27 protein-coding genes are annotated in these 40,949 nt (G+C 58.5%); 18 read left to right on the top strand and 9 right to left on the bottom strand.

The annotated features are described in order from the left end of the window. Positions 1–214: hypothetical protein (locus HHI26_RS25390; protein ID WP_205945748.1), on the top strand; the 214-nt coding region annotated here is incomplete at its 5' end. Positions 215–375: 161 nt separating this feature from the next. Here the strand turns inward: HHI26_RS25390 and HHI26_RS24330 are convergent. After that, a complete protein-coding gene (locus tag HHI26_RS24330) occupies positions 376–1,503 on the bottom strand; it encodes an ABC transporter ATP-binding protein (RefSeq protein WP_133843051.1) in 1,128 nt (375 codons plus the stop codon). 326 nt (positions 1,504–1,829) lie between these two features. Here HHI26_RS24330 and HHI26_RS24325 point away from each other — a divergent pair, with 326 nt between their 5' ends. Genes HHI26_RS24325 through HHI26_RS24300 form a run of 6 tightly spaced genes read left to right on the top strand, consistent with a single transcriptional unit; the run spans position 1,830 to position 8,934 of the window. Next, complete coding sequence (locus HHI26_RS24325; protein ID WP_133843053.1) at positions 1,830–3,050, top strand: extracellular solute-binding protein; 1,221 nt, start codon at positions 1,830–1,832, stop codon at positions 3,048–3,050. A 43-nt stretch (positions 3,051–3,093) separates the two neighbouring features. Further along, positions 3,094–4,398, top strand: coding sequence for a sugar ABC transporter permease (locus HHI26_RS24320; RefSeq protein WP_167864749.1), 1,305 nt, complete (start codon positions 3,094–3,096; stop codon positions 4,396–4,398). Positions 4,399–4,408: 10 nt separating this feature from the next. Then, positions 4,409–5,260 carry a sugar ABC transporter permease gene (locus HHI26_RS24315; protein ID WP_133843057.1) on the top strand — a complete coding sequence of 284 codons (852 nt, stop codon included), beginning with the start codon at positions 4,409–4,411 and terminating at the stop codon, positions 5,258–5,260. A 3-nt stretch (positions 5,261–5,263) separates the two neighbouring features. Beyond that, positions 5,264–6,457, top strand: a complete 1,194-nt coding sequence (locus HHI26_RS24310) for an arabinogalactan endo-beta-1,4-galactanase (RefSeq protein ID WP_171149899.1) — start codon at positions 5,264–5,266, stop codon at positions 6,455–6,457. Positions 6,458–6,504: 47 nt separating this feature from the next. Continuing rightward, the gene (locus HHI26_RS24305; protein ID WP_171149898.1) at positions 6,505–8,562 is read left to right on the top strand and encodes a beta-galactosidase; all 2,058 of its coding nucleotides are present in this window, start codon (positions 6,505–6,507) and stop codon (positions 8,560–8,562) included. Positions 8,563–8,619: 57 nt separating this feature from the next. Beyond that, positions 8,620–8,934, top strand: coding sequence for a glucose PTS transporter subunit EIIB (locus tag HHI26_RS24300; protein ID WP_133843063.1), 315 nt, complete (start codon positions 8,620–8,622; stop codon positions 8,932–8,934). 81 nt (positions 8,935–9,015) lie between these two features. Here the strand turns inward: HHI26_RS24300 and HHI26_RS24295 are convergent, their stop codons facing one another. Then, positions 9,016–10,275, bottom strand: a complete 1,260-nt coding sequence (locus HHI26_RS24295; RefSeq protein ID WP_133843065.1) for a maltoporin — start codon at positions 10,273–10,275, stop codon at positions 9,016–9,018. A gap of 265 nt (positions 10,276–10,540) precedes the next feature. Between HHI26_RS24295 and HHI26_RS24290 the strand changes: the two genes are divergently transcribed. Further along, the gene (locus HHI26_RS24290) at positions 10,541–11,611 is read left to right on the top strand and encodes a LacI family DNA-binding transcriptional regulator (protein ID WP_133843067.1); all 1,071 of its coding nucleotides are present in this window, start codon (positions 10,541–10,543) and stop codon (positions 11,609–11,611) included. 53 nt (positions 11,612–11,664) lie between these two features. On the opposite strand, the gene HHI26_RS24285 is transcribed toward HHI26_RS24290, so the two are convergent. Together HHI26_RS24285 and HHI26_RS24280 are read right to left on the bottom strand one after the other, a co-directional pair. Then, the gene (locus HHI26_RS24285; RefSeq protein WP_171149897.1) at positions 11,665–12,666 is read right to left on the bottom strand and encodes a substrate-binding domain-containing protein; all 1,002 of its coding nucleotides are present in this window, start codon (positions 12,664–12,666) and stop codon (positions 11,665–11,667) included. 9 nt (positions 12,667–12,675) lie between these two features. Then, positions 12,676–14,283, bottom strand: a complete 1,608-nt coding sequence (locus HHI26_RS24280; protein WP_167864443.1) for a methyl-accepting chemotaxis protein — start codon at positions 14,281–14,283, stop codon at positions 12,676–12,678. 383 nt (positions 14,284–14,666) lie between these two features. Here HHI26_RS24280 and HHI26_RS24275 point away from each other — a divergent pair, with 383 nt between their 5' ends. Both HHI26_RS24275 and HHI26_RS24270 read left to right on the top strand, forming a co-directional pair. After that, on the top strand, positions 14,667–14,948 hold the full coding sequence (locus tag HHI26_RS24275; RefSeq protein ID WP_133843476.1) for a type II toxin-antitoxin system RelE/ParE family toxin: 282 nt from the start codon (positions 14,667–14,669) through the stop codon (positions 14,946–14,948). Continuing rightward, on the top strand, positions 14,948–15,265 hold the full coding sequence (locus HHI26_RS24270; protein WP_133843073.1) for a HigA family addiction module antitoxin: 318 nt from the start codon (positions 14,948–14,950) through the stop codon (positions 15,263–15,265). The genes HHI26_RS24275 and HHI26_RS24270 overlap by 1 nt, the downstream gene beginning before the upstream one ends. Before the next feature lie 71 nt (positions 15,266–15,336). Here the strand turns inward: HHI26_RS24270 and entS are convergent, their stop codons facing one another. Beyond that, positions 15,337–16,611, bottom strand: coding sequence for an enterobactin transporter EntS (gene entS, locus HHI26_RS24265; RefSeq protein WP_159337011.1), 1,275 nt, complete (start codon positions 16,609–16,611; stop codon positions 15,337–15,339). A 171-nt stretch (positions 16,612–16,782) separates the two neighbouring features. On the opposite strand from entS, the gene fepD reads away from it, so the two are divergent. The 3 genes from fepD to HHI26_RS24250 are packed head-to-tail and all read left to right on the top strand — an operon-like array spanning position 16,783 to position 19,677. Next, positions 16,783–17,808 carry a Fe(3+)-siderophore ABC transporter permease gene (gene fepD, locus HHI26_RS24260; RefSeq protein ID WP_171149896.1) on the top strand — a complete coding sequence of 342 codons (1,026 nt, stop codon included), beginning with the start codon at positions 16,783–16,785 and terminating at the stop codon, positions 17,806–17,808. A gap of 10 nt (positions 17,809–17,818) precedes the next feature. Next, positions 17,819–18,853, top strand: a complete 1,035-nt coding sequence (gene fepG, locus HHI26_RS24255; RefSeq protein ID WP_133843079.1) for an iron-enterobactin ABC transporter permease — start codon at positions 17,819–17,821, stop codon at positions 18,851–18,853. A 2-nt stretch (positions 18,854–18,855) separates the two neighbouring features. Then, a complete protein-coding gene (locus tag HHI26_RS24250; protein WP_133843081.1) occupies positions 18,856–19,677 on the top strand; it encodes an ABC transporter ATP-binding protein in 822 nt (273 codons plus the stop codon). Positions 19,678–20,449: 772 nt separating this feature from the next. On the opposite strand, the gene HHI26_RS24245 is transcribed toward HHI26_RS24250, so the two are convergent. From HHI26_RS24245 to fes, 3 genes are all read right to left on the bottom strand, one after another. After that, complete coding sequence (locus HHI26_RS24245) at positions 20,450–28,990, bottom strand: non-ribosomal peptide synthetase (RefSeq protein WP_171149895.1); 8,541 nt, start codon at positions 28,988–28,990, stop codon at positions 20,450–20,452. A 75-nt stretch (positions 28,991–29,065) separates the two neighbouring features. Then, positions 29,066–29,278 carry an MbtH family protein gene (locus HHI26_RS24240; protein WP_171149894.1) on the bottom strand — a complete coding sequence of 71 codons (213 nt, stop codon included), beginning with the start codon at positions 29,276–29,278 and terminating at the stop codon, positions 29,066–29,068. 1 nt (position 29,279) lies between these two features. Next, positions 29,280–30,602, bottom strand: a complete 1,323-nt coding sequence (fes, locus tag HHI26_RS24235) for an enterochelin esterase (protein ID WP_171149901.1) — start codon at positions 30,600–30,602, stop codon at positions 29,280–29,282. A gap of 334 nt (positions 30,603–30,936) precedes the next feature. On the opposite strand from fes, the gene HHI26_RS24230 reads away from it, so the two are divergent. The 5 genes from HHI26_RS24230 to HHI26_RS24210 all read left to right on the top strand — a co-directional run bounded on the left by HHI26_RS24230 (position 30,937) and on the right by HHI26_RS24210 (position 39,301). Next, a complete protein-coding gene (locus HHI26_RS24230; protein WP_171149893.1) occupies positions 30,937–33,129 on the top strand; it encodes a TonB-dependent siderophore receptor in 2,193 nt (730 codons plus the stop codon). A 507-nt stretch (positions 33,130–33,636) separates the two neighbouring features. Next, on the top strand, positions 33,637–35,823 hold the full coding sequence (locus HHI26_RS24225; protein WP_171149892.1) for a TonB-dependent siderophore receptor: 2,187 nt from the start codon (positions 33,637–33,639) through the stop codon (positions 35,821–35,823). Positions 35,824–35,957: 134 nt separating this feature from the next. Then, positions 35,958–36,596, top strand: coding sequence for a DUF998 domain-containing protein (locus tag HHI26_RS24220; protein WP_171149891.1), 639 nt, complete (start codon positions 35,958–35,960; stop codon positions 36,594–36,596). Further along, positions 36,593–38,539, top strand: coding sequence for a sigma-54-dependent Fis family transcriptional regulator (locus tag HHI26_RS24215; protein WP_171149890.1), 1,947 nt, complete (start codon positions 36,593–36,595; stop codon positions 38,537–38,539). Before HHI26_RS24220 ends, HHI26_RS24215 begins: the two co-directional genes overlap by 4 nt. Positions 38,540–38,593: 54 nt before the next feature. Further along, positions 38,594–39,301 carry a lipoate--protein ligase family protein gene (locus tag HHI26_RS24210; RefSeq protein ID WP_171149900.1) on the top strand — a complete coding sequence of 236 codons (708 nt, stop codon included), beginning with the start codon at positions 38,594–38,596 and terminating at the stop codon, positions 39,299–39,301. A gap of 233 nt (positions 39,302–39,534) precedes the next feature. On the opposite strand, the gene HHI26_RS24205 is transcribed toward HHI26_RS24210, so the two are convergent. Continuing rightward, positions 39,535–40,590, bottom strand: a complete 1,056-nt coding sequence (locus tag HHI26_RS24205; protein ID WP_171149889.1) for a 2,3-butanediol dehydrogenase — start codon at positions 40,588–40,590, stop codon at positions 39,535–39,537. Positions 40,591–40,949: the final 359 nt, after the last annotated feature.

The following is a 40,949-nucleotide window of genomic DNA, read 5'->3' as shown; positions in this document are numbered from 1 at the left end:
CCCTCTCACCGCCGTCCTGGCGGTTCGTCCTGGTTCACTGTGCTTCCTCAGCGCTGCTGAATGCCGCCTCAACGTCAAAATCCAGGTCAAAACCCACACCCAAACCCGCCAAAAACCCAAAATCCTGATTCAAATAAACCGCAGAGATCGTCAAGTGGTGGGGTTTTTAAAACCGACAGCAAGCACAGTTTTTGCGGGGATGGGGCCAGATTGAGGTAAGCCGGACGTCACGCGACAGGACGTCGCGTGCCGAGGCCCGCAGGGATGCGGTCGTTGCCGTTCCGGCGTGCTCAGACTGGCCCCGGACCTGAAGCCAGACTGCCAGCAACAAAAAAAGGAGTGGGGATCCCTCAGGGGGCAGACCCTTTTTTCCGGTCATCCCGTCATGGCTGCCTGGTCCTGCGGTAAGGGGATATCGGCGCTGATGCGCAGCCCGTCGCCATCAAACACCATACACTGGTGCGGATAGAACGCGGGGCGCAGCATCTGATAAGGGCGGAAATGCACATCACCCGGCAGCAGCATCTTAAAGCCGTCGTAGCCGTAAATCTGCCCGAACAGATAGGTATTGTTACCCAGCCGCTCGACCACCTCACAGTGAAAATCCAGCTGTAACGGCGCATCGCTGTTGATGCGCAGATGCTCAGGACGGATACCCAGCGTCAGTTCCTCACCCGGCTGCAACAGGCGTGCAGGTGCAGGCAACGTTAGCGTGTTCGCCCCCTCATTCACCGTAACGATCAGCCCCTGAACGCTGCAGTGCTGCACGCGTGCAGGCAGGAAATTCATCTTGGGTGAACCAATAAAACCGGCGACAAAGCGGTTCACCGGGTTGTAATACAGTTCCATGGGTGACCCCACCTGCTCCAGCTTGCCGTAGTTCATCACCACGATTTTATCCGCCAGCGTCATCGCCTCAATCTGGTCGTGGGTCACATACACCATGGTGGTTTTCAGCTCCTGGTGCAGTTTTGCGATATGCAGACGCATATCGACGCGCAGCTCGGCGTCCAGGTTTGACAACGGCTCATCAAACATAAAGACCTGCGGATTACGCACGATGGCCCGTCCAATCGCCACGCGCTGGCGCTGGCCGCCGGAAAGCTCTTTGGGTTTGCGTTCAAGCAGGTGGGAGAGTTGCAGGGTTTTCGACACCATCTCCACCTGATGGCGGATCTTCTCTTTCGCCACCCCGTTCACTTTCAGCCCGTAACCCATATTTTCGGCCACCGTCATATGCGGATAAAGCGCATAGGACTGAAACACCATCGCCACGCCGCGATGGGCGGGAGCCACATCGTTCATCAGCTCATCGCCAATCAGGATCTCGCCATCACTGACCTCTTCCAGCCCGGCAATCAACCGCAGAAGGGTGGACTTACCACAGCCAGAGGGACCGACGAAGACGGTGAACTCACCGTCTTCAATATCCAGATGAATATTATTGAGCGTTTCTGTTTTACCAAAACGCTTGGACACGTTTCTCAGTCTGATGCTGGACATGCGGAACCTCATCGAAAGGGGGATTTAAATAATAAATGTATTACGTATTACAATTTATCTTGTGACACGCTAACCCTTGTGGCGTCTGGCGTGACTATAAACCCCTGATGCAGAGCACCCTAGAGTCGATTTTGATTTCTGTAATATTGATCACATATTAGCGAGAACAGGGTGGAGGAGTGACGCTGTTCCGCGTAGCGTATGACATCACGCGCTGTGACACTCTCCCTTCTGCAAGTGACGCTATATGGGGCTTGCGATGTGTAGGTCAGAAATTCAGCGGATTGAAAAACAGTTAAATGTTATACCTTCACATGAGGTCAGCAATGAAAGTCAAAACCGGCATCACTCTGCTTCTGTCTGCTCTGGCTCTGGGGCAGGCTGCACACGCAGCGCAGCAACTTACCGTCTGGGAAGATATTAAAAAATCCGAAGGTATCAAAACGGCGATTGCTGATTTTCAGAAGCAATACAACGTTGAAGTCAAAGTGCAGGAAATGCCCTTTGCCCAGCAGATAGAGAAGCTGCGTCTTGATGGCCCGGCGGGGATTGGCCCGGACGTGCTGGTGATCCCTAATGACCAGCTGGGCAGCGCGGTGGTGCAGGGATTGCTGTCACCGCTGGCTGTCGATGCGGCACAGCAGGCGGCCTATACCCCATCAGCGATGGCCGCGTTTATTCAGAATAAAGTGGTATATGGCGTACCAAAAGCCGTCGAAACCCTGGTGCTGATTTATAACAAAGATCTGCTGCCGCAGCCGTTTAAAACGCTGGATGAGTACCGTGCCTTCTCGCAGAAGCAGCGCGAGGCGAAGCAGTATGGCCTGCTGGCAAAATTTGACCAGATTTATTACAGCTGGGGGGCTATCGCCCCGATGGGCGGTTATATCTTTGGCCAGGACGGCAAGGGCGGGCTCAACACCCTGGACATCGGGCTGAACACACCGGGCAGCGTAGACGCGGTCAGCTATCTCAAGAGTTTCTTCACCCAGGGGCTGCTGCCCAGCGGCATCCTCGGTGACAACGGTCTGAACGCCATCGACTCCCTGTTTACCGAGAAAAAAGCGGCGGCGGTGATCAATGGTCCCTGGGCATTCCAGCCTTACCAGGCGGCAGGCATCAACTATGGCGTGGCGCCGTTGCCTGAGCTGCCTAACGGCAAACCCATGAGCTCCTTCCTCGGTGTTAAAGGCTATGTGGTGTCCACCTGGAGTAAAGATAAAACGCTGGCGCAGCAGTTTATCCAGTTTATTAACCAGCCGCAGTATGTGAAAGAGCGCTTCCAGAAAACGCAGGAAATTCCGCCGGTCGTCGCCCTGATGAATGACCCGCTGATTAAAAACGATGAGAAGGCCAATGCGGTGGCGGTGCAGGCGGCGCGTGCCGTTGCGATGCCGGGTGTGCCGGAGATGCAGGAAGTGTGGGGCCCGGCCAATGCGGCACTGGAGCTGAGCGTGACAGGCAAGCAGGAGCCAAAGGTCGCACTGGATAATGCGGTGAAGCAGATTGCCATGCAGATTGAAGCGATGCAGGCCAGCAACCAGTAAGCCCCTGCCGCTCGCGGTTTGAATAAATAAGGAAAAGGCTGTGATGATTTCCCCCAGTGAAAAACTGACGCTGCACAAGCGCTCACGCCAGCATGCTCTGGCAGGCGTGCTGCTGGCGCTGTTACCCGGTTTTGGCCAGTTTTACCACCGCCAGTGGGCAAAAGGGCTCTGCTATCTGATCCTGCTGACCAGCTTTTACGGTGTGTTTCATAACTTCCTCCAGCACGGGCTGTGGGGGCTGGCAACGCTGGGGGAAGAAGTCCCCCGCGATAACTCCATCTTTTTGCTGGCAGAAGGCATTATCAGCGTCCTGATTATCGCCTTTGGCCTGACGATATGGGGACTGTCGCTGCGCGATGCCTGGCTGAACGGCTGCCGCCGTGACGAAGGCAAACCGCTGCACGGGGTGCGTAAGCAGTATCAGCTGCTGCTGCGAGAGGGGTTCCCGTACCTGATGATCACGCCGGGGTTTTTCCTGCTGGTGTTTGTGGTGGTGTTCCCGATCCTGTTTGGGTTCGCCATCGCCTTTACCAACTATAACCTCTACCACACGCCGCCCGCGAAGCTGGTGGATTGGGTGGGGCTGAAAAACTTCGTCAATATCTTCACCCTGTCGATCTGGCGTTCGACCTTCTTCGACGTGCTGCAATGGACCGTGGTCTGGACGCTGCTGGCCACCACGCTGCAATGTTCAGTGGGTGTGATGCTGGCGATTCTGGTGAACCAGAAAGACCTGCGTTTTAAACCGCTGATCCGCACCATTTTTATCCTGCCGTGGGCGGTGCCGGGCTTCGTCACTATCCTGGTGTTTGCCGGCATGTTTAACGACAGTTTTGGCGTGATTAACAATGCGATCCTCGATTTCTTCGGCATTGCGCCGAAAGCATGGATGACCGATCCGTTCTGGACCAAAACCGCACTGATTATGATGCAGACCTGGCTGGGCTTCCCGTTTGTGTTCGCCATGACGACCGGCGTATTGCAGGCGATCCCTGACGATCTGTATGAAGCGGCGATGATGGACGGTGCCGGGCCCTGGACGCGTCTGAAAACCATCACTCTGCCGCTGGTGATGTACGCCATTGCGCCCATCATCATCACGCAGTACACCTTCAACTTTAACAACTTCAACATTATCTACCTGTTTAACAACGGCGGTCCGGCGGTGGCAGGGTCAAACGCAGGCGGCACCGATATTCTGGTGTCGTGGATCTACAAGCTGACCATGTCGTCATCGCAGTATGCGATTGCCGCAACCATTACGATTTTGCTGTCGATCTTTGTGGTCGGTCTGGCGCTGTGGCAGTTCCGCGCCACCAAATCGTTTAAACAAGATGAGATGGCGTAAGGGAACCGTTATGGCGAAGTCAGTCAGTATTAAACGTGAAAAATGGCTGCGTCTGTCGCTCACCTGGCTGGTGGTTCTGGTGGTCTCGACCATCATTATCTACCCGCTGGTGTGGACGGTCGGGGCGTCGCTGAATGCGGGCAACAGTCTGCTGAGTAGTTCGATTATTCCTGAGAACGCATCGTTACAGCACTACCGCGACCTGTTTAACGGCACGGTGCCGTACCTGACGTGGTACTGGAACTCGATGAAAATCAGTTTCTTTACCATGGTGCTGACCTTAATCAGCGTGAGCTGCACCGCGTATGCATTCTCGCGCTTTCGCTTTAAGGGGCGGCAGAACGGTCTGATGCTGTTTCTGCTGTTGCAGATGATCCCGCAGTTCTCGGCACTGATTGCCATCTTTGTGCTGTCGCAGCTGCTGGGATTGATCAACAGCCATCTGGCGCTGGTGCTGATCTACGTTGGTGGCATGATCCCGATGAACACCTATCTGATGAAGGGTTACCTGGACGCGATTCCTAAGGACCTGGATGAGTCAGCGCGCATGGACGGGGCAGGGAACTTCCGTATCTTTATCGAGATCATCATGCCGCTTTCGAAGCCGATTCTGGCGGTGGTGGCGCTGTTCTCCTTCACCGGCCCGCTGGGGGATTTCATTCTTTCCAGCACCATTCTGCGCAGCCCGGATCAGTTCACGCTGCCCATCGGGCTGTACAACCTGGTCTCGCAGAAAATGGGGGCCAGCTACACCACTTACGCCGCCGGGGCAGTGCTGATTGCCGTACCGGTCGCCGTGCTCTATCTGGCGCTGCAAAAATACTTCGTTTCCGGCCTGACCTCAGGAAGTACAAAGGGATAAACCATGACACCTAAAACGCTGTTACTCGCCCTGGCAATGGCCTGGGCGACGCCTCTCTTCGCCGCAAATCCGCCTGTGATTCGTCCCATCGGCCCGGTGCCGGCCGATTTTGTCAAAGGGGCTGATATCTCCACGCTGCCGGAACTGGAAAAGCAGGGGGTGAAATTTTACAACGCCCATCACCAGCTACAGGACCCGATTGCCATCCTGAAAGCCAACGGCATCAATACTATTCGCCTGCGCCTGTGGGTTGACCCCTATGACAGCAACGGCAAAGCCTACGGCGGTGGCACCAACGACCTGCCCACTACCCTGGCGCTGGCGAAACGTGCCAAAGCCGCCGGGATGCAGATCCTGCTGGACCTCCACTACAGTGATTTCTGGACCGACCCGGGTAAGCAGTTCAAACCGAAAGCCTGGGAAAAACTGACTTTCCCGCAGCTGGAAACGCGCGTGCATGACTACACACGCGACACCCTTGCCCGCTTCAAAGCCGAGGGCGTGCTGCCGGATATCGTCCAGATTGGCAACGAGCTGAACGGCGGCATGCTGTGGCCGGAAGGGAAAAGCTGGGGGCAGAACGGTGGGGAGTTTGACCGTCTGGCGGGCCTGCTGAAAGCGGGCATCACGGGCGTGCGGGAAAACCTCAGCGATCCGGGCCAGGTCAAAATCATGCTGCACCTGGCTGAAGGCACCAAAAATGACATGTTCCGCTGGTGGTTCGATGAGATCACCCGCCGTCAGGTGCCGTTCGATGTGATTGGTCTGTCGATGTACACCTACTGGAACGGCCCGATTAGCGCCCTGAAAGCCAATATGGACGACATCAGCCAGCGCTATCAGAAAGACGTGATGGTGGTGGAAGCGGCCTATGCATACACGCTGAAAAACTGCGACAGCGCCGAAAACAGTTTCCAGGCGAAGGAAGAGAAAGACGGCGGCTACCCGGCCACCGTTGAGGGGCAGGCGGCCTATCTGCACGACCTGATGCAGGCGGTGCTGGCGGTGCCGAATCACCGCGGTAAGGGCGTGGTCTACTGGGAACCGACGTGGATTGCCGTGCCGGGTAACACCTGGGCGACGCCGGAAGGCATGAAGTATATCCATGACGAGTGGAAGCAGGGCAACGCCCGTGAAAACCAGGCGCTGTTTGACTGCCAGGGCAACGTGCTGCCGTCAATTCAGGTATTTCATTAATTTACAGGCCTGAGGGCCGGTGTCACTGACACCTCAGAGGAACCGCAATGACTAGATTTTCACCGCTCTTTGCCGGGGTCAACACGCTGCTGCACGGCGCGGATTACAACCCGGAACAGTGGCAACATACCCCAGGCATCATTGATGATGACGTCGCGATGATGCAGCAGGCGAACTGCAATGTGATGTCGGTTGGCATCTTCAGCTGGGCGAAACTGGAGCCGGAAGAGGGGCGCTATGACTTCGGCTGGCTGGATGACGTGATTGAAAAACTGCATCAGCGGTCGATTCGGGTGTTTCTGGCCACGCCCAGCGGCGCGCGCCCGGCGTGGATGTCGCAAAAGTACCCGGAAGTGTTGCGCACCGGGCGCGATCGCGTGCCTGCGCTGCACGGCGGGCGGCATAATCACTGCATGACTTCGCCGCTGTACCGGCAAAAAGTTCGGGCGATCAACAGCCAACTGGCGGCGCGCTATGCGCACCATCCGGCGGTGATCGGCTGGCATATTTCCAACGAATACGGCGGCGAGTGCCACTGCGGGCAGTGCCAGCAGGCCTTTCGCGGCTGGTTGCAGCGCCGCTACGGCACCCTGGAGCAGCTTAACCACGCCTGGTGGAGTGATTTCTGGAGCCATACGTACAGCGACTGGTCGCAGGTGGTTTCCCCTGCACCGCAGGGGGAAATGTCGATTCACGGGCTGAATCTCGACTGGCGGCGCTTTATGACCGATCAGGTCACCGACTTCTGTATCGAAGAGATCAAACCGCTGAAAGCGGCCAACCCGGACCTGCCTGCCACCACCAACTTTATGGAGTATTTCTACGACTACGATTACTGGAAGCTGTCGCAGCCGCTCGATTTTATCTCCTGGGACAGCTACCCGACCTGGCATAACGAGCAGGATGAAACCACGCTGGCCTGTTATACCGCCATGTATCACGACCTGATGCGTACCCTGAAACAGGGGCAGCCGTTTGTGCTGATGGAGTCGACGCCGGGGGCGACCAACTGGCAGCCCACCAGCAAGCTGAAAAAACCGGGGATGCACATTCTCTCTTCATTGCAGGCCGTGGCCCACGGGGCGGATGCGGTGCAGTATTTCCAGTGGCGTAAAAGCCGCGGCTCGGTGGAGAAGTTCCACGGTGCGGTGATTGACCACGTCGGGCATCTGGATACCCGTATTGGCCGCGAAGTCAGCGAACTGGGTCGGATGCTGGCAGCAATGGCCCCGGTGCAGGGGAGCCGCGTTGACGCGAAAGTGGCGATCGTTTTCGACTGGGAAAGCCGCTGGGCGATGGACAATGCCCAGGGGCCGCGCAATACCGGCCTGCACTATGAGCGCACGGTGGCCGAACACTACCGCACGTTCTGGGAGCAGGGCGTGGCGGTGGACGTGATCAACGCCGATGTCGACCTCAGCGGGTATGCGCTGGTGATCGCCCCGATGCTGTATATGGTGCGCGACGGCTTTGCCGCCCGCGTGGAGCAACATCTGCGCCAGGGCGGGCAGTTTGTCGCCAGCTACTGGACGGGCGTGGTCAATGAAAGCGACCTCTGCCATCTGGGCGGTTTCCCGGGGCCGCTGCGGCCGCTGCTGGGGATCTGGGCGGAAGAGATCGACAGCCTGACGGACGACGAAACCAACGGCGTATGTGCTGTCGAAGGCAACATGCTGGGCCTGCGCGGCAGCTATCAGGCCCGTGAGCTGTGCGAACATATTCATCTGGAAGGGGCAACCGCGCTGGCCGTTTACCAAAGCGATTTTTATGCCGGCCAACCCGCGGTCACCGTTAACGCCGTGGGCGCCGGGCAGGCCTGGTATATCGCCTCACGTAATGACCAGGCTTTCCATCGGGATTTCTACGGTGCACTGATTGCCAGGCTGGCGCTGCCACGTGCGCTGGCGGTGGACCTGCCTCCGGGGGTGACCGCGCATCGCCGCACCGACGGCGAGTCCAGCTTTATCTTCCTGCAAAACTTCACGGCGCAGGCGCAGACGGTCACGCTGCCTGCGGGTATCAGCGATCTGATTGACGGTGTGCCGCTCTCCGGCGAGCAGATCATGCCGCCGTGGGGCTGCCGCGTGCTGCGCGCGCCGCTGTAAACAGCTGTTCACCAGCGGGCGCAAGCCCGCTTTTTTTATGTCTGAAAGGAGAGGTATATGGTCAGTCTGAAATCGTTTAAGCATTACTTCAGCCGGCAGGAAACCCCGGAGGAAGCCGACGCAGCGGAGTGTGCGCTGCTGGATCAGTTAATGGGCTGCTTTGGCGGGCGCGAGAATATCGTGCAGGTGGATGCCTGCCTCACGCGACTGCGCGTCACGGTGAAATCGGTGGCGGCAGTGAATGCCAGCGGATTACAGCAGGCAGGGGCAACGGGAGTGGTGATTCTGGGCCATGAAGTGCATGCTATTTTTGGCACGCGCTCTGACCGTCTGCGCCAGCTGATGGAAGCACACTATTTCCGTCAGCCATAAAAAAAATGGATAACCGGTAACGGTTATCCAAATTAACGATCCAGTGCTTATCCAATGATGATGAAGGCGTTGATCAGGGCATTACCACCAGGCTTCAACCTGCACACCAAAGTTCCAGGTGTTGCTGGCCGTGCCGTCCTGGAAGCTGTTCCCCTGCTCGGAGTCATTCAGGTAAGAAGTGAAGATGCGCAGTTCCGGGCGTGACATAAATTCCGGACCCGCGGCCAGGCCCAGCGCGAGGGTATATTTCTGCCCGGCCTGTTTGTAGTCGCTGCCGTCTTTGTTCTGATCTTTCTGCATAAACGTCCCGGCTTCACCGATACCGCGCACATAGTCGGTAAACTGGTACTGGGCGCGCCCGACCAGGGAGAGCAGGGTACTTTTATCGGTGAACGCGGTGACGTTATCGGCGGAACCCCAGGTCACGACCTGATTCAGCGACAGGCGGTCAGTGATCGGCAGCAGGCCGGTGTTGATCACGCGATAGCCTTTGGCATCACGGGTATCGTTCCACATGTCATACCAGCCGCCGCCCTGCGAGATCATATTTTGTGCCAGCCCTTTGTTGGCGTATTGCAGCACCAGTTTCTGATAGCCGCCCCACATATCCTGGCTGATTTCCCCGGTGACCATCACGCCGTTATCTGCGTCATACAGTTCGCCGTACTCTTTCTGTTTGTTGGTCGGGTTCGGCATGGCGTAGTCCACACCGAACTCTGTCCATGCGCCGTTCCACGGCTTCCAGCCAGCGTAACGGACATCGAGGTAGTTGATATTCACGTCGTTATCGCCGTCGGCACGGTAGTCAACATCGTTGGCATCACCGCGTATCCAGGCGACGGAGACGGCGCCTGGGCCAAAGGTGTAGTTTTCAATACCGGCACCGGAGCCGGAGATATTCCAGTATTTGGTATCAATGATATGCAGGTCATGGCGCTGGTAGTAGCGTTTACCGCCCCAGATGACGGCGTTTTTATCCCCGGGGATCAGGCCTTTGATTTGCAGGTTGAGCTGACGCAGCCCGAACTGGGCGTCGTCGCCGAAGGTGGTTTCATTATCGTTGGAGCCGTCGGAAAACATGCTGACCATTGAGTCGACATAGAAACTGACGTCATCCTTTTTGTACACTTCGCTGCCCAGTTCGATTTCACCGTAGGTATCGGCTTCGTTACCCAGACGACCAATCTTATTTTTTTGCCACTCCTCCATGCCTCCATCGCGCGAAACCCCCACACCGCCGCGCAGATAGCCGTGGAAATCAATGTTGTCGATGGCTGCGAATGCAGGAGAAGTCAGTGCTGCGGCAAGTGCCACAGCGGTCGCTGTCAGTCTTGTGTTCATGTCACCCTCTGTTTATATTTGTCATACGTTCACACGATGGCGACAGTAAACGCCTCACGATGAACGTGAAGCAATTGGAGTAACGAAATTGTGTGATTTAGTGCAAGTATTTACCCGTTATTTGTAACGATTGGTGAAGTTGATCACCGAATTATGTATGTGAACGTCTGACTTTACTGTGGGTTTTTGACAGTGTGACCGACTTAACCTGAACGTCATTTGCACTGTGATACAATCCGGCCATCTGTAAACAGGGAAGCGAACCATGAAATCAAAGAGTGCCACCTTGGAAGATGTCGCCCGTCGCGCTGGGGTGTCTTATCAAACGGTTTCCAGGGTGCTGAATAAGTCTGCGAACGTTTCGGAAGGTACGCGCAGCAAGGTAACAAAGGCGATAGAGGAGCTGCGCTATGTGCCTAACCGCCTTGCGCAACAGCTGGTGGGAAAACAGAGCACCACGCTCGGTCTGGTGACCACGTCTCTGGCTCTCCATGCCCCTTCTCAGGTGGCGGCGGCGATTAAGCGCTACGCCAACGCGGCGGAGTATCAGGTGCTGATCGCCATGATCGGTGAGAACGTCAATCAAAGTTTGCAGGAGTCGATCAACGAGCTGAAATCGCAGCTGGTCGACAAAGTGATTATTAACGTTCCGCTGGATACCGCCTGTGCCGAGCAAATCGTCGAAGAGAACCAGGACATTATTTGCCTGTTCCTGGACGTCGACCCTTATTGTTCGGTGTTTAACGTTTCGTTTAACCCGGCGGATGGCACCCGTGCCAGCGTGAAATACCTCTACGAACAGGGGCACCGTGAGTTTGCGCTGCTGGCGGGGCCAGAGCACTCCGTTTCGGCGCGGCTGCGGCTCAGGAGCTGGCTCGAGACACTGGAGAGCTACAGGTTGGCCCCGGTGAGCGTTATTCACGGTAACTGGGATGCGCAGAGCGGCTACAGCGGCATCTTGCAGCTGCTGCGTGAAACCCCGCACTTCAGTGCGCTGCTGGTGGGGAACGATCAGATGGCCTTAGGCGTGCTGAGTGCATTGCATCAGCAGGGCGTAACCGTGCCGGGGCAGGTGTCCGTGGTGGGGTATGATGACACGTATGAGAGCGCGTTTTTCCATCCGTCGCTGACCACGGTGTCGCTGGACCTGGACTTACAGGGGAAAGAGGCGGTGCAGCGTATTTTACAGGCCAGCGAGGATGACCACAGCCGCTCATCCTCAATCCTGCCCGCACGTCTGGTGGTGCGCAGCTCAACGTCAGCGGCCGGTCAGCAGCAGCAGGATTTAAAACAGATTGCCGAACAGCTACGCCTGATTGCCAGTCGTCTGGGATGACGGCTGAACGGTGATAGCTTCCGGTGGATCGACGACCGCCGGAAGCTCACGCGTTATTTCGCCCCAAAGCAGGCGTTCAGCCCGGCCTGGGTATCCTTGCTTGCCAGGCCGGGCATCGGTTTATCCGCGATAAGCGTGACGCCGGTATCCACATACCCGGACACTTTCTTACCGTGCCGGGCGTAAGCCACTGCTGCATCAACGCCCATCGCTGCCATGGTTAAGGGATATTGCTGCGCTGTGGCAGCAATCTTCCCTGAACGCACGTTGTTCACTCCGGCACAGCCCCCATCGACCGAGACGATCATCGCCTGTTTACCGGCTTCCTGTAAGGCCTTGTACGCGCCGGCAGCGGCCGGTTCGTTGATGGTATACACCAGGTTGATATCAGGATGGCTTTTCAGGCAGCTGGCCATCACCTCATAGCCTTCCTTCTCGGCGCCTTGAGAAAAACCGGCACAGACGGTTTCAGCGGTGACTGACAGCTCACTGGAGTCGGCACCTGCTGCCGCTAATCCCAGCCCGCTCATAAAACCATTATGACGTCTTGCCCCGACTAAATGTCCGGGCGATAAATCCAGCATGGCAATCTTCAGTGGCTGTCCGGCAAATTTTAACGGCATGGCGGCTTTGGCATATTCGCCAATCAGCTGCCCGGCTTTATAGTTGTCAGTACCAAACAGCGCATCCACCGCCGTCATCGGATCGGTCGGGGAGTCCAGTGCGATGACCTGCACCCCTTTGGCACGCACTTCATCCAGTGCGGGCACAATGGCTTTGGCATCGCTCGGGGTGATCAGCAGAGTGGTCGCCCCTGCGGCCACCATCTCCTGGATGGCCTGAATTTGCGCCGGATAATCGCCGTCTTCTTTGCCTGCCGCCGTCAGGAGTTTCACCCCATGCACGGTAGCGCCCAGCATGGCACCTTCTTTCATTTTCAGGAAAAAGGGGTTGGTATCTGTTTTAGTGATCAGGCCAATAGTGATGCTGTCGTTACTGGCATACGCCGCTGAACTGACCATCGCGGCGAGAGCAAAAGCACAGGTTATTTTCATCTCAGATCCTTAGCGCATCGCTGCTGTTGTATCGTTGAGACGGCCTGCACGTGAAATATCAAACGCAGAGATCCCTTCCAGCAATAAATAAGCCTGCTGCTTAAGGCTGGCGGCAGCGGCGGCACTCTCTTCCACCAGGGCGGCATTTTGCTGCGTGGCTTCGTCCATATTGACCACGGCTTTATTCACCTGATCGATACCCGTGTGCTGTTCGCTGGAGGCGAGGGTGATTTCGGCCATCAGGCTGTTAACGCCCTTAACCGCATTGACCACTTCCTGCATGGTACTACCCGCCTCATCGACAAGCTTAGAACCGGTATTGATCCGCTCGACAGACTCATCGATCAGGTTTTTGATTTCCCTCGCGGCGGTGGCACTGCGCTGGGCGAGGATGCGAACCTCACCGGCCACAACGGCAAATCCACGGCCCTGCTCACCGGCGCGGGCGGCTTCCACGGCCGCATTAAGCGCCAGGATGTTGGTCTGGAAAGCAATCCCTTCAATGACGGTAATAATCTGGGTGACCTTGCCGGAACTGCTGGCAATGTCGTGCATGGTGCTGACCACACGTTCGACCACATTGCCGCCACGCTGTGCCACCTGAGAGGCACTGGTCGCCATCAGATTTCCCTGGTGGGCATTATCGGCGTTGTGCTTCACGGTGGCGGTTAACTGCTCCATGCTGGCAGAGGTCTGCTCCAGTGAAGAGGCCTGCGCTTCGGTGCGGCGGCTTAAGTCTTCATTGCCCAGGGTAATTTCACCTGACGCGGAAACTATGCTCTCAGCCGAGTTTGCCACCTGGCTGATCAGGTTATGCAATTTCTCCTGCATCTCACCCAGGGCAGCCAGCACGCTACCGGCCGGGGCAGTGACCGCGCCGTTAACCTGGCTCAGGTCGCCCTGAGCAATGCGCTGAACGACCTGACCTAAAATGGCCGGTTCTTCGCCTAAGGCACGGAACAGGGAGCGGATGATCATGGCACCGAGAATCACTGCCAGACTCAGCGCCAGCAGGCTGATCGCGATGAAAATAATCCGCGTTTGCTGATAGGCACTCTCTGCGGTACTCAGACTCTCCGCCGCGCGCTCGGTGCTGTATTTAAGGTACTGATTCGCCGTGGTCAATAAGGTGGTGAGCTGAGGGCGTAATTCACGGTTCATACGGTCAATCGCTTCCGCCTTTTTCTCCGCCAGGGCTAACTCAACAATGTGGTGAGCAATGGGGCGATACCCCTCTTCCGCCTGTGCGATGGCGGAAACAAACTGTCGATCCTGGTCGGTTACGTCAGTGTGCTGCTTGATGGCTGCCTGTAACTGAGTCAGCGCTGCGGCGGTTTTCTCTTCTGCTGCGGCCACCTGTTTTTTACCGGCTTCAATGTCGGCGGCCTCACTGACCAGCACCAGACCGTACAGACTCAGTGAACTGTCCTTCACACCGCTGAGAATAAGATTGACGGAGGACTCACGTGCCGCCACCTGCTGCACATGGGTTTTAAATCGGTCATTCGCATTGCTGAGGGCGTTCATCGCGAGAAGAACGACGGCAAGCACAATCACCACTAACACGCCGAACCCGAGGAGGAGCTGAGTTCGTACGGTGGTATTTTTGAATTGCATAAATGGACACCCCTAAAATGGCAACTGAAGGTCAGCCAGCGGCCGTGAAAACCGGCATGGCGCAGAATATATATTGTAATTGAATCGATTCAGCCGCCCGGTTTGATGACACAGCAAAAAAGTGAGAGTGAAATGTCATTCAGACTGCGGATAGAATTTTGAAAATGCTGATCGGATTAACGGCGTGCAGGGAGGAAACTTGACGGTTCGACGCAGGCAAGACGCGGCTTTTTTGAAAAGTGTGATGAGAATCGCCTTATTGGTCAGTCGGCGATGGCCGGGTTTACTCGCGATACAATTCAGAGGATCGTGCCGGGAAAGCTGTTTCCTTCCGGGAAACAACTGTTATACTGTTTCCCGGAAGGAAACAAGGAGTGTTAGCCGTGATCAAAAGCTGGAAGCATAAGGGATTGCAAAAACTGTTCGAAACAGGAAATCCCAGTGGTGTGCAGGCCAAAGATGCCGAACGGATCAGAACGCGTCTGCTGGTTCTTGACGAAGCCCTGTCGGTAGAAGAATTCAGAAACTACCCTGGCTTCAGGTTCCATCCGCTGAAAGGCGACAGGCAGTATCTTTACGCCATTACTGTTCGTGCCAACTGGCGTATCACTTTCGAGTTCAGAGACGGTGATGCTTACATACTTAATCTGGAGGACTACCACTAATGGCTATGATGACCCCCCCGCATCCCGGCAGCCTGATTACCGAGTATCTTGAGGACTATAACGTCAGCCTGCGGACGCTGGCCGGAAACCTCGGGGTATCCCCCTCGGCGTTGAGCAAAGCGGCGGCAGGAAAAACCGCTATTACCCCTGAAATGGCGGTACGACTGGAAGCCGGGCTGGGCATTGCGGCCCGTCTCTGGCTGGCGATGCAGGCAACGTACGATATTAGCCGGGTCCGCGAAACGATTGATATCACGCAGGTCGTGCCCGCCTGCTATGACGAAACCGATGGTCAGCCAGTGAAGACCTGTGGATGATGACCTGAACCTGGCCTCATTACGCTCTTCACCGGCATCAGCACTCCTCATGCTAGTCGCATGATGCCCGGTTACGGATTGGTCACCGGGTCCTGCTCATCAGTCGGGCCTGCCTCCTCCGGCGGTGACATTGTCGCCCGGCGCAAGGTGCCGACCAGGCTTGCCAGCACCAGCGCTACGCCTGCGGCCACCGCGCCAAATGACAGTACGCTGACCACTGGCGTAAACAGCTTACCTAACACGCCTAATCCCAGAGCACCGACAGAATCCCCGGTTACATCCTGCGCGGTGCCCAGACTGTTCACGCGACCGAGCAAAGCGTCAGGGGTATGGTGTTGAATCAGCATATATTGCAGCAGCGAAGCGATCGCGTTGCAGTAGCCATACACCACCAGTGCCAGCAGGGCCGGGATAAAGTGGCTGTAAAGCCCCAGTGAGGCAATGGCCAGAAACGCGCAGGTGGCGCTGATCAGGACCAGCACACCTGGACGGGCATAACCCGGTACCCAGCCGCTGGTAAAGGCGCCAATCATGGCCCCCAGCGGCACGGCGGAATACATCAGACCAATCGCCGAAGCGTCAGCGTGATAGCTGATAGCCAGCGCCGGGAACAGAATACGCACCGCGCCGACGATGCTCACCAGCATGCCCAGCAGCACCACGGAACCCACCACCTTCTGCTGGCAGACAAACTGAACGCCGCTGGCCAGGGCGCGCAGCGGATGCTCCGGCTCCTGCGCTTCCGGCTTCATCGACGGCAGACGCACCAGCGGGATTAACGTTGCCAGCGTACCGACAGCCGCCACGGCAAAGGCCCAGCCCACGCCGCCCGCCACAATAATCACCCCGCCAATGGCCGGGGAGAGGATAGCCCCGAGACGTACGGTCACCATACTCAGCGCACCGGCCGCGCCGAGGTTCTCACGCCCGACCAGCAGCGGGATCACCGCCATTAATGCCGTCATCCCCAACGCCCCGAAGAAACCGTCCCAGGCGGCCAGCAAATACAGTGCCCACAAAGAGGGTTCCGGCAGAAACGCATTCAGACTGAGGGCCGCGAAGCCGATGCCGCAGGTACCACGGGCAAACAGAATCAGCTTACGACGATCGAGGCGGTCTGCGAGGATGCCACCCAGCATCAATCCGATAAACATACCGATGCCATCCAGCATCACGGCCACACCCACCTGAAGCGTGGAGCCTGTCATGGCCTGGATCTGAATCGGTACGCCGACTGCCAGCATACCGAGTGAGAATACGGACAGCATGCGGGCACAAAAGATGGCGCGGAAATGGGCGTTATTTTTCAGCAGGCTGAAATCAAGCAGAATGGAGGGCTTTGCCATGAGTATCCATGTAGTTAATAGGGCTCAATGCCTGGCGGCCGGAATGCTGTCCGGTGCGGCGCGTAAGGATGCCGATGTTTTTCTGGCGGGGCGCATGGTAACATATTTGGTTAGTAACGTTAATGATAATAATACTCATATTCATTTGCATATGAAGAGGATCTCTCAGGGATGTCATTGCAGCAAGCTTCCCCCCAATCTGCTCCGTTGTCGCAAGGCCTTTCGCGCAGCGCGGGTGTCATCATCTGTCTGATATTACTGACGGCGGTCAGCCTGGCGAGCCTGATGCTTGGGGCCAAACCCATCGCGCCTGCCCTGGTGTGGCAGAGTCTTTCCGGCCAGATCACTAACGCCGATAGCATCATTATTCTCAATGCCCGTCTGCCGCGTACGCTGGCCGGGATCCTCGTGGGTCTGGCGCTGGGCGGTGCAGGGGCGGTGATCCAGGCACTGACGCGTAATCCGCTGGCAGACCCCGGCATTCTCGGCGTCAATGCCGGGGCCAGCTTCGCGATGGCAATTGGCATTACCCTGTTTGGCGTCAGCGGCATGGCAGGCTGGCTTGGCTTTGCCTGGGGCGGTGCGCTGATTGCCAGCATTGCGGTCTGGGCGATTGGTACACTCAGCGGCGGCCGGGTCAATCCGGTGCGGCTGACGCTGGCCGGGGTGGCACTGAGTGCGGTATTGGGGGGGCTGACTTCGTCGCTGTCGCTGCTCAATCCGCAGACCTTTGACCAGCTGCGCTTCTGGCAGGCGGGAACGCTGGATATCCGTTCCTCAGCGAACCTGATGCTGGTGGCCCCGGCGATAGTCGTCGGCGCGGTGCTGGCACTCGCGGCATCGCGTTCACTGAACAGTCTCAGTATGGGTGAAGACATTGCCGCCGCGCTCGGCACCCGGGTGCTGCTGGTGCGCCTGCTGGCGCTGCTGTCGGTGATGCTGCTGTGTGGATCGGCCACGGCGCTGGTGGGGCCCATTGGTTTTGTTGGCCTGATGGTGCCCCATGTTGCGCGCTGGTGGGTGGGGGCCGACCAGCGCTGGATCCTGATTTATTCGTTTCTCATGGCCCCGGTGCTGTTGCTGACCGCCGATATTGCCGGGCGTTTTATGGCACAGGGTGAGCTGCGGGTGTCGATTGTCACCGCATTAATCGGTGCGCCAGTCTTAATCTGGTTAGTCCGTAGCCGCAAACATTAAGGATGACAGGATGCACAGTAAAACCTTACTGATCGGCCGTGCTGACGGCTGGCTCAATCTGCGCCTGGCGTCCCGGGTGCTGTGGGCGAACCTGACGCTGATCGTTCTCGCTGCACTGCTGGCGCTGTTTGCGCTGTGCTACGGCACGCTGAGCATCAGCCCGGGGCAGGTGTGGCAGGCGTTGCAGGGGGAAGGGCCGCGCGGATTTATGACCGTTATCGCACAGTGGCGTGCACCGCGTGCGGTGATGGCGCTGGTGCTGGGGGCGGGCCTTGGCGTCAGCGGGGCGATCTTCCAGTCGGCGATCCGCAACCCGCTCGGCAGCCCGGATGTGGTGGGTTTTAATACCGGGGCGTTTACCGGGGCGCTGGTGATGATTATCGGCTTTGGCGGCAGCTACTATCAGATTGCCGCCGGAGCGCTGGTGGGCGGTATTGGTTCGGCGGCGCTGGTTTATCTGCTGGCGTGGCGCCAGGGGATTGTGGGTTTCCGCCTGATTATTGTCGGGATTGGCGTGGGCGCGGTGTTGTCGGCGCTCAATACCTGGCTGATTGTCAGCGCCTCGCTGGAGAGTGCCATGAGTGCTGCGCTGTGGGGGGCGGGCTCGCTTAACGGCATCACCTGGGCGAAAGGGCAGCCTGCGCTGCTGCTGGTGCCACTGACCATTATGGTGTCGCTGGCGCTCAGCCGCCGTTTGCAGCTGATGGAAATGGGCGACGATAGTGCGCGGGCGCTGGGGGTGAATGCTGAGTCCAGCCGTCTGTGGCTGATGCTGTGCGGCATTATTCTCACGGCAATTGCCACCGCCAGCGCCGGGCCGATTGCCTTTATTGCGCTGGCCGCGCCGCAGATTGCCCGCCGCCTGACCGGTGCCAGCGCGGTGCCGCTTTTTTCCGCCGCCACCACCGGGGCGCTGTTGTTGCTGACGGCCGATGTGATCGCTCAGCATGCGTTTAACGGGGTACAACTGCCGGTGGGGGCTGTTACCGTCAGCATCGGTGGTGTTTATCTCATCTGGTTACTTATCAGGGAGTCACGACGTTGATCATGGATACTTCTTTATCCCCCCGTCTTCAGGCCGCTGGCGTGACGCTGGCCTACGATCAAAAAGTGATCGCCAGTGAGCTTAGCGTGCAGATCCCCGACCGCCAGTTTACGGTGATTATTGGCCCTAACGCCTGCGGTAAGTCAACGCTGTTGCGCGCCCTATGCCGCCTGCTGAAACCGCGTAGCGGGCAGGTGCTGCTTGATGGTCATGATATTCATCAGATGGGCACCAAAGCGCTTGCCCGCCAGCTGGGTCTGTTGCCACAGCATGCGATTGTCCCGGAGGGGATCAGCGTGGCCGATCTGGTGGCACGTGGACGCTATCCACATCAGAGCTTACTGAAGCAGTGGAGTGAAGCCGACCGTGAGGCGGTGGCGGCGGCAATGCAGGCCACCAACATCAGTGAACTGGCCGCGCGCAGCGTGGATGAACTGTCCGGCGGCCAGCGTCAGCGCGTGTGGGTGGCGATGGTGCTGGCGCAGCAGACGCCGCTGCTGTTACTGGATGAACCGACCACCTGGCTGGATATCGCCCACCAGATTGAGCTGCTGGATCTGTTCCGTCAGTTAAATCAGGAGCACGGGCATACGCTGGTGGCGGTGCTGCATGATCTGAATCAGGCCTGTCGTTACGCCGACCACTTAATCGTGATGAAGGAAGGGCAGATTATCGCCCAGGGTAAACCCGCTGAGATTGTGGATGCACAGCTGGTGCGGCAGGTGTTTGGCATGAGTAGCGTGGTGATTGACGATCCGGTATCACATACGCCGATGATCGTGCCGTGCGGGCGTTATCATCAGCCTTTACAGGGATCGTTGTAGGGGCGAGGCACGCCTCGTCCGGTGCGGAATAACAAGGGTCGGGCATGCCCGACCCCTACGGGTATTGCTGCAGGGGCGAGGCACGCCTCGTCCGGTGCGGAATAACAAGGGTCGGGCATGCCCGACCCCTACGAGTATTGTTGTTGGGGCGAGGAACGCCTCGTCCGGTGCGGAATAACAAGGATCGGGCATGCCCGACCCCTACGGGTATTGTTCCAGGGGTGAGGCACGCCTCGTCCGGTGCGGAATAACAAGGATCGGGCATGCCCGACCCCTACGGGTATTGTTCCAGGGGTGAGGCACGCCTCGTCCGGTGCGGAATAACAAGGATCGGGCATGCCCGACCCCTACGAGTATTGTTGTTGGGGCGAGGCACGCCTCGTCCGGTGCGGAATAACAAGGATCGGGCATGCCCGACCCCTACGGGTATTGCTGCAGGGGCGAGGCACGCCTCGTCCGGTGCGGAATAACAAGGATCGGGTATGCCCGACCCCTACGGGTATTGTTCCAGGGGTGAGGCACGCCTCGTCCGGTGCGGAATAACAAGGATCGGGCATGCCCGACCCCTACGGGTATTGTTCCAGGGGCGAGGCACGCCTCGTCCGGTGCGGAATAACAAGGGTCGGGCATGCCCGACCCCTACGGGTATTGCTGCAGGGGCGAGGCACGCATCGCCCGGTGCGGAATAACAAGGGTCGCGCATGCCCGACCCCTACGGGTATCGCTGTAGGGGCGAGGCACGCCTCGCCCGCTGCGGGGCGGTCCCCCTTCTTTACGCCAGGTCCTGGCACGCCTCCATCAGCCCAGCCAGCAATGGCCCCAGCGTCACCAGCGTTTCCGGTGACAGGATATCCATATGCTCGCAGGCCAGTTCGTGGATCTGCAGTTGCTGAAGATAAGGCGCCCAGCTTTCTTTCACCTCCATTCCCTCAGGCAGGGTATTTTTCGCCACAAACAGCGTGGCCTGCCCTTCAAAGCGTGGTGTCCTGGCGGTACTCAGGCGCTCAACCGCATCGGCATAGTTTGCGACGATGGTGCTGAACATTTCCGCCTTCTCTGCCAGTAACAGCGCATCGTCATCAGTGGAGGCCATAAACTCGGCCTCCTCGCGCGCCACTTCGGCACGCGCATCCTCTTCCGACGGGCTGGTCCAGTCCTGGCCTTCCGGCGGATAGGTATCCAGCAGCCCGAGGAAGTTCACCTGTTCTCCCTGCTGTTGCAAACGTGCCGCAATACCGTGGGCGAGGGTGCCGCCCAGCGAGTAGCCCAGTAAGTGATACGGACCGTGCGGCTGAATGCTGCGCAGCGTCGCCAGATGGCGTTCGCACATTTCATCCACACTTGCGCAGCGGGCAATCACGCCGTTCGGGCGTGGCGATTGCAGGCCAACAATCGGGAAATTGCCCCCGAGATGACGCATCATGCCGGAGTACTGCCAGGCAAAGCCGGAAGCCGGGTGAATACAGAACAGCACCGGTCCTGTACCGCTGCGGAACGGCAGGCTTTCGCCGTTGGCACGGTTGTCCGCGTTCACGCCACGCGCACTGTCATCCAGCAGGCGTGCCATGTTTTCCACACTACGTGCGGCCATGATCTGCCCGATAGAGAGCGGTTGTGGCAGACGACGGCGCAGTTCGGCGGCCAGGCGCATCGCCAGCAGCGAGTGCCCCCCCAGCGCGAAGAAGTCATCATCGGCATAGACCGTGTCACGCGCCAGCAGGCTGGAGAACAAGGTCACCAGCAGTTGCTCATGCAGGCCCTGTGCGGGACGACCTTCAGACTGCGGCGTCTGCGGCAACGGCAGGGACTTACGGTCCAGCTTGCCGTTAGCGCTGAGCGGGAAGTGGTCCGTCAGCACATAGCTGACGGGCAGCATATGCGCCGGTAAGCGCTGTGCCACTTGCTGATGCACAACGGCGGTATCCAGTGTGACACCGGGCTGTGCGATCAGCCACGCCACCAGCTGACGCGCATCGGCACCCACGGATGCCACACTGCCCAGTTCACGGGCGGCCACAACGGTCTGTGCCACGCCATCAACGGTTAACAATGCCTGTTCAATTTCGCCCAGCTCAATACGCTGCCCACGAATTTTCAGCTGATCGTCACTGCGTCCCAGATACTCAACGGCCCCGTTCTCCAGCCAGCGGGCAATATCCCCGGTGCGGTACATCCGTTCACCGTCGGCAAACGGGTCGGCGACGAAGCGTTGCGACGTCAGGTCGGCGCGATACAGATAGCCGTCTGCCAGCTGCACGCCGCACAGGTAGAGATCGCCCGCCACGCCGAGCGGCACCGGGCGCAGCAGCCCGTCGAGGATGCGCAGTTCCGTGTTCCACACCGGGTAACCAATCGGCACGCCTGCGCCGCTGCATTGTCGCAAGCTTTCGCCGCTGGCCGGATGGTATGTGACATCAACGGCGGCTTCGGTTGGGCCATAGAGGTTGTGCAGCGGTGCCGCGATCAGCGCCTCATAGCTGGCGGCCAGATCGCAGGAGAGGGCTTCACCGCTACAGAACACGCGTTGCAGGCTGTGGCACCCTTTGTCGCTGCCGTCACGGCTTTCCAGCGCGGTGACCCACGCGGCGAGCATCGAAGGCACAAAGTGCATTGTCGTCACGGAATAATCTTCAATCAGCTGTACCAGCGCATCCGGATCGCGATGGGCTTCCGGCGGTGCCATCAGTAACTGAGCACCGACCATCAGCGGCCAGAAGAACTCCCACACGGAGACGTCGAAGCTGCACGGTGTTTTCTGCAACACCACGTCATTCGCCTCCATCGGGTATTCATCCTGCATCCACCACAGGCGGTTAACAATCGCCTGCTGACCGACCACCACGCCTTTCGGGCGCCCGGTCGATCCGGAGGTATACAGCACATACGCCGGACGCTGCGGATCGGCGGCAGGCAACGGATGCGTCGGCTGACGCTGTTCGTCTTCCAGCCGATCAAAGGCCAGAATCGGCCCCATCACTGCAAAGCGTGCGGCTAAGGTGCTTTCACTGATAATCAGGCGTGGACGGGAGTCCTCCACCATCAGCGCAAGACGGTCGTCCGGATAACCGGTATCCAGCGGCAGCCATGCGGCACCGGCCTGTAGAATGGCGGTCAGTGCCAGGCTCAGGCGCACCGAACGCGGCAGGGCGACGGCAACGATATCACCCGGTTGTACCCCGGCCTCAATCAGACGGTCGGCCAGCAGACGTGCCTGCTGCTGCATCTGGCGATAGGTCAGACGATGCTCGCTGTCCAGCAGGGCCAGCGCGTCTGGCGTGCGGTTAACCTGCTGTTCAATGGCCCCTTGCAGCGTGCCTGCGGCCACCGGGTAAGCGGTGTTATTGATGCTGGCAATCAGCGCCTGTTCGTCAGGGGTTTGCAGCTGCCAGCGTGCCAGCGGCAGGTCGGGCTGCGCCACCAACTGGGCAATCAGCATCAGCAGGCGCTCAGCAAAGCGTTGCGGATGTGGCACCGCATCGCGGTACTCCATCAGCAGATGCAGACGCTCACCCGGCAGCACCAGCAGGGTAAGCGGATAGTGGGTGTAACCCCGGTTGCTGATATGGTCGCAGCGCAGGCCATTGTGGCCCTGCAACAGGTCGGCGTTGTCCGGGTAGTTTTCCACCACCAGCAGGGTGTCAAACAGCGTACCGCTGCCGGCCAGCTGTTGGATCTCACCCAGGCCGAGATCGTCATGTTCGATCAGCTGGATCTGCTGAGCCTGGTGATCGGCCAACTGATCGAGTAGCGGACGCTGGCTGTCGAAACGCACGCGCACAGGCAGGGTGTTACTGAACAGGCCAACGTGCTGCTCCTGGCCGTCAATCTGGCCGAAGCGACCGGAAACCGGTGAACCAAACACCACGTCCTGGTGGCCGCTTTCAATCGCCAGCTGCATTCCCCAGATGCCCTGCATCACGCTGTTCAGCGTCAGGCCCCGGCTGCGGCACAGTGCCAGCAGGCCGCGTTCCAGATCGGGTTCCAGTACCAGATCCAGGTCGTGCACCGGACCGTTATGGGGATCGTCACCAAACAGCAGCGTGGGACGCACATCCTGCAACACCTGCTGCCACAGCTGGCGGGAGGCGTTGGCATCACGCGAGGTTAACTGACGCACGATATCCGTGTAGCTGAAGCGATGCGGCGTCAGGGCCTGCGGGCCGTGGTACAGCGCGGTAAACAGATCGCCTAAGATCACCGGCGTTGACCAGCCATCCACCACCAGGTGATGGGCGTTCAGCATCAGTGTAAAGCGGTCACTGTCAGCATGCTGCACCAGCAGTGCATGCAGCATCACCGGCTGGCTGAACAGATCCCGTGCCAGCTCGCGTTTCTCCAGCGCCAGTAGCGCCTCGGTTTCTTCAGCCACTGACAGGGCAGGGAGCACGTGGCGATCCAGCGTCCAGAGCGAGGATTCCAGCGGCAGAACCGGGATCAGTTGTAACGGCTGTAGCGCCTGTTCACTGTCAAAGCGGGCCGCCAGCTGCGGATGGTGACGAACTACCGCATCCAGTGCGGCACGCAGGCGATTCTCATCCAGCGCACCGCTAAAGCTCAGGCGCGTCAGTGAGTTATAGCTGCCGCTGCTGTCGGCGGTGGCGGCATGGAACAGCAACCCTTTTTGCAGCGGTAGCAGCGGCAGAACAGCGGCCAGCGGGCCATGACGCTCACCCAGCTGAACGACATCCTGCTGGCTGACGCCGTCAATGGCGACCTCGGCGGCCACTAAGGTATCCGCCGCTTCCTGTGGATGACGATGGGCGAAATCGCTCAGTGCATCGCAGGCACCGGCCAGCGCCAGGTGCAGGGCATCAATATCCTGCTCGCTGAATACCCCGTTCAGCCAGCCCCAGTTAACCGCCAGCTGCGGCAGCGCGCCGGTTTCATCCACGAAGATATTAATTTCCAGGCTGTGCAGCTGCGGCATGTCAGGTGACTGATGTACCGCAAAGGCATCGCGGAAATGTTTACGCGTCCGCTGTGGCGTCCACAGGCCCTCTGCGGCACTGAAACGCCCGAGGTAGTTAAACAGCACTTCCGGCGCATGCTGCTGTGCCAGCGGCTGTAACTGGGGGGATCGCACCGCATCGAGATAGCGCAGCTGGCCGTAGCCAACGCCGCGATCCGGCACGGCACGCAGCACGCTTTTGACCGCGCGCAGGGCATCTCGCAGGCTGCCGCTATCGCCTTCATCCAGCGTGACCAGCAACGGATATTCGGCGGTCAGCCAGCCGACGGTGCGGGCCAGATCGTGGTCGCCTGCCAGTTCGGCGCGGCCATGCGATTCCAGGGTGTAGCGCAGCTGGCTGACCTTAAAGCGGTCGATCAGCGCCAGTGACAGTGCGCACAGCAGGGTCTCTTCCACGCTGGCACGATACTGCTGCGGCAGCGTGCTCAGCAGCGCCTGGGTTTGCGCACCGTCAAGCAGCGTACGCTTCTCTTTCAGTTCGCTGTGGGTATCCTGCGGATGCAGCGCCCGCTGGCCGAGCAGCGGCACCGGATGCTGCAACATGCTCTGCCAGAAAGGCAGCTCAGCGGCACGACGGGAGACGTTGCTTAACAGCGCAGCGGACCAGTCATGCAGTGATGTCTCTTCCGGCGGCAGGGTCAGCGGGGTGCCGCTGATGGCGGCCTCCGCTGCCTGACGCAGTTCATCCAGCAGAACACGCCAGGACACACCGTCCACCACCAGGTGATGGATCACCAGCACCAGACCAAAGGTCCGCTCGTTCTGCTGGAGCAGCGCGGCCTGCATCATCACGCCGTTCTCCGGGTCGAGGCGGGTGACGGCGGCGTCGAAGGCATCTTCTGCACAGGCTTCCGGGGCATCATGCAGCGGCTGGGCGGTGACCCAGCGGCTAAATCCGGCAGGGCGAGGTTCACCCACCACCAGCTGCCCGTCACGGGTAAAGGCGGCCAGCGCCGGGTGTGCGCGGCTCAGCGTGGTCAGTGCCTGCTCAAGGTGAGCACGCTGCAATGTCTCAGGGACCTGCAGGAACACGCCGTGCGCAAAGCGCTGATTAATGCCGCCATGTTCGTTAAACCAGTGCAGGATGGGTAAGCCGCTGATGGCACCGTGCTGCGCCACGTGATTGACGGCGGTGCGGGTGGTCAGCAGGGGCATATTTTGTGCCATACGTGCCGGGGTACGCTGGGCGAAGATATCGCGCGGACGCAGCAGATAACCCGCACGGCGGGCGGCCGTGCCCAGCCCCATCGCGGAAATACTGTCCCCGCCCAGCGCGAAGAAATCATCGTCAGCGCCGACGCGTTCCATTCCCAGCAGGTCAGCAACGGCCTGGCAGATCAGGGTTTCCTGTGCGCCCTGCGGCTCGCGTCCGGGTTTAAATGCCACCTGCTGCGGCTCAGGCAGGGCCTGGCGGTCAATTTTGCCGTTCACGTTCAGCGGCAGTTCATCCATCACCACCAGGATCGCGGGCACCATGTAGTCGGGCAGGGTGACTGCCAGTTTCGCCAGCAGTTTTGCGGATAACTGATCGTCGGCACGCAGGGCATCGTCATACACCGAGCAGTAGCCAATCAGGCGGTTGGTGGCACCGATAGGCTGAGCAATCACCACGGCGGTGCTGACCTCATCCAGCGCCACCAGCGCATTTTCCACTTCGCCCAGCTCAATACGGAAACCACGCACCTTGATCTGGTGGTCAACGCGGCCGATAAAGGCCAGCTGACCATCGCTGCGCCAGCGCATCAGATCGCCGCTGCGGTACATCACTTCCCCCTCCAGGAACGGGTTAGCGACAAAACGGGCAGCGGTCAGGTCCGGGCGACGCAGGTAGCCACGGGCAATCCCGGTACCGGAAATGTACAGCTCGCCCACGCAGCCCACCGGAACCGGACGCAGTTTGCTGTCCAGCAGCCACACCTGGGTGTTACCGACCGGGCGGCCAATCACCGGCTGATCAGAGACCATCACGCTGGCACCCAGGGTATCGATGGTGTACTCAGACGGACCGTAATAGTTATGGATCTCCAGCTCCGGGTGCTGCTGCATCAGCTTCCACAGCGTTGGCGTCGCCGCCTCACCGCCGATCATCACAAACGCCGGGCGGTGGCTTTCCGGCTCAAACAGCCCGGCATCAATCATCTGTGAGAAGAAAGAAGGGGTGATATCCAGCAGGTCAACCGGCACCTGTTTCATCTTCTGCAACAGCGCCCAGGCATCGCGCCGTAGCTCTTCGTCGAAGATATTCAGCTCGCAGCCCATCATCATGCAGAACAGCGGTTCCCATGAGGAGTCGAAGGAGAAAGAGGCGGTGTGGCCGGTACGCATACGGCGCGGCTGGTTGCGATGGAAGCGCTCAATCGCCGGGCCGAACAGGTTAGCCTGATGGGAAAGGAACAGGTTGAGCAGTCCGGCGTGAGTACTCATCACGCCTTTCGGGCGCCCGGTGGAACCGGAGGTGTAGATCATATACGCCAGGTGTTCACCACGCTGGGCAACACGGCGTTCGCTGTCGCTCACCGGGGTGGCAACGTGCGCATCACAGACGGCCCGTACGGCAGCATCATCAATACAGAGATACTCACCGTCCGGCATCTGGGCCACGGTGCTGCTGTGCGTCAGCAGCAGCTGCGGTTGCGCGTCATCGCACATCAGCGCCAGACGCTCACGCGGGTAGTCGAGATCCAGCGGCATATAGGCGGCACCGCTGGCCAGCACACCGAAGATCGCCACCAGCGAATCAACGGAGCGCGGAATACCAATGGCTACCACGTCTTCGGCACCCAGGCCACGCGCGATCAGCTCGCGAGCCAGTTGCATGGCACGGGCAGAAAGCTGGCCGTAGGTCAGGCTGATATCGCCACAGGCCACGGCGATCGCATCCGGCTGCGCGTCAACCTGACGTTGTAACATCGCCAGAATCGAGACCACGCCTTCCGGCGGCGTGACGCTGATGCCCTGGGACCAGTTGGCAATCTGCTGCTGTTCATCGTCGGCAATCAGCGCCAGGCGGGAGAGCGCTTGCTGTGGCTGCTGCGCCAGCTGGTTTGCCAGGAACGCAATGCGTTCACCGTGCCAGGCCAGCGTTTGCGCATCATATTTCCCGGCGTTGGCGACCAGCGTGACCTGCAACTGGCCGCGCTGGAAGCCGATTTCAAACTCCAGATCGTCGACCGGGCCCATCGCCAGGGTGTGGCTGATGGCATCAATGCCGTCAAAGGACAGACTGTCGTGATAGACCTTCAGGTTGATCACCGGGCCATACAGCGACTGGCTGCTGCCGACCAGACCAAGGTCACGGCGCAGTTGTTCTGCCTCGTAACGTTGATGGCGGCGAACCTGTTTAATCTCGCTCTGTAAGGCGCGGCTGATATCGGCCAGCGTCATGCTGTCTTCAATATCCAGCAGCAGCGGCAGAACGTTGACCACCGGGCCGGTGGCGGCCAGCGCGGCGGAACCCATGCGGCGCATAAACGGGAAACCAATGCTCAGGCGGGATTCACCGCTGATGCGTGCCAGATAGGCGACCAGCAGGGCGCTGGCAATTTCTGCCGGGGCGTTCTCCTGCAAACCGGGCTGATGAGTCAGCGCCGCCAGCAGCGCCGGGGGCAGGGTCACCTGTTGTTTTAACGGTGCGCCGTGGGCGCTGGCGGGGAAGGTTTCGCTGGAGAGCGAAATCGCCGTCGGGAAGTGCTCTGCGTGCTGTTGCCAGAACAGGGCGGCACGTTCACAGGCGGGTGAATGCTGCCAGGCCTGATACTCAGCGACCACTTCGCCAAAGGAGATAAACGGCGATGCCGCCGGTGTTTCACCCGCACGCAACGCCTGATAGATCGCTGCCACGCGGCGTGTCAGGGCCTCAAAGCTGAAGCCGTCGAGCATCAGATGGTGGTAGCGCTGATACCAGAACCAGCAATCGTCACTCACGCGGATCATCAGCTGGCGGTACAGCGGGCGGGCACCGTCTGCGGGCAGATCGGCGGCCAGATCGGCCTGCATCAGGTCGTGCGCGGCCTGCACGGCATCGCTGCGTGGGCTGAAATCAACCCATTCAACAGGTTGTACCTGTTCTGGGGTACGCGTACGGGGGAGGCGCTGCACGGCGCTGCCTTCATCAGAGAGGCCAAAGGTGGCCTGCACGGTATCGGCTTCGGACATCGCCTGGCGGATCGCCCTATCCAGCATCGGGCGGTCAATATCGCCATGCAGTTCACTGTAGTGCGCAACGGCAAAGGTGTTTCTTGCGCTGGCGATCTGATCGGCGATCCAGATCCCTGGCTGCGCCGCAACCAGCGGATATTCGGTAAATTCGGCCTGTATTTCAGGCGTGATCTGAGCTTCTGACACGGTGGCAATTCCTGTCGGTAAGAGGTAAAAACTGATCCCGTAGGGGCTGACCTTTTTTCCGGCCGCCCGGGCTGGCTAACCTGCCGTTTTCAGCACGGCGGGGCGCATGTCGTGCCAGTTTTCTTCGATGTAACGAATACATTCGGCGCGGGTATCCGGGCCGCTCACGGTCTTCCAGCCAGCAGGAACGTCGGAAAACGCTGGCCACAGGCTGTATTGCTGGCGTGCATTGAGCAGCACCAGGAAGTCGAGGGTTTCATCATCGAAGGGGTTTTGTTGTTCGGTCATGTTAATTACCTGTCTTTCCAGAAAAGGGAGGTGTAATAAAATCGGCCAGCAGCCAGCGTAAGCCGTCCAGCAGCCCGCCGCGCCAGCACAGGGCATCATGCCCGCCGGAGAAAATTCGGAAATTAATGTCATGCCCGCCCGGGAGCAGCGCCTGACGCATCTGTTGGTTAACCCAGGCCATATCGCCTTCGCGATCGCCCGCTTCCTGGAAGATCTTTAAGCGGCTGGCCGGCAGTACACCCTTGATCGCCTGCCCGGTCAGCCAGCCCATCTCCTGCTCTCCGGCTTCGGAAAAGTGGGTGACCAGGCGGACGTTTGGCCACCAGAAGGAGCCAGACTGGCTGAGGATGCGGCCAAAGCGCCCGGGCCAGTGCAGCCCGGCATACATCGCCGCCAGGCCGCCGTAACTTTGCCCGGCGACTACGGTACGGTCGGCCTCTTCACTGAATTCCACACGGCTGCGCGCCAGCGGCAGCAATTCCTGCTGCACCGCCTGCCAGAATTCAGCATTGCAGGGCAGCTCTTTTTCGCGCCAGTCACCGTTAATCACATCAATAAACAGCCAGCAGGCGGCGGGCAGATGGCCGCTGTCGGTTTCGGCATGCAGCGCGGAATAAAGCGGTTGTCCGTCTGCCCAGTTCTGTCCATCCAGCAGAATCACCAGCGGGCGCTGCTCTGGGATCGCTGTACTGCCCGTGGTATAGAGCCAGATACGGCGCTGATTCCCCAGCAGGGCGCTGTCCCAGGTAAATTGTTGCAGCTGGTGGTTATCGGGGTGTATCGGCTGTCCGTTGTCCAGCGCGTGCCACGCAGACTGGTCCGGCGCCGCGGGCATATGCGCGGCCGACAGCGCGTGCCCGCGGCTGTTGAGGTGGGCACAGCTGCGATTTAACGGGTCGGCAATCGCCAGCGGGAACAGAGATATCCACCATTCGCGCTGTTGTTTGCGGCGTGTGTCGTCATCGGTGCTAAAAGTGGGGGGGAGTTGCTCAGCGTTTACCGGGATCAGGCTGTAACTGCCACGCCAGTGCTCATCAATCTCCGTTGACCAGTGCCAGACATCGGTTCCCGCCAGGCGTTGCAAACTTTGCGGCTGCGGGCTGTGGTGGTCGGTCACGCAGTTAATATCCACATAAACCTGATGTATTGCAGAGCGGGTTTCGTCACCTGCCGGGTCACGCCAGAAATAGTTCATCCGGACTGTTCCTTCAGCAAAGGCTTCAACCAGTGGCGTGCCATGTTGCGCAATGTGCTGCCACCAGCTCTCTTCACCCACGTTATCGGCGGCCAGCAGCTGTGCTGCATGACCTGCGGGCTGACGCATCGGCCATAATGTGTGCCGTGTTGTCACGATAATTTTCCTTAATTTACATTTAATTACTTAAAAGGAGGGACTTTAATCTCTCTTACAGTAAATGACGCTAATACAAATAGTATTGAGAATAGTTTGCATTTGCAATAAGATGCGTCGCAACTTTCTTAAGGGCCTGTAAGTTGTACGTAAATATCGGTTTTCTTAAGAAGGGCAGAAGAATCAACGAAAGTAGTGGCAAACGTGATTCTCACATTTCACCGCGGCCAATCAGTTCTCCTTAACAATTGGCGGGTTTTAACGGGTTTTTTTTATCAGCAAATCTGTTCAGACGGGATACCAGAACATGTTTAATAAGATTAAAAAACAGGCAATACCAGGCATTGCAGTTCGTTCAGACAAACACACCCTGCGTTTATTACTGGCTTCAGCCCTGCTGGTAGCGCCCGCCGTGCAGGCAGCCACCGAAGCAGAAAATACACTGACGGTCACCGCAGACACCCAGGAAAGCGTCACAGCCCCGACCAAAGGGATCGTAGCGAAAGAGAGCGCGTCCGGCACCAAGACCGCCACACCGCTGCGCAAAACCCCGCAATCGATCTCCGTGGTAACGCGCGATCAGATGGACGATCAGGCGGCGGCTTCAGTCTCTGATGCGCTGAGCTACACCAGTGGCGTGGTGACCAACTACCGTGGTAACTCGAACCGTAATGACGAAGTGATCAGCCGCGGCTTCCGTTATGCGCCTAAATTCCTGGATGGGCTGAGCTACGGCTTGTCCGGCCAGGCCGGAGCAGCAGGGCAGATCGATCCCTGGTTGTTAGAGCGTGTGGAAATGGTACATGGCCCGGCATCGGTACTGTATGGCCAGGTGAACCCGGGCGGTCTGATCAATATGACCAGCAAGCGCCCAACCGCTGAGAGCATTCATGAGGTCAAACTCAGCACTGGCAATCAGCATTTTGGTGAGGCCGCATTTGACTTCGGCGGTCAGCTGAATGATGACAACACCCTGTTCTATCGCCTGAACGGTATTGCCAGCACCAAACATGAGTTTGTTAAAAACAACAAACAACAGCGTATGGCGATTGCTCCGGCGATTACCTGGCTGCCAAATGAAGACACCAGCTTTACGCTGTTAACCAGCTACCAGAATGAACCTAAAGCCGGTTACCGTAACTTCCTGCCGATGTCCGGCTCGCTGAAAGAGAGTAGCGCAGGCTATATCCCTTACGACTTTAACGTCAGCGACCCGAGCTACAACGAAGCGAAGCGTGAACAAACGTCTATCGGTTATATCTTCGATCACAACTTTAACGACGCGGTGTCATTCCAGCAGAACGTGCGTTACAGCCATATGAGTGAGTCTTACAAGTATCTGGTGTATACCTGGGATGCGGATAACGACCACTCGATCAACCGCCGTCCACAGCATGATAAAATCATGACGGATGAACTGGCGATGGATAACCAGCTGAAAGGGAAGTTTGAGACCGGTGACGTTAATCACACCGTGATTGGCGGGCTGGACTATAAATGGAGCGATGTTGATAGCAAGCTGTGGCGTGACAGCGGAGATCGTTACATTCTTGACTGGGCTAATCCGACCAGCATTGATATTGATGAAAGTGACTTCTCCCTGGTCACCAGCACGCGTAAGAGACTGCATCAGGTTGGTGTCTATTTACAGGACCAGCTGGAGTGGAACCGCTGGAACCTGGTGCTGTCAGGTCGTAATGACTGGAGCGAAATCCGTACGCTGGATCGTACCGATAACAGCGACACTCAGCAGAATGATAACAAGTTCACCGGCCGTGCAGGCCTGCTGTACGCCTTTGATTCAGGCTTTTCGCCGTATGTCAGCTACAGCACCTCGTTTGAACCTAACCTGAGTACCGGTGCACCGGGTGCCAAACCCTTTGCGCCAACCACCGGTGAACAGACCGAAGTGGGCTTCAAATATCAGCCAACGGGCACCAATACTATGCTAACGGTCTCCTGGTTTGATATTAACCAGAAGAACCTTACCGGCTATAACAGCGTATTGGGTTACAACGAAGCGATCGGCAAGGTCAATTCGAAAGGGGTTGAAACTGAGTTACGTTCTCAGCCAATTCCGGAAGTTGAACTGCTGGCGCAGTACACCTACACCGATGCGGTGACCAAAGAGAGCAGCACCAGTTCTGCTCTCGCGGGACGTGCCCCTTCGGGTATTCCGCGTCATGCAGCATCTGCCTGGGGTAACTACAGCTTCCTCGACGGCGTGCTAAACGGCTTTACTCTGGGTGCTGGCGTTCGTTACACCGGTGATGCTCCAGCAGACTCCATTGGACAGGATGAAGTTCCACACTTCACACTTTACGATGCGATGGTGAAATACAAGTTGGGTGAGGCAGTATCTGCGCTGAAAGGCACCACATTGCAGTTTAACGTGCAGAACCTGACGGATAAGCACTATGTGGCGTCATGCAGCAATACCGAAGCCTGCTTCTACGGTTCAGGCCGTACCTTCGTTGCTTCAGTGGATTATCGCTGGTAATAAAGGCAGGCGGGGCGTTGATTGCTCCAGAGATGTAAAGCGGGGTTCCACAGAGAACCGCGTTCCTGACAAGCTTCATTATCATCCTTTTAGCCACCCCAGATGGGGTGGCTATTTTTTTGCCTGATCGCTCCCTCACCGCACGTCCTGCTTTTTTCTGACTCCAGTCTGTTTAGCCGAACCGTTATAAATCACACTGATTTTTTCTTTAGTTTACATGTCGTTACTTTTTATCGTCCGTACCAGTTATTTGTGTAATAAGAAATGCTAATACAAATGTTATTGAGAGTGATTTACATTTGCATTAGTATGCGTCGGAACTTCACGCAGGTAAGAGGTAACTCTTCATTTAGTAAGGTTTTTTTTCATAAGCAGAGGGTGCGTTCGGACGTTAATGATCCGTGCCATTCCTGAAGTTAGCTACGGCCAATCAGTAAATCTAATGGGTTGGCGGGCTTTACTGGTTTTTTTCGTAGACAAGGCTGTTTCAGACGAGATAACACAACTATGTTGAAGAAGATAAAAACCCAGGCGCGCCCTGGTGTGGCAGTACACTCTGGAAATACCACCCTGCGCCTGCTGCTGGCGTCTTCACTGCTGGCGGCGCCGCTGGCGCAGTCCGCCACTGACAACACGCTGACGGTGACGGCGGAGTCCCAGGAGAGCGTGACGGGGCGTAACAGCGGTATTGTGGCGAAAGAGAGCGCTTCAGGCACCAAAACCCCCACCCCGCTGCGCAAAACCCCGCAATCGATTTCGGTGGTGACACGTGAGCAGATGGATGACCAGGCGGCAGCATCGGTTTCCGATGCCCTCAGTTATACCAGCGGTGTGGTGACCAACTATCGCGGTAACTCCAACCGTAACGACGAAATTATCAGCCGTGGCTTCCGCTACGCGCCAAAACTGCTGGATGGTCTGCACTTTGGTCTTTCCAGCTCCAGTGGGGGAGCCGGGCAGGTTGACCCGTGGTTGCTGGAGCGCGTGGAGATGGTCCACGGCCCGGCAGGGGTGTTATACGGCCAGGTCAGCCCGGGTGGCCTGGTGATCATGACCAGCAAGCGCCCGACGGCTGAAGCCGTTCGCGAAGTGCAGCTCAGCACCGGCAATCATCATCTGGGCGAAGCGGCCTTTGATTTTGGCGGTAAGCTGAACGATGACAACACGCTGTTTTATCGTCTGAACGGTATTGCCAGCACCAGACATGAAGAAGTGAAAAACAATAAACAGGAACGCGTGGCCATCGCGCCCGCCATCACCTGGCTGCCGAATGCCGATACCAGTTTTACCCTGTTAACCAGCTACCAGAACGACCCGAAAGCCGGATCGCGTAACTTCCTGCCGATGGTCGGGACGTTGAAAGAAGCCAGCACCGGGTATATCCCGTATGACCTGAATATCAACGACCCGAACTACTATGGTAACAAGCGCGAACAGGCCTCCATTGGCTACGAATTTGACCACAGCTTCAATGAAACGCTGTCGTTTACTCAGAACCTGCGCTATACCCATCGCGATGAAGACTATAAATATATGGTCTACACCACCAGCTCCACCCTCAACGACCACACCATTGAACGTCGCCCGCAACATGAAACGGTGATGACGAACGAATTCGGTGTCGATAACCACCTCAAAGGGCTGTTTGATACCGGTGATGTCGGCCATACCGTGCTCGGTGGGCTGGATTATCGCTGGAGCCGCGTTGCCAGCACCCTGTCACGCCATACCTCGACCCAGTACCAGCTCGACTGGGCAAATCCTGGTCGTGTTGATGTGAATGAGGATGATTTTACCCCCAGCATTAACACCGTGAAGCAGCTGCATCAGGTCGGAGTCTACCTGCAGGATCAGATGGAGTGGAATAACTGGAACCTGGTCCTGTCCGGCCGCAACGACTGGTCGCAAATCCGCACGATTAACCGCCTTAATGGCACCGACGTGAAGAACAATGACAGCGCCTTTACCGGCCGTGCCGGGCTGTTGTACGCCTTCGATAACGGTCTGTCGCCGTACATCAGTTACAGCACCTCGTTTGAACCGAACCTGAGCAATGGCGCACCGGGAACCGATCCGTTTAAGCCGACAACAGGGGAGCAGACCGAAGTGGGGGTGAAATACCAGCCGCCGGGTTCCAATACCGTGATGACCGTGTCGGTGTTTGATATCACTCAGAAAAATATCACCTCGGCGAATACGGTGACCGGTTACAACGAGCAGATCGGGAAGGTTGACTCAAACGGCGTGGAAATGGAAGTGCATGCCCAGCCGTTGCCGGAAGTCAAACTGATGGCGGCTTATACCTATACCGATGCGGTGACAAAAGAGACTTACACAACCGCTCAACTTGGACGTACCCCTGCCAGCATTCCGCGTCATGCGGCATCGGCCTGGGGCAGCTACAGCTTCCTGAATGGAGCTCTGAGTGGGCTGACCGTAGGCACGGGTGTGCGTTACACCGGTGATGCCCCGGCGGACAGCACCGGAACCAACGAAGTGCCGCACTTCACGCTGTACGATGCGATGGCAAAATATGAACTGGGCGAGGCGGTTTCGAGCCTGAAAGGCACCACGGTTCAACTGAATGTGCAGAACCTGACCGACAAACACTACGTGGCATCCTGTAGCAACAGCGAAGCCTGTTTCTATGGTTCAGGCCGCAATGTGGTGGCGTCGGTGAACTATCGCTGGTAAGCCGCGAATCGTCTGACGACGAGGTGATACGTACACGTCTCGTCCAGCGAATTATCACTCTTTACCACCCCAGCCGGGGTGGTTTTTTTTTGGCGCTCTGTCAGACTGAATGCTGCCAGTAACAGGAGAGAAAAATGTCGCAGTTATCGGGCCGCAGCCGTGCAGGCGCGTGCTGTTTCGCCGCCGGGGGATTGCTGTATCTGCTGGCCGAACGTACCAGCGCGCTGGCCTGGCATCATCCGGCCTATCGCTACAGCCACAACTATATTAGTGATCTCGGCATTCCTGAATGCGGGCCGCAGATTTGCTCACCGCTGCATAACGTGATGAATGCCGGATTTGCGGTGGAAGGCGTGCTGTTTCTGCTGGCTTGCTTACTGTTGCGGCCGCAGTTGTCGGGGGGAATGGGGTGGGCGGCGTTGCTGGCAGGCGGCCTGCATGGCATTGGTGGCGTTATGATCGCGCTATTCCACAGCGGTGGGGAAGCCGATGGGGTGACATTGCATCAGGCAGGTGCGGTGATGGCGATTGGCGGGGGTAATCTGTGCCTGATCGTCACCGGCCTGGCTTTGCGCCGTTGCGCACCCGTGTATGCCGCGTTTAGCCTGCTGCTGGGAATGGTCGGCTTGCTCTGTATGATGCTCATCCCGTACGTGGCGTTGCCGATCGGCATCATTGAGCGTGCGGCGGTCTATCCCATCACCCTCTGGCAGGTGGTGAGCGGATTTTCATTGCTGTTACTGTCTTACCGGTTCAAAAGGAGCGTGTTGTGAATCAGAGTCAGCGTGAACATATTGCCACCGTGCTTGCCTGCACCCGCGAAGATGCCCGGCATCTGGTGCAGCGTCAGTATGACCAGACGATCCGTGACTCCTGGCAACGCTGCGTGGAAAGTCACGGACTTGATCCCAGCCGTATGCAGGCGGCGCGCATTCTCCCCTGGCAGGAGCTGCGAGAGCATCGCGAGCATCTTGAAGAGTTTCGCCATATTGCCCGGCACGGTTTGAGCCGGTTATACCAGCAGATTGCTCCGGCGGGCTATGTGGTGTTGCTGACGGATGCCCACGGGGTGACGGTGGACTATCTGGGGGATGACAGTGCTGAAATCAGCCTGCGTCGCGCTGGCCTGTTCCTGGGGGCGCAATGGTCGGAAGCCTGGGCGGGCACCTGTGCGGTTGGCACGGCGCTGGCGACCGGGAAAGCGCTGACCGTACATCACAACGACCATTTCGATGCCACGCATATTGCACTCTCCTGTTCGGCCGTGCCGCTGTTCGATCCGCAGGGGCAGCTTAACGCCATCCTGGATATCTCCGCACTGACCTCGCCGCAGCCGAAATCCGGCCAGCAGCTGGCGTTACAGATTGCGCGGATGCATGCCCACCAGATTGAAAATGCCTGGTTTGAGCATCGCCACCGTGCCGACTGGGTGCTGAAACTCAGCCCGTCCTCGCCGTTTGTCGAGGTCAGCCCGGATTACCTTATTGCTTTTGATGCCGATGGCCGGGTGATCGGGCATAACCACCGTGCGCAGCGGATGCTGGAGAAAGAGCTGGGCATTGATGCGCCGCTGCCGCACTGCCGCAGCACGCTGCTCGGGATGCCGATTGAACAGCTGTTTAATACTTCGATAGACAGTTTGCCGGACTGGCTGGCCAGCGCCAGCGGTCGTCAGGGCACGCTGGATCGGCTGCACAGCGGTGAGAGGCTGTATGTGACGGCGGTGCAGCCCGCACGCCGCCCGGAGCGCACGGCGATCACCACGCCCGCCGCACTGCCTGCGCCGCTGGCGGCCCTCACGGGCGGCGATCCTGCATTGCAGCAGCAGTTACAGCGTGCCTCGCGCTTACTGAGTGCGCCGCTGCATCTGGTGGTGCAGGGGGAAACGGGCAGCGGCAAAGAGTATTTTGCCCGCGCTTTCCATCAGTCCAGCCAGCGCAGTGGGCAGCCGTTTATTGCGGTGAACTGTGCCGCGATCCCCGCGACCTTGATTGAAAGTGTGCTGTTTGGTCATCTGCCGGGCAGTTTCTCCGGGGCGGGCAGCAAAGCGCGGCGCGGCCTGGTCCAGGAAGCCGACGGCGGCACGCTGTTCCTTGATGAGATCGGTGATATGCCGCTGGAGATGCAGACGCGGTTGCTGCGCGTGCTGGCCGAGCAGGAGGTGCTGCCGGTCGGGGCTTCACGCCCGGTTGCGGTGGATATCCGTGTGATTTCGGCTTCACATCATGTGCTTGAGGAGCTGGTGGAGCAGGGGCGTTTTCGCGCCGATCTGTTCTGGCGTTTGCAGGGGGCGCGCATCACCCTGCCTGCACTGCGCAACCGTCAGGATCTCGACTGGTTAATCGACAACATGCTGGCGGGCAAAGCCCGACTGTCCGCAGCGGCGCGTCAGTGCCTGCATCAGCATGGCTGGCCGGGTAACCTGCGTGAACTGAGCAATGCGCTGGATTACGCCGTGGCGATGGCCGATGGCGACACGATTGACGCTGGCGATCTGCCTGACGGCATCGGCATTAGCGCACCGCTGACGTTAATTCAGGCGCGTTCGGCAGAGGGGCAGGCACTGCCGGATGAAGGCCAGCAGCTGGTGGCCCTGCTGCGTGCCGCACGCTGGAATCACAGCGCCGTGGCGCGTCAGCTGGGCATCAGCCGGATGACGCTGTACCGCCGCATGCAGCGTTATGGCATTCAGTCGCCTAACACGCAGCCTGCCTAACGGGAAGACAAGACGATGAAGAGAAGCGTTCAGGTGGCGGGTGACGGGCCGTTTATGCTGCCGCAGGGACGGCTGCTGTACTGTGCGGACCCGACTCAGGCCGAGGACGGGCTGTTTCCGCTGGCCGCCGCAGGCCACAAGGTGGCCCAGCTGTGGTACGGACCAACGTCGCTTGTGGTGCCCTCCAGTTACCGGCGTTTTACCGCGCTGGACCAGGTGCGCGAGCAGTTTGCCGCCGCCGGATGCCCGGTGTTCCTGCGTAAATCCGGCGGCGGGCTGGTGCCACAGGGGCCGGGCATTATCAACCTCAGCCTGGCGTACCCGATCGCGCGCACCCTCGGTGAGGCCGCAGAAGATGTTTATCGTCATCTGTGCGCGATATTAAGTGATGCACTGGCTGAGCTGGGCGTGGTGACGGGCTGGCAGGCAGTGGAGGGATCGTTCTGCGACGGACGCTTTAACCTCGCCTGTGGCGAAGGACCGCAGGCGCGGAAAATTGCCGGAACGGCGCAATACTGGCGGGCGATCCCCGACAGTGATGCCGATGCTCCGCGTCGCCATGTGGTCCTGGCCCATGCGGTGCTGTTGGTGGACTGTGATTTAGCGGCGGCACATCGCCAGGCGAATCAGTTTGAGGCCGCGCTGGGAAGCGGGCGTTTTTATCAGGCATCAAAAACGGTCAGTGTGGCGCAGAGGCTGTCAGCCCGCCATCCGTATCTGCGTGATGAGGTGGTTGACGCGCTGATCGCCAGGATCACGTAGGGCTGAAGGTGTTATCGCGATCAGAATCGCGTCAGGTCTGAGGCCAGTTTGAGTACGCCGGAACGGCAACGGCCGCATCCATGCGGGCCTCGGCACGCGACGTCCTGTCGCGTGACGTCCGGCTTACCTCAAACTGGCCCCATCCCCGTAAAAACGGTGCTCGCTGTTGGTTTAAAAACGGCGATCTCCCGCGTAGGGGGTGACCCTTTGTTACGGCCACCCCGATACCGGGATTACTGCGGTGGACGTACCAGGATTTTCACCTGATTTTTCTCTTTCACCAGCGCTTCAAACCCTTCGGTCACCAGGTCGTCCAGCTCAATACGCTTGGTCACCAGTTTCTCCGCCTGGAAGTAGCCCTGAGTCATCAGCTCCATCACCGCCGGGAAGATATGGCGGTAAGCGATGATGCCTTTAACGTTACGCTCGGCCAGCACCACTTTGTTCGGGTGGAATGACGCTTCACCTTCCCAGATAGACACAATGATGGTTTCGCCTTCGTAGCGGGTGCTGTCGATACACTGCTTGAGCACCACCGGCACGCCGGTCACTTCGAACGACACATCCACGCCGCCTTTGCTCAGTTCACGAATGGTGGCCACCGCATCCTGCTTGCTCGGATCAATCACCACGTTAGCACCCAACTCACGCGCTTTCTCGCCACGCTGCGGCGACAGTTCTACCACGTAAATCTCAGAGGCACCCGCAGCACGCAGCGCTTCAATCACCAGCAACCCGATAGGACCAGCGCCGAATACTGCCGCTTTGTCCCCGGCTTTCAGCTTGCTCATACGCACCGCGTGCAGCGCCACGGCGGCAGGTTCCACCAACGCACCCTGCTCGTAAGAGAGGCCATCTGGCATACGGTGCACCATGTGTTCGTCTACGGTAGTGAAGGAAGAGAAACCACCACCGCCGCCAGACAGACCGTGGAAGCCCAGGTCGCCACACAGGTTGTACTTGCCTTCGCGGCAGGCTTCGCATTCACGACAGGCGAGGATCGGCTCGACAACCACGCGGTCACCGATTTTGAATTTGCTGACGCCCGTACCCACGGCAACAACTTCGCCAGAGAACTCGTGGCCCATCACAATCGGTGCGATGTCGTGGCTGATTTTATGCGGTTTATCGACCGGAACAAAGATCGGCCCGGCGAGGTATTCATGCAGGTCGCTGCCGCAGATCCCGGTCCATGCTACTTTGATTTTTACCTTGCCCGCAGAAACCTGGGGTTCTTCGATATCGTCAATACGGATGTCATGCGCTTTATACCAACGTGCTGCTTTCATCTTCTTTTCCCTTGAGATTGGTCAACATCCTGTCCATTGCCACTACTGCGGCCGGACCAGGAACTCAAGGCTGCATAGTGCTAAAAGCGTGCCAGGAATTGGAGTTTTGGGTAAGTTGTTGATTTAGTTAGGGAGTAGGGTGGGGAGGGCGGTGGGAGGGGAGGGGATAGGTGCGGGGATGTGACAGGTGTAACGGGGTGCGGGTGTAACAGGGTGGGAGGCTGATTATTTTGGTAGGTTGTTGAAGGGGCTGCTGTGTGCCAGAAGCGGTCCTTTAAAATTTAAGTCGAAACAGGATGCACATTCAACTTAATAAGTTAAAATAGCCTTACGTGGCAACGCCAATTTTATCTTTTGAC

This window comes from Erwinia sp. JH02 (genome assembly GCF_013074405.1).
In the GTDB taxonomy this organism is placed as follows: Bacteria; Pseudomonadota; Gammaproteobacteria; order Enterobacterales; family Enterobacteriaceae; genus Erwinia; species Erwinia rhapontici.
Note: the sequence above shows the minus strand (reverse complement) of the source record. Positions and strands in the feature narration are given on the sequence as shown.

Bases quoted from the DNA above. Each gene is read 5' to 3' on its own strand.
- HHI26_RS24330 (WP_133843051.1), bottom strand. From the start codon at position 1,503: ATGTCCAGCATCAGACTGAGAAACGTGTCCAAGCGTTTTGGTAAAACA.
- HHI26_RS24325 (WP_133843053.1), top strand. From the start codon at position 1,830: ATGAAAGTCAAAACCGGCATCACTCTGCTTCTGTCTGCTCTGGCTCTG.
- HHI26_RS24320 (WP_167864749.1), top strand. From the start codon at position 3,094: ATGATTTCCCCCAGTGAAAAACTGACGCTGCACAAGCGCTCACGCCAG.
- HHI26_RS24315 (WP_133843057.1), top strand. From the start codon at position 4,409: ATGGCGAAGTCAGTCAGTATTAAACGTGAAAAATGGCTGCGTCTGTCG.
- HHI26_RS24310 (WP_171149899.1), top strand. From the start codon at position 5,264: ATGACACCTAAAACGCTGTTACTCGCCCTGGCAATGGCCTGGGCGACG.
- HHI26_RS24305 (WP_171149898.1), top strand. From the start codon at position 6,505: ATGACTAGATTTTCACCGCTCTTTGCCGGGGTCAACACGCTGCTGCAC.
- HHI26_RS24300 (WP_133843063.1), top strand. From the start codon at position 8,620: ATGGTCAGTCTGAAATCGTTTAAGCATTACTTCAGCCGGCAGGAAACC.
- HHI26_RS24295 (WP_133843065.1), bottom strand. From the start codon at position 10,275: ATGAACACAAGACTGACAGCGACCGCTGTGGCACTTGCCGCAGCACTG.
- HHI26_RS24290 (WP_133843067.1), top strand. From the start codon at position 10,541: ATGAAATCAAAGAGTGCCACCTTGGAAGATGTCGCCCGTCGCGCTGGG.
- HHI26_RS24285 (WP_171149897.1), bottom strand. From the start codon at position 12,666: ATGAAAATAACCTGTGCTTTTGCTCTCGCCGCGATGGTCAGTTCAGCG.
- HHI26_RS24280 (WP_167864443.1), bottom strand. From the start codon at position 14,283: ATGCAATTCAAAAATACCACCGTACGAACTCAGCTCCTCCTCGGGTTC.
- HHI26_RS24270 (WP_133843073.1), top strand. From the start codon at position 14,948: ATGGCTATGATGACCCCCCCGCATCCCGGCAGCCTGATTACCGAGTAT.
- entS (WP_159337011.1), bottom strand. From the start codon at position 16,611: ATGGCAAAGCCCTCCATTCTGCTTGATTTCAGCCTGCTGAAAAATAAC.
- fepD (WP_171149896.1), top strand. From the start codon at position 16,783: ATGTCATTGCAGCAAGCTTCCCCCCAATCTGCTCCGTTGTCGCAAGGC.
- fepG (WP_133843079.1), top strand. From the start codon at position 17,819: ATGCACAGTAAAACCTTACTGATCGGCCGTGCTGACGGCTGGCTCAAT.
- HHI26_RS24250 (WP_133843081.1), top strand. From the start codon at position 18,856: ATGGATACTTCTTTATCCCCCCGTCTTCAGGCCGCTGGCGTGACGCTG.
- HHI26_RS24240 (WP_171149894.1), bottom strand. From the start codon at position 29,278: ATGACCGAACAACAAAACCCCTTCGATGATGAAACCCTCGACTTCCTG.
- fes (WP_171149901.1), bottom strand. From the start codon at position 30,602: ATGCGTCAGCCCGCAGGTCATGCAGCACAGCTGCTGGCCGCCGATAAC.
- HHI26_RS24230 (WP_171149893.1), top strand. From the start codon at position 30,937: ATGTTTAATAAGATTAAAAAACAGGCAATACCAGGCATTGCAGTTCGT.
- HHI26_RS24225 (WP_171149892.1), top strand. From the start codon at position 33,637: ATGTTGAAGAAGATAAAAACCCAGGCGCGCCCTGGTGTGGCAGTACAC.
- HHI26_RS24220 (WP_171149891.1), top strand. From the start codon at position 35,958: ATGTCGCAGTTATCGGGCCGCAGCCGTGCAGGCGCGTGCTGTTTCGCC.
- HHI26_RS24210 (WP_171149900.1), top strand. From the start codon at position 38,594: ATGCTGCCGCAGGGACGGCTGCTGTACTGTGCGGACCCGACTCAGGCC.
- HHI26_RS24205 (WP_171149889.1), bottom strand. From the start codon at position 40,590: ATGAAAGCAGCACGTTGGTATAAAGCGCATGACATCCGTATTGACGAT.